50 protein-coding genes and 2 tRNA genes (2 of these 52 running past the window's edge) are annotated in these 56,256 nt (G+C 68.2%); 21 read left to right on the top strand and 31 right to left on the bottom strand.

Annotated elements, in window-relative coordinates:
* On the top strand, window positions 1-443 hold the 3' portion of the coding sequence (gmk, locus tag H512_RS0103970; protein WP_053239573.1) for a guanylate kinase. 208 nt of this gene lie to the left of the window's left edge; 443 of the gene's 651 nt are visible here — the last part of the coding sequence; its start codon lies off the left edge, out of view; its stop codon occupies window positions 441-443.
* Between the two features lie 30 nt (window positions 444-473).
* Here the strand turns inward: gmk and H512_RS0103965 are convergent, their stop codons facing one another.
* From H512_RS0103965 to rpsF, 5 genes are all read right to left on the bottom strand, one after another.
* The gene (locus tag H512_RS0103965; RefSeq protein WP_036789914.1) at window positions 474-1,961 is read right to left on the bottom strand and encodes a replicative DNA helicase; all 1,488 of its coding nucleotides are present in this window, start codon (window positions 1,959-1,961) and stop codon (window positions 474-476) included.
* Window positions 1,962-2,215: 254 nt separating this feature from the next.
* Window positions 2,216-2,779, bottom strand: coding sequence for a 50S ribosomal protein L9 (rplI, locus tag H512_RS22415; protein WP_053239537.1), 564 nt, complete (start codon window positions 2,777-2,779; stop codon window positions 2,216-2,218).
* Window positions 2,780-2,838: 59 nt separating this feature from the next.
* On the bottom strand, window positions 2,839-3,774 hold the full coding sequence (locus tag H512_RS0103955; RefSeq protein WP_026782369.1) for a DUF2232 domain-containing protein: 936 nt from the start codon (window positions 3,772-3,774) through the stop codon (window positions 2,839-2,841).
* 182 nt (window positions 3,775-3,956) lie between these two features.
* A complete protein-coding gene (gene rpsR, locus H512_RS0103950; protein WP_036789911.1) occupies window positions 3,957-4,205 on the bottom strand; it encodes a 30S ribosomal protein S18 in 249 nt (82 codons plus the stop codon).
* 2 nt (window positions 4,206-4,207) lie between these two features.
* Window positions 4,208-4,654: a 30S ribosomal protein S6 gene (gene rpsF / locus H512_RS0103945; RefSeq protein ID WP_026782367.1), complete on the bottom strand. Its 447-nt coding sequence runs from the start codon at window positions 4,652-4,654 to the stop codon at window positions 4,208-4,210.
* Window positions 4,655-5,066: 412 nt separating this feature from the next.
* Here rpsF and H512_RS0103940 point away from each other — a divergent pair, with 412 nt between their 5' ends.
* Complete coding sequence (locus H512_RS0103940; protein WP_026782366.1) at window positions 5,067-5,603, top strand: isochorismatase family protein; 537 nt, start codon at window positions 5,067-5,069, stop codon at window positions 5,601-5,603.
* Window positions 5,604-5,609: 6 nt separating this feature from the next.
* Here H512_RS0103940 and H512_RS0103935 read toward each other — a convergent pair whose 3' ends face one another.
* The 3 genes from H512_RS0103935 to H512_RS0103925 all read right to left on the bottom strand — a co-directional run bounded on the left by H512_RS0103935 (window position 5,610) and on the right by H512_RS0103925 (window position 9,403).
* The gene (locus tag H512_RS0103935) at window positions 5,610-6,722 is read right to left on the bottom strand and encodes a hypothetical protein (protein WP_026782365.1); all 1,113 of its coding nucleotides are present in this window, start codon (window positions 6,720-6,722) and stop codon (window positions 5,610-5,612) included.
* 330 nt (window positions 6,723-7,052) lie between these two features.
* A tRNA-Asp gene (locus H512_RS0103930) sits at window positions 7,053-7,129 on the bottom strand.
* A gap of 261 nt (window positions 7,130-7,390) precedes the next feature.
* Complete coding sequence (locus tag H512_RS0103925) at window positions 7,391-9,403, bottom strand: lytic transglycosylase domain-containing protein (protein ID WP_053239536.1); 2,013 nt, start codon at window positions 9,401-9,403, stop codon at window positions 7,391-7,393.
* A gap of 230 nt (window positions 9,404-9,633) precedes the next feature.
* On the opposite strand from H512_RS0103925, the gene dapA reads away from it, so the two are divergent.
* From dapA to H512_RS0103900, 5 genes are all read left to right on the top strand, one after another.
* A complete protein-coding gene (dapA, locus tag H512_RS0103920; protein ID WP_026782363.1) occupies window positions 9,634-10,509 on the top strand; it encodes a 4-hydroxy-tetrahydrodipicolinate synthase in 876 nt (291 codons plus the stop codon).
* A gap of 13 nt (window positions 10,510-10,522) precedes the next feature.
* Window positions 10,523-11,005 carry an SsrA-binding protein SmpB gene (gene smpB / locus H512_RS0103915; RefSeq protein WP_026782362.1) on the top strand — a complete coding sequence of 161 codons (483 nt, stop codon included), beginning with the start codon at window positions 10,523-10,525 and terminating at the stop codon, window positions 11,003-11,005.
* A 144-nt stretch (window positions 11,006-11,149) separates the two neighbouring features.
* Window positions 11,150-11,240: transfer RNA gene (locus H512_RS0103910), tRNA-Ser, on the top strand.
* A gap of 188 nt (window positions 11,241-11,428) precedes the next feature.
* Window positions 11,429-12,139, top strand: coding sequence for a GIY-YIG nuclease family protein (locus H512_RS26215; protein WP_026782361.1), 711 nt, complete (start codon window positions 11,429-11,431; stop codon window positions 12,137-12,139).
* On the top strand, window positions 12,136-12,558 hold the full coding sequence (locus H512_RS0103900; protein WP_026782360.1) for a hypothetical protein: 423 nt from the start codon (window positions 12,136-12,138) through the stop codon (window positions 12,556-12,558). The genes H512_RS26215 and H512_RS0103900 overlap by 4 nt, the downstream gene beginning before the upstream one ends.
* Window positions 12,559-12,720: 162 nt before the next feature.
* On the opposite strand, the gene H512_RS0103895 is transcribed toward H512_RS0103900, so the two are convergent.
* Entirely contained in the window at window positions 12,721-12,978 is a 258-nt protein-coding gene (locus H512_RS0103895; protein ID WP_026782359.1) for a hypothetical protein, read from the bottom strand.
* A gap of 327 nt (window positions 12,979-13,305) precedes the next feature.
* Here H512_RS0103895 and H512_RS0103885 point away from each other — a divergent pair, with 327 nt between their 5' ends.
* From H512_RS0103885 to H512_RS0103870, 4 genes are all read left to right on the top strand, one after another.
* Entirely contained in the window at window positions 13,306-13,647 is a 342-nt protein-coding gene (locus tag H512_RS0103885; protein ID WP_026782357.1) for an ArsR/SmtB family transcription factor, read from the top strand.
* Complete coding sequence (locus H512_RS0103880) at window positions 13,644-14,561, top strand: SRPBCC family protein (protein ID WP_026782356.1); 918 nt, start codon at window positions 13,644-13,646, stop codon at window positions 14,559-14,561. The genes H512_RS0103885 and H512_RS0103880 overlap by 4 nt, the downstream gene beginning before the upstream one ends.
* A gap of 96 nt (window positions 14,562-14,657) precedes the next feature.
* Window positions 14,658-14,999 carry an antibiotic biosynthesis monooxygenase family protein gene (locus tag H512_RS0103875; RefSeq protein WP_026782355.1) on the top strand — a complete coding sequence of 114 codons (342 nt, stop codon included), beginning with the start codon at window positions 14,658-14,660 and terminating at the stop codon, window positions 14,997-14,999.
* Between the two features lie 10 nt (window positions 15,000-15,009).
* Entirely contained in the window at window positions 15,010-15,885 is an 876-nt protein-coding gene (locus H512_RS0103870) for a sigma-70 family RNA polymerase sigma factor (protein WP_053239534.1), read from the top strand.
* Here H512_RS0103870 and H512_RS0103865 read toward each other — a convergent pair.
* The 10 genes from H512_RS0103865 to H512_RS0103820 all read right to left on the bottom strand — a co-directional run bounded on the left by H512_RS0103865 (window position 15,873) and on the right by H512_RS0103820 (window position 28,302).
* Entirely contained in the window at window positions 15,873-16,946 is a 1,074-nt protein-coding gene (locus H512_RS0103865; RefSeq protein WP_026782353.1) for a DUF4037 domain-containing protein, read from the bottom strand. The two genes, H512_RS0103870 and H512_RS0103865, sit on opposite strands and share 13 nt — an antisense overlap.
* 14 nt (window positions 16,947-16,960) lie before the next feature.
* Window positions 16,961-18,253 (bottom strand): TadE/TadG family type IV pilus assembly protein, encoded by a 1,293-nt coding sequence (locus H512_RS0103860; protein ID WP_036789907.1) that lies wholly within the window; start codon window positions 18,251-18,253, stop codon window positions 16,961-16,963.
* A gap of 193 nt (window positions 18,254-18,446) precedes the next feature.
* Complete coding sequence (locus H512_RS0103855; protein ID WP_026782351.1) at window positions 18,447-19,715, bottom strand: glycerate kinase type-2 family protein; 1,269 nt, start codon at window positions 19,713-19,715, stop codon at window positions 18,447-18,449.
* A gap of 4 nt (window positions 19,716-19,719) precedes the next feature.
* Entirely contained in the window at window positions 19,720-20,850 is a 1,131-nt protein-coding gene (locus H512_RS0103850) for a Gfo/Idh/MocA family protein (RefSeq protein ID WP_026782350.1), read from the bottom strand.
* A gap of 10 nt (window positions 20,851-20,860) precedes the next feature.
* On the bottom strand, window positions 20,861-21,925 hold the full coding sequence (locus H512_RS0103845) for a sugar phosphate isomerase/epimerase family protein (protein WP_026782349.1): 1,065 nt from the start codon (window positions 21,923-21,925) through the stop codon (window positions 20,861-20,863).
* Between the two features lie 100 nt (window positions 21,926-22,025).
* Window positions 22,026-23,408: an FAD-binding oxidoreductase gene (locus tag H512_RS0103840; RefSeq protein ID WP_026782348.1), complete on the bottom strand. Its 1,383-nt coding sequence runs from the start codon at window positions 23,406-23,408 to the stop codon at window positions 22,026-22,028.
* Window positions 23,409-23,410: 2 nt separating this feature from the next.
* Window positions 23,411-24,655 (bottom strand): LVIVD repeat-containing protein, encoded by a 1,245-nt coding sequence (locus H512_RS0103835; RefSeq protein WP_026782347.1) that lies wholly within the window; start codon window positions 24,653-24,655, stop codon window positions 23,411-23,413.
* Window positions 24,656-24,729: 74 nt separating this feature from the next.
* Entirely contained in the window at window positions 24,730-25,764 is a 1,035-nt protein-coding gene (locus H512_RS0103830) for a substrate-binding domain-containing protein (protein WP_026782346.1), read from the bottom strand.
* Between the two features lie 28 nt (window positions 25,765-25,792).
* Window positions 25,793-26,827, bottom strand: a complete 1,035-nt coding sequence (locus H512_RS0103825) for an ABC transporter permease (protein WP_026782345.1) — start codon at window positions 26,825-26,827, stop codon at window positions 25,793-25,795.
* Window positions 26,824-28,302 (bottom strand): sugar ABC transporter ATP-binding protein, encoded by a 1,479-nt coding sequence (locus tag H512_RS0103820; RefSeq protein WP_026782344.1) that lies wholly within the window; start codon window positions 28,300-28,302, stop codon window positions 26,824-26,826. Before H512_RS0103820 ends, H512_RS0103825 begins: the two co-directional genes overlap by 4 nt.
* Window positions 28,303-28,891: 589 nt before the next feature.
* Here H512_RS0103820 and H512_RS0103815 point away from each other — a divergent pair.
* The 5 genes from H512_RS0103815 to H512_RS22410 all read left to right on the top strand — a co-directional run bounded on the left by H512_RS0103815 (window position 28,892) and on the right by H512_RS22410 (window position 36,943).
* On the top strand, window positions 28,892-30,223 hold the full coding sequence (locus tag H512_RS0103815; protein WP_053239533.1) for a 2-hydroxycarboxylate transporter family protein: 1,332 nt from the start codon (window positions 28,892-28,894) through the stop codon (window positions 30,221-30,223).
* Window positions 30,224-30,317: 94 nt separating this feature from the next.
* Window positions 30,318-32,210: a sensor histidine kinase gene (locus tag H512_RS0103810; RefSeq protein WP_210162658.1), complete on the top strand. Its 1,893-nt coding sequence runs from the start codon at window positions 30,318-30,320 to the stop codon at window positions 32,208-32,210.
* Window positions 32,207-33,571, top strand: a complete 1,365-nt coding sequence (locus H512_RS0103805) for a sigma-54-dependent transcriptional regulator (RefSeq protein ID WP_026782341.1) — start codon at window positions 32,207-32,209, stop codon at window positions 33,569-33,571. The genes H512_RS0103810 and H512_RS0103805 overlap by 4 nt, the downstream gene beginning before the upstream one ends.
* Before the next feature lie 360 nt (window positions 33,572-33,931).
* On the top strand, window positions 33,932-35,200 hold the full coding sequence (locus H512_RS0103800) for an ABC transporter substrate-binding protein (protein WP_036789900.1): 1,269 nt from the start codon (window positions 33,932-33,934) through the stop codon (window positions 35,198-35,200).
* 66 nt (window positions 35,201-35,266) lie between these two features.
* Complete coding sequence (locus H512_RS22410) at window positions 35,267-36,943, top strand: methyl-accepting chemotaxis protein (RefSeq protein ID WP_053239532.1); 1,677 nt, start codon at window positions 35,267-35,269, stop codon at window positions 36,941-36,943.
* 7 nt (window positions 36,944-36,950) lie between these two features.
* Here the strand turns inward: H512_RS22410 and H512_RS0103785 are convergent, their stop codons facing one another.
* The 6 genes from H512_RS0103785 to H512_RS22405 form a co-directional block, all read right to left on the bottom strand.
* Complete coding sequence (locus H512_RS0103785; protein ID WP_026782339.1) at window positions 36,951-37,703, bottom strand: ABC transporter ATP-binding protein; 753 nt, start codon at window positions 37,701-37,703, stop codon at window positions 36,951-36,953.
* Complete coding sequence (locus tag H512_RS0103780) at window positions 37,700-38,500, bottom strand: ATP-binding cassette domain-containing protein (RefSeq protein WP_026782338.1); 801 nt, start codon at window positions 38,498-38,500, stop codon at window positions 37,700-37,702. Before H512_RS0103780 ends, H512_RS0103785 begins: the two co-directional genes overlap by 4 nt.
* Complete coding sequence (locus H512_RS0103775; protein ID WP_026782337.1) at window positions 38,497-39,351, bottom strand: ABC transporter permease; 855 nt, start codon at window positions 39,349-39,351, stop codon at window positions 38,497-38,499. The genes H512_RS0103780 and H512_RS0103775 overlap by 4 nt, the downstream gene beginning before the upstream one ends.
* Window positions 39,348-40,310: an ABC transporter permease gene (locus tag H512_RS0103770; protein ID WP_053239531.1), complete on the bottom strand. Its 963-nt coding sequence runs from the start codon at window positions 40,308-40,310 to the stop codon at window positions 39,348-39,350. Before H512_RS0103770 ends, H512_RS0103775 begins: the two co-directional genes overlap by 4 nt.
* Window positions 40,311-40,390: 80 nt before the next feature.
* Window positions 40,391-41,905 carry an ABC transporter substrate-binding protein gene (locus H512_RS0103765; protein WP_036789897.1) on the bottom strand — a complete coding sequence of 505 codons (1,515 nt, stop codon included), beginning with the start codon at window positions 41,903-41,905 and terminating at the stop codon, window positions 40,391-40,393.
* A 173-nt stretch (window positions 41,906-42,078) separates the two neighbouring features.
* Window positions 42,079-42,501 carry an OsmC family protein gene (locus H512_RS22405; RefSeq protein WP_084798289.1) on the bottom strand — a complete coding sequence of 141 codons (423 nt, stop codon included), beginning with the start codon at window positions 42,499-42,501 and terminating at the stop codon, window positions 42,079-42,081.
* 186 nt (window positions 42,502-42,687) lie between these two features.
* On the opposite strand from H512_RS22405, the gene H512_RS0103755 reads away from it, so the two are divergent.
* Complete coding sequence (locus H512_RS0103755) at window positions 42,688-43,437, top strand: GntR family transcriptional regulator (protein WP_026782334.1); 750 nt, start codon at window positions 42,688-42,690, stop codon at window positions 43,435-43,437.
* Between the two features lie 6 nt (window positions 43,438-43,443).
* Here the strand turns inward: H512_RS0103755 and H512_RS22400 are convergent, their stop codons facing one another.
* Entirely contained in the window at window positions 43,444-44,769 is a 1,326-nt protein-coding gene (locus tag H512_RS22400; protein WP_053239529.1) for an FGGY family carbohydrate kinase, read from the bottom strand.
* A gap of 12 nt (window positions 44,770-44,781) precedes the next feature.
* Window positions 44,782-45,579, bottom strand: a complete 798-nt coding sequence (locus H512_RS0103745; protein ID WP_245585343.1) for a class I fructose-bisphosphate aldolase — start codon at window positions 45,577-45,579, stop codon at window positions 44,782-44,784.
* A 259-nt stretch (window positions 45,580-45,838) separates the two neighbouring features.
* Here H512_RS0103745 and dhaK point away from each other — a divergent pair, with 259 nt between their 5' ends.
* The 4 genes from dhaK to H512_RS0103725 all read left to right on the top strand — a co-directional run bounded on the left by dhaK (window position 45,839) and on the right by H512_RS0103725 (window position 51,390).
* Window positions 45,839-47,539: a dihydroxyacetone kinase subunit DhaK gene (gene dhaK / locus H512_RS0103740; RefSeq protein ID WP_026782332.1), complete on the top strand. Its 1,701-nt coding sequence runs from the start codon at window positions 45,839-45,841 to the stop codon at window positions 47,537-47,539.
* Window positions 47,540-47,671: 132 nt separating this feature from the next.
* Window positions 47,672-48,613, top strand: a complete 942-nt coding sequence (locus tag H512_RS0103735) for an ABC transporter substrate-binding protein (protein WP_026782331.1) — start codon at window positions 47,672-47,674, stop codon at window positions 48,611-48,613.
* Window positions 48,614-48,727: 114 nt separating this feature from the next.
* The gene (locus H512_RS0103730) at window positions 48,728-50,233 is read left to right on the top strand and encodes a sugar ABC transporter ATP-binding protein (RefSeq protein WP_245585350.1); all 1,506 of its coding nucleotides are present in this window, start codon (window positions 48,728-48,730) and stop codon (window positions 50,231-50,233) included.
* Window positions 50,234-50,379: 146 nt separating this feature from the next.
* Window positions 50,380-51,390: an ABC transporter permease subunit gene (locus tag H512_RS0103725; RefSeq protein ID WP_084798288.1), complete on the top strand. Its 1,011-nt coding sequence runs from the start codon at window positions 50,380-50,382 to the stop codon at window positions 51,388-51,390.
* A gap of 94 nt (window positions 51,391-51,484) precedes the next feature.
* Here H512_RS0103725 and H512_RS0103720 read toward each other — a convergent pair whose 3' ends face one another.
* The 4 genes from H512_RS0103720 to H512_RS0103705 form a co-directional block, all read right to left on the bottom strand.
* A complete protein-coding gene (locus H512_RS0103720; protein WP_026782328.1) occupies window positions 51,485-52,213 on the bottom strand; it encodes an SDR family oxidoreductase in 729 nt (242 codons plus the stop codon).
* A gap of 67 nt (window positions 52,214-52,280) precedes the next feature.
* On the bottom strand, window positions 52,281-53,159 hold the full coding sequence (locus H512_RS0103715) for an L-ribulose-5-phosphate 3-epimerase (protein WP_026782327.1): 879 nt from the start codon (window positions 53,157-53,159) through the stop codon (window positions 52,281-52,283).
* 25 nt (window positions 53,160-53,184) lie between these two features.
* Entirely contained in the window at window positions 53,185-54,678 is a 1,494-nt protein-coding gene (locus tag H512_RS0103710) for an FGGY-family carbohydrate kinase (RefSeq protein ID WP_026782326.1), read from the bottom strand.
* A 118-nt stretch (window positions 54,679-54,796) separates the two neighbouring features.
* Window positions 54,797-56,256: the 3' portion of an FGGY-family carbohydrate kinase gene (locus H512_RS0103705; RefSeq protein ID WP_026782325.1), read on the bottom strand. It continues 130 nt past the right edge of the window; only the last 1,460 of its 1,590 coding nucleotides appear in the window; its start codon lies beyond the right edge, outside the window; its stop codon occupies window positions 54,797-54,799.

Below are 56,256 nucleotides of genomic sequence, written 5' to 3'. Positions count from 1 at the left end.
GCTTCCTGTCGATGCGCGACGGCGGCGAGCTGCTGGAATGGGCCGAGGTGCACGGCAACTACTACGGCACGCCACGGGCGCCGGTGGAGGAAGCGCTGAGCGCCGGCCGCGACGTGCTGTTCGACATCGACTGGCAGGGCGCCGCCCAGTTGCGGGAGAAGATGGCCGACGACGTGGTGTCGGTGTTCATCCTGCCGCCGTCGATGAGCGAGCTGCGCTCGCGCCTTACCCGCCGGGCCGAGGACGCGCCGGAGGTGATCGAGAAGCGGCTGGTCAACGCCCGCCGCGAGATCGCCGAATGGCCGAACTTCGATTATGTCGTCGTCAACGACGACCTTGATGCCGCCTTCGCCGACCTCACCGCCATCCTCAGGGCCGAGCGCAGCTGCCGCACCCGCGCCGCCGAGGGCATCGGCCGCTTCGTCGACGACCTGCTGGCCTGACAGGCGCCCCTCGGGCAGGAAAGATTGCCTCTACTCGAAGCGTTCGGGCAGGTAATCGTCCTTGGCGAGGTCGGAGAAGCGGGTGACCGAGGCGTCGAAGGCGAGCTGCACGGTACCGGTGGGGCCGTGGCGCTGCTTGCCGATGATCACTTCGGCCTTGCCGGTGACGCGATCCATCTCGGCCTGCCACTTGAAGAATTCCTCGGTGCCTTCCTTCGGCATGCGCGATTGCAGGTAGTACTCGTCGCGATAGATGAACATCACCACGTCGGCGTCCTGCTCGATCGAGCCGGATTCGCGCAGGTCGGACAGTTGCGGCCGCTTGTCGTCGCGGCTCTCGACCTGACGAGAGAGCTGGGAGAGGGCGATGATCGGCACCGCCAGTTCCTTGGCCAGCGCCTTCAGGCCGGTGGTGATCTCGGTGATCTCCTGCACACGGCCGTTCTGGGCCGATTTCGACGAGCCTGACAGCAGTTGCAGATAGTCGACGATCACGAGGTCGAGGCCGCGCTGGCGCTTGAGGCGGCGGGCGCGGGCGGCCAGCTGGGCGATGGAGATGCCGCCGGTGTGGTCGATGTAGAGCGGCAGCGTCTGCATGCGCTGGGCGACGGCGGCCAGCTTGGCGAACTGGTTCTCGTCGATGTTGCCGCGTCGGATGTCCGACGACGACACCTCCGACTGCTCGGCGAGGATGCGGGTGGCCAGCTGCTCGGACGACATTTCGAGGCTGAAGAAGCCGACGATGCCGCCGTTCACCGTCTTCAGCGAGCCGTCGGGCTGCTCGGCCGCCTCATAGGCGTTGGCGACGTTGAAGGCGATGTTGGTGACCAGCGACGTCTTGCCCATGGCCGGGCGGGCGGCGAGGATGACCAGGTCGGAGCGTTGCAGGCCGCCCATGGTCCGGTCGAGGTCGCTGAGGCCGGTGGCGATGCCGGAGAGATGGCCGTCGCGCTGATAGGCGGCGGCGGCCATGTCGATCGCCTCGCGCAACGCGTCGGAGAAGGTGTGGAAGCCGCCCTCATAGCGGCCGCTTTCGGCGATGCCGAACAGCCGCCGTTCCGCATCCTCGATCTGGGCGCGCGGCGGCATGTCGATCGGCGCGTCGAAGGCGATGTTGACCATGTCCTCGCCGATGCGGATCAGGTCGCGGCGCACGGCGAGGTCGTGGATGATGCGGCCGTAGTCCTCGGCGTTGATGATGGTGGTCGCCTCGGAGGCGAGACGCAGGAGATACTGCGTCACCGGCATCTCGGCGATCTGGTAGTCGGCCGGGTAGAAGGTCTTCAGCGTGATCGGCGAGGCGACCTTGCCGCCGCGGATCAGCTGGCCGATCTTCTCGTAGATCGCCTTGTGCTGCTCGATGAAGAAATGGGCGGGCTCGAGGAAGTCGGAGACGCGGAAGAACGTCTCGTTGTTCATCAGCATGGCGCCGAGCAGCTGCCGTTCCGCCTCGACGTTGTGCGGCGCGCTGCGGGTGAGCGCGGTGGCCTGTTCTTCGACGCGGCGGATGGTGGACATGGGAGCGGCGTATTCCTGTTCAGACCGGCGGAGTGAAGACGGGACAGTATCAAGCCACCGTCCTGACAGGACGCGGCAGTTATCGCCGACTCCCGTTATTCACACCGGAATCGGATTCCCCGACGAAGGCCATTGACTCTCGCCGCTGATCGGCATCGCCACCGCCGACTCGGAGCCCCTTGTTCTAAAAGGAAAAACCCCGGACCCAAAGGTCCGGGGCGATTCCATTTCGGCAAGGGAGACGCCGAGGCGGCTCAGAGTTCCTCGCGGTCCATGCCCTCTTCGTCGAGCACCGAGCCGACCTCGCGCACGAAGGTCTCCTCGCGGGCGCCGGCGGTGACGTCCTCGCCCTTGGCCTGGCGCTGGGCCTCGTCCTCGGAGCGGGCGATGTTGAGGGTGATGGTGGCGTGCACGTCGGCGTGCAGAATAATATCCACCTTGTGGACGCCGAGGTTCTTGATCGGCGTGTTGATGTCGACCTGCGAGCGGCTGACGGTCTCGCCGGCGGCGGCCAGAATGTCGACGATGTCGCGGGCGGCGACCGAACCATAGAGCTGGCCGGTTTCGGCGGCCTGACGGATCACCGTGAACGAGCGCTGGTCGAGACCGATCTTGATCTGCTCGGCCGACGACTTGCGCTCGGCGTTGCGGACCTCGAGGGCGGCGCGCTCGCGATCGAAGCGGGCCTGGTTCTCCTTGGTGGCGCGCAGCGCCTTGCCCTGCGGCAGCAGGTAGTTGCGGGCAAAGCCGTCGCGGACCTTGACGGTCTCGCCGAGGGTGCCGTGCCTGCCGACGCGTTCGAGAAGGATGACCTTCATTTTCTGTACTCCAGTCTGTCTGTCTGTCGCGGCATCGCCGCCGTTGGTGATCGGGGCCGTCAGGCGCCCGGACTTCTGCCGAGCCGCCTGGCCCGGAGGCCGAGCGGTCCGTCGAGGATGCCGGCGATGGCCAGCGGAACGAGGGGAATCGAAAGGACGAAGGTGGCGCCGTAGGTGACGCCGAGGATCAGCGGCGCGGCCGGGTTGCCGCGCACGTAGACGTGCAGCACGGCAAAGCCGACCATCGCGAAGCCCATGCCGATCGAGCCGGCGATGACGCCGGCCGCCAGGCCGAGCCCGCCGTCGAGCCCGGCAAGGAGGGCGGCGGCGAGCAGCACGCCGATCAGCCAGACCGGCAGCGACAGCGTCTCGGCGATCGGATCGTCGCCGCGCTTGAGCCGGCCGGACATGCGGGCGACGCGGCCGCCCAGCCAGAGATTGAACGCCGACAGCACCAGCCAGAACATGCCGAGCGCGAAAGGCATCAGGCGCATGTAGAGAACGAGGCCCGGCATCAGGTCCTCGCGCGTCGGCGCGCCGGGCTCACCCTGACTCATGGCGACCAGCATGTCGGCGACCTCGCGGGCCGTCATCTCGATGTCGAAGCCGACGAACACGCCAACGCCGATGATGCTGGCGGCGGTGATCAGCACCATGGCCGTGAAGACGCGGCCGAGCGGATACCACTCGAAGCTCTTGCCCTCGGCGTCGAGCGGCCGGCCGAGGCCGACGAGATAGCTGTAGAAGGCCATCGGAGCGGCGACCACCAGCGCATGCAGCAGCGCCGCCTTCCACGAGATGACGGCGCCAAGGCCGACAAAGGCGGCGAACACGGCGGCAAGGCCGGCCAGGGTTCCCCAGCCGATGGTAACGATGGCGACGGGAAGGGCGGACACGAAGAACAGCGGCGTGCCGAGGGCACCGCCACTGGTGACGGCCGCGAAAAGCAGGGCGGAGGCGGCACCTGCGGCGATGCCGAGAAGAAGTCCGTTCACGTCTCTCTCGCTGTCCCGCGCGGATCGCCGGAGGGCGACCGATGCTGTGATCGACGGCTGTGTGCCGCCGGGCGGTTAGGGGTGCCGGGCCCGAATGGCCGCATCCCAACTTTGCAGGAACGGCGCCGCGACCATGGCCGCGACGCCGGATCTCTCATTACTGCGCCGTCAGGCGCCCGTCATCACTTGATGATGAACGGCAGCAGGCCGAGGATGCGGGCGCGCTTGATCGCCTGGGCGAGTTCGCGCTGCTTCTTGGCCGACACCGCGGTGATGCGGGAGGGAACGATCTTGCCGCGCTCGGAGATGTAGCGCTGCAAGAGGCGCACGTCCTTGTAGTCGATCTTCGGGGCGTTGGCGCCGGAGAACGGGCAGGTCTTCCGGCGACGGAAGAACGGACGGCGAGCGGCGGGGAGGGCGGTGATTTCCATGATTATTCCATATCCCCAGCTTCGATTTCACGACGGGGGGCACGGTCGCGGCGCGGGCCGCGATCGCCGCCACGGAAGCCGCCGCGGTCGCCACGGCCGGCCGGAGCGCCATCGCGCTCGTCACGGTCGCGCTTCTGAAGCATGGCCGACGGGCCTTCTTCGAGTTCGTCGACGCGGATGGTCATCACGCGGAGAATGTCTTCGCTGAGGCTCTGCTGACGCTCCATCTCGGCGACGGCGGCGTGCGGCGCGTCGAGATTGAGCAGAACGTAGTGGGCCTTGCGGTTCTTCTTGACGCGGTAGGCCAGGGCGCGCAGACCCCAGTTCTCCACCTTCTTCACGGAGCCGCCATTGCTTTCAATGACAGCCTTGTACTGGTCAGCGATCGCTTCCACCTGCTGGGCGGAAACGTCCTGGCGGACCAGGAACACGTGCTCGTAGAGCGCCATGTCGGTACAGCCTTTCTCGGTTCATCGACCACCCGGCGCCAAGCCTCTGCGAACCCTCCGAAAGGCTCGACAGATACGAGATCGAGAGCGGAGACACGGGAAGACGATCCTTTTGCGGGATCAGAGACCTTGCCTTGCGGCGCCGTCACCTTCCGTTCAGCCCCCAGCCGGGCATCGTCCATCTTGAACGATGGGCGGGTGCATACAGGAAAGGCGCCGCCGCGGCAAGCGGAATCGGGCTTTCTCCGGCCCCGGTCGCCGGCGGCAGACCGTCGCCCCGGTGCCCGCTCCACTTCGCGCCCGGAGCTCATCGTTTCGGAAATTGCCGCGCGAAGGCGGGGTTTGCCCGAATGGTCAAGCCGGCCGGGCCGTGGTTGGCTGACGTGTTGCAATGATTGGCAGGGAGGCCGACATGGACGTGATGCTCGTCGTCGACATGCAGGTCGGCCTCAGGGAAGGCCCGCCGAAATACGATCTGCTCGGCGTGGTCGGCCGCATCAATGCGCTCGGCGCCGCCATCCGCCGGCGCGGCGGCCGGCTGGTGTTCATCCAGCATACCGGCGGCAAGGGCGACGCCTTCGAGCCGGACACGGCGGGCTGGCGCTTCCTGCCGGAGCTGAAGCGGGCGCCCGACGACCTGGTGGTCGCCAAGACGCTGAACGATCCCTTCCAGGACACACCGCTTTCGGAGATCCTCGGCAATCTCGCGACGGAGCGGCTGCTGGTCACCGGCTGGGCGACCGATTTCTGCGTCGATGCCACGGTCCGCCGCGCCGTGGCGCTCGGCCATCGCGTGGTGCCGGTTGCCGATGCCCACACGGTGTCGGACCGGCCGCACCTCAAGGCGCCCAAGGTGATCGAGCATCACAACTGGGTCTGGAGCGGGCTGATCGCGCCGGCCGGCGTCGAGGTGCTGACGACGCACGCCCTCCTCAACGGCGACGGCTGACCGCCGTCACTCGATGGGATAGCCCTGATCGATGAGGTGCCGTTTCAGCCCGTCCGGGAAGGACAGGCGGCGCAGCTTGTCCGGCGGGCAATCTTCGAGCTTGGCATCCACCAGGCACTCGTCGACGCCGAACTCCGGGTTCTCGCGATAGAGGCCGAGCATCTTTCGCCACGCCTCGTCGCCTTCGCCGATCAGCGTCTTCGAGGCGACCCAGGCGGCGAGGAAGCCGTTGTCGTGCCAGTTGTCCGGGTTGAGCTGATCGGCCTCGAACTCCATGCCGCGGACGAACTCCACCTGACGGTCGACGAAGGGCGCCTTTCCCGAGACGTCGACGACCTCGCCGCCCCGCAACTGCTCGATGACCAGCGGCCGGCGCGAACTGGAGTAGGGCGCGAAGAGATACAGGAAGCTGTCGTCCATGGTCAGGATTTCGGCCTCGCCGTCGCCGTCGACATCTTCCAGCTGGACGCCGCCGTTGCTGAGGCCGAGGTCGGTCTTGCGCCATTGACCGTCGGCGCCTTCGGAGATGGCGACGGTGGCCGTGCAGCAATGGGCGCCGCCGGTGAAGATGTCGAACAGCACCTCGGGGTGGTCGTTGCCGGGGTCCATCTCGACGAGCTGGAGATTGGCCTCCGCCGGCGAGTCGCCCTCGAAGGTATGACGGATGTCGAACAGCTCCTTGCCGCCCTCGCGGCCGATGACGCGCACCTCGGCCTTCTCGTCGGAACGCCGGCGCTCGAGCGTGACGGCGAAGTCACCCATGCGGACCGACGCGCTGGCGTCGGGCCCGACCGCCGCCGCCGATGTCTCGACGGAGGTGGGCTGCCACACCGTTTCGCGGTAGTCGGCGCCATCGGACAGCAGCGCATCCTTCGGCAGACCGGGCCAGGATATGTTCTGCCGGATTTCGGACATGGTTCCCGGCAGCGGATCGAGGACGGCGGCATACTTGCCCTCACCGGCGGCCACCACGCGCGCGCCGTCGCCGTAGAGGCGGGCAATGCCGATGGCGGTGCCGACGTCCCCGGCGCTGGCAATCGTCACCCAGGCGGTGCCGGGCGGCGGCGCGAAGGATTCGGCGGCGCCGGCGCCGCCCGCCGCGACTATCCCGGCCAGCATCGTCAGTCCGGCAAGCCGGGAATGAAAAGACCGCGCCTTGCGCGCGCCGCTATCCGCTCGATTCATGATGTTCCTCTGCTCTCTCTGCGGGAACATATAGTCACTTCCCGTCGCAGTGGAACCTGGCGGGCATACGATTTTCCGACCGGTCCGGTTGCCGACGGAACGGCACGCAACCAGCCCGCTGGCTGCCTGACAGAGTGATTTCGGGAAGAAGTGGCGGGGATGGGCCGCAAGACAAACCGACGCCCAACGAGTCCAGACCGACGGCCAAGTCTAGATCCTTCCCCAGAGGGGAGACATCCATTTCATTGATTTCACTGGAAGAAGTGGCGGGAGTGACGGGGCTCGAACCCGCGACCTCCGGCGTGACAGGCCGGCACTCTAACCAACTGAGCTACACCCCCGCTGGGCCGTATCGTACCGCTCGCTGTCTTGTCGGCAGCGCCGCGTTCCGTGTTGGTGAGCGGTGAATTAGGGGATGGCCTCGGGGAAGTCAAGCGACCTTTTCCGACTTTTTGCCGGCGTGGTGCGAGGGAGGTGGAAAAGTGGCGGAATCCGCCTGATTTTTCTCGGAAATTTCCTCGCACCGACGCTTGTCGCGGCGGGTTTTGACGCCTGCGGCCGCCCTTGGTGGGGCCTCCACGGCGAATCCGCCGGCGCTCGCCTCAGCGACCGCGCTTAAGATCCTCGGCGATGGCGAGGCGGGCACCGTCGAGGCGCTCGCGGTAGACCTGGATGTTCTCCAGGACACGCTGCACGTAGTTGCGCGTCTCGCCGTAGGGGATGCTCTCGATCCAGTCGACGGGGTCGACGTTCGGGTTGCGCGGGTCGCCGAAGCGCTGCACCCACTCGCGCACGCGGCTCTTGCCGGCGTTGTAGGCGGCGAACGTCAGGATGTAGGAGCCGCCGAACTCGTCCAGAAGCTCGCGCAGGTGGGCGGCGCCGAGCGTGGCGTTGTAGCCGGGGTCGCTGGTCAGCCGGTCCTTGGAGAAGGTGACGCCGATCGCCCTGGCGGTGTTGGCCGCCGTGGTCGGGATGAGCTGCAGGAGGCCGAGCGCGCCGGCCGACGAGCGGGCGCGCGGGTCGAAGGCGCTTTCCTGGCGGGCGATGCCGTAGACCATCGCCGTTTCCACCTTCGTCTGGCGGCGGGCACTTTCGGGAATCGCCTCCAGCGGGAAGGCAAGGCGTTCGGCGCCGATGCGACGCTCGGCGGCGAGCTTGCCGACCTGAAGCGCCAGGCGATGGTCGCCCTGGCTCTCGGCGAAGGCGGCGAGCATCGCCACCTGACCGCCGGTTGGCAGCGTCTTGGCCAGTTCGAGATAGAGAAGGTTGGCGTCGCTCTGCCGGCCGGTCTGCAGCAGCAGGACCAGCACGCGGGCAAGATCGGTGCGCGCGAAGGCGGCGCGGTCGGCATCGGTCGGCTTGGGCACCGGCGGCAGGCCGAGGGTGGGCATGCCGAGCTTCACCCGCGACAGCTGGCCGTAGAAGGTGAATTCTTCGGCCGCCGCGCGGCCATAGCGGGTACGCGCATTCTCGGCGCGGCCCGCTGCCTCCTCGGCGCGAGCGATCCAGTAGTTGGCGCGGGCGCGCGAGATCGGCTTCTGCGACACCTTTTCCAGTTCGCCGAAGTGGCGCACGGCGGCGTTGGGGTCTTTCAGGAAGCGCAGGGCATACCAGCCGGCATGGAAGTGGGCTTCCTGCAGGGTCGCCTCGCCGCCGCCGGCCTGGCTGGCCACCACCTTGTAGGCAAGGCGAACGCTGTTCTTCTCCATCAGGTCGCGCGAGACGATGCGCCGCTCCACCCACCAGGCGTCGCCATGCGGCGCGGTGGCCGCGGCCTCGATGGACAGAATCGCCTTCGCCGCTTCCTCCGGCCGGTCGGCGCGGCGGTGCCATTCGGCCACGGTGAACGGATAGAGCGGATCCTTGCGCGCCGCCTTCGGCACCGCGTCGAGCTTCTGGCCGGCGTCGCGGCCGCCGCGCAGCACGGCGGCGCGGGCCGACGCCAGCGCCGCATAGCCGTCCGGCAGGTAGGGGGCGAGCGCCGACGCCTGGGTGACGCGGTCGGCGTACATCAGCATGTCGAAGCGCGCCTTGTGCTGGGCGCGGGTCAGCACCTTGCCGAATTCGGCGATCGTCGCCTTGTCGTCGGCCGGCGACAGCGGCTCGCGCGCCCACCAGGCGCCGAGCAGCGCCGACGCCTGGGTTGTCCGCCCGCTGGCGATCAGCGCGCGGGCCAGCGACTTGGTTCCCTTGTCGGAGATCGGCGCCGAGCCGCCATAGGCGGCGATCTCGTCGGCCGGCAACAGGCCGAGATCGGCGAGCGCCTGCTCGGCGCGACGGCGCATCAGCTCCACCGACGGCCAGTCGGGCCGGCGGCGGGCGAAATCGGTGATCATGGCCGGCGTCAGCCCGCTCACGCCGCGCCGGATGGCCATCCAGGTGACGATGTCGCGTTCGAGCTGCGGCAGGCCGGTGGCGACGGAGAGGGCACCGGCGAGGTTCTTGGCGTCGAGCGCGTCGAGGGCCGACTTGAGGTCGCGCACCGCGGTCTGCGACAGGTTCGGCAGCGCGCCGGTGATGTCGGCGGACGGGGCGGCAAGGCCCGGCAACGGCTCCGACAGCACGGCCGGCAGGGCGATCAGCAGAGCGGCGACGATCGAAGGCGTCTTGAACATGGCAACCCTCATCAATTGAAAATTAACTTCAAGATGTCGCCATTTTGTTGAGGAAACCTTGACGCTGCCGGTGGGAAGAGTCGTCCGGGGGGCTGTGACACGGCTTTGCGGCAAATTTCCGGGAAAGGCGGGCAGGGCAGTTGTCCTTCGCCCGTCTCGGCCTTATTGTCCGCCGGCTGCGGACCGGGGTGCACTTTCGCATCCCGCCCAGTCCATCATGAAGAGGGATCATGTTCAAGGGATCGATCACCGCGCTCGTCACGCCCTTCCGCGACGGCGCCATCGACTGGCAGGCCTTCGAGGCCTTCGTCGACTGGCAGATCACGGAAGGCAGCCATGGCCTGGTTCCGGTGGGAACCACGGGTGAAAGCCCGACGCTCAGCCATGACGAGCACAAACGGGTGGTCGAGGCCTGCATCAAGGTGGCGGCCGGCCGCGTGCCGGTCATCGCCGGCGCCGGCTCCAACAACACGGCCGAGGCGATCGACCTCGCCCAGTTCGCCGAGAAGGCGGGGGCGAACGCGCTGCTCGTCGTCACGCCCTATTACAACAAGCCGAACCAGGAGGGGCTATATCGCCACTTCAAGGCGATCAACGACGCCGTCGGCATCCCGATCTTCATCTACAACATTCCCGGCCGGTCGGTGATCGACATGAGCGTGGAGACGATGGCCCGGCTCAACGAGCTGCGGAACATCGTCGGCGTGAAAGACGCCACGGCGAAGATCGAGCGCGTCTCCGCCCAGCGGCAGGCGATGGGGCCGGGCTTCATCCAGCTCTCGGGCGAGGATGGAACAGCGCTCGGCTTCATGGCGCACGGCGGCCACGGCTGCATCTCGGTGACGGCCAACGTGGCGCCGCGCCTTTCCGCGGCGTTCCAGGAGGCTTGCCTCAAGGGTGACTTCGCGGCGGCGCTCGACATCCAGGACCGGCTGTTCCCGCTTCACAACGCCCTGTTCATCGAACCGAATCCGCAGGGCGCCAAATACGCCCTGTCGCTGATCGGCAAGATGGGCAACGAGCTGCGTCTGCCGCTGGTGCCGGTGGCGCCGTCGACGGAGGCGGCGATCCGCAAGGCGCTGGAGCACGCCGGGCTGCTGAACTGACGGACCGGACGTGATGGCGCAGAAGAAGAAAAAAGCCGACCCGAACAAGAAGGTCGTCGCCGATAACAGGGCGGCGCGCTATCACTATGCCCTCGGCGAGAAGCTGGAGGCCGGCATCATGCTGGTCGGCACGGAGGTGAAGAGCCTGCGTGCCGGCCGCATCAACCTCGGCGAAGCCTATGTCGGCGTGCAGGGCAGCGAGGTCTACCTCTACAACGCCCACATCCCCGAATATCTTCAGGGCAATCGCTTCAATCACGAGCTGCGGCGGCCGCGCAAACTCCTCTTGCATCGCAAGCAGATTGATCGGCTGATCACCTCGATCCAGCGGCAGGGCATGACCATTGTGCCGCTGCGCCTCTATTTCAACGAGCGCGGCATGGCCAAGTGCGAGATATCCGTGGCCGAGGGCAAGAAGCTGCATGACAAGCGGCAGGCGACCAAGGAACGCGACTGGAACCGCGAGAAGGCCCGGCTGCTGCGCTCGCGGGATTGAGGGCGGCTGGTCGGTCCAGCCGAATCCCTTGCCAACCAGACGAAAAGCCGACATGGTCGCGGCGCGCCGTACAGCGCCTTGGACGGGTGGCCGGATGGTTTACGGCTGCGGTCTTGAAAACCGCTGTTGAAGGGCGTGAAAGACGGATGGGTGGCCGAGTGGCTTAAGGCTCCGGTCTTGAAAACCGGCGAAGTTTTAATAACTTCCGTGAGTTCGAATCTCACCCCATCCGCCATTACATGTTGATTTTATTGTGTTTTTTCGAATTCTGAGAAAGCTACTAACGATCTACTACAACAAATCGGGCGGTAGGATCGGGGCTTAATGCCCACACTTGGCGGCTCGCGTGGCCGTTGCGATCACGCGGACGTAAACAGCCGAATTGCTGTTCTGCCCGATAGGAAGGCTGTCTAGGTTATCTGAATGCGGGAGTTCATTCTTCAAGAGATTCGACGGCTGGCTTCGGCAAATGGCGGGCAAGCTCCGGGGCAAAAGCTGTTCGCCAAAGAGACGGGCATTGCTGAACATCAATGGCGCGGTCGGTTTTGGGCACGATGGGGCGATGCGCTGACGGAAGCGGGGTTCCAGCCGAACGATTGGACTGGAAGGTCCGACACGAATGCAATCCTTTCCGGGGTAGTTGCAGCTTGCCGCCACTATGGGCGTTTGCCGACTAACTCCGAAATGGAGATGCTGCGGCGAACCGATCCTTCAATCCCGCATCCGAAAGTCATCCAAAACAATTTCGGGCGGCGATCCGACATGATCGCGGCACTTGCCAAGCATGTAGCAACCAATGCGGCGCTATCCGACGTTGCCGTGATGTTGCCTGAACAAGGCAACGACGCATTGCAGCGGCAACCTTCATCGAAGCCGGTCGAAGGCTTCGTGTATCTCATTAAGTCCGGCGACTTCTATAAGATCGGCCGCAGCGACGACGCGGAACGGCGCTTCAAGCAAATCACCATCGCTTTGCCCGACAAAGCCGAACTGTTTCACACGATCCGAACCGACGATCCGTCCGGTATTGAAGCTTACTGGCATCGTCGCTTCGATGATCGTCGGGCAAACGGAGAATGGTTCAAGCTCACTGCGCAGGACGTTGCGGCCTTTAGACGACGGAAGTTTCAATGAACGGAACAATCATCGTCGCGATTATCACGGTTGTGGGCAGCATCGTTGCTGCTGCGATCACATCTTATCTGACCAAGGCGAAAGACCGTGAAGCCGAATGGCGAGCGGTGAAGCTCACGCACTATAAGCGGTTCATGACGGCGCTAAGTGCGATAGTTGGTCCGAAGCCTACGGATGAAGAACGGATTGCCTTCGCCGACGCGGCCAACGACATATTCCTTGTCGGTTCGCCCGCTGTGTTGGTTGCCCTTCGCGGTTATCTTGACGAAACGGCGGATTCGAACAGCGGCAAAACCTTGGATCGTCACGACGAACTATTGACTGTCCTTATATTCGCTATTCGCGAAGACCTTGGCAGGAAGCCCAATCGACCGGACGAACCGTTCGAATTTCGCATGTGGTCCGGCAAGCCAAAATAGGTGCAAACCTGCTTATCGCGCTGCCCAATGCCGGAACAAAAAGCCCGCCAGCTTTGCGGGCTGGCGGGCAAGGAAACGGCGTGCCCGATCATGGGCAGGAACGACACGCCGCTATCGGCCGGGCGAGGCAGTGCCAACCACAACGCCCCGGCCAATCTCAAATCATTCCTCCCATCCCAAACGGTGCGCCGGGACTGTCCGCCCGTGGTTGTGTGGGGGCATGGTGCCGGGAACGCCGTTCGCTTCGTCAATGCGGCGGGAAACTTCGTCGGGTTCCTCGCGGAACAAGCGTTCGCTTCCATCCTTGAACGTGACGAAGCTGCCCCCGTCGTAGTTGCGATCCGTAAAGGCGATGGTGCCCACACGAACGGAACGGGTCACGCCGTCTTCGTCGGTAAGCGGGATGGTGCTCGCGGGCATCACACGGCCCCCAATTCAACGCGGCTGTTGGCTTTGTCCGCAATCGCGGGCGTGTACTGGACCTGCACCTCGACGGCATGGAGCCTTTTCCCCAGCGATAGGGCTTCGTCTTCGGTCACCCGGCCGAGAATTCGACCGAGCTGCGCATCGACGGGAGTTCCACGCTCCACGAACGGGATTGACCGCATGGCGCGGCGGTCAGGCACCACTCTTCTGTATCCGCAGGTCGAGACCGGCCATTCCGGAGTCGGCAACTGCTGGCATCAAAACTTAGCTGATTGGCAAAGTTTTCCTTGCGCGATGGGCGCCCGGATGATACTTAGCAACATGACTAAGCATCATCCGGAACTTTCGCTGCTTTTCCATGCGCTCGCCGATCCGACCCGCCGGTCGATCCTGACCCGGCTTGCCGAACGGCCGGCGCGCGTCACCGACTTGTCCGAACCCACCGGCCTGCGCCTGCCCACGGTGATGCGGCATCTGTCGGTGCTGGAGGAGGCCGGGCTGATCGTCACGGCCAAGGACGGGCGGGTACGCACCTGCGCCATCGTTCCGGATGCCCTGGAGCCGGCTCGAACATGGCTCGACGAGCAGCGATCGATATGGGAAGGCCGGCTCGATCGCCTGGACGCCTTGGCAATGAAGGCCCTGAAGGAGCGCAAGCAATGACATCGAACCCGAATCAGAACCGCGCGTCGTCCGATCATGCCGATGGGCGCTTTGCCACACTGGTCTTCGAACGGGATGTGGCGGCGCCGTTGTCGGCGCTGTGGCAGAGCTGGACGGCGCCGGCGGCGCGGGCCGTCTGGGCGGCTCCCGATCCCTCCGTCATCGTGGAGTTCGTCGAGGCCGATACCCGGGTGGGCGGACGCGAAATCTCGCTCTGCAAGGCCGAGGGACAGCCGGATGTCCGCTGCGAATGCGGCTGGCTTGCTTTGCAGGAGGCCGCGCGCAGCGTCAACTACGAGGTGGTATCCATCGGCGGCATCAGCCAGTCGGCGGCGCTGGTGACGGCGGATTTCTCGGGCACGGGCGATCGCAGCCGGCTGGTCGTGACGGTGCAGCTCTCCTCGCTCGCCAGGGACATGGTGGCCGGCTACCGGGAGGGTTTCGAGGCCGGACTGGGCAATCTCGCGGCGGCGGCCGAGCGCACCATGGTGCTGCAACGGGTGATCGGGGCGCCGCGAGACATCGTCTGGAACACCTGGGTCAATCCGGAGACGCTGCCGCAATGGTGGGGACCGGACGGGTTTTCCTGCCGGACCAAGAGGATCGACCTGCGGTCGGGCGGCGAATGGGTGTTCGACATGATCGCGGCGGACGGCACGGTGTTCCCGAACCATCATCGCTATATCGAGATCCGGCCTCAGGAGCGGCTCGGCTATACGCTGCTGTGGGGCGAGGACGGGCCGAAGCATGCCGACGCCTGGGCCTCGTTCGAGGAGCAGGATGGGGCGACGAAGGTGACGCTGGGCATGGTGTTCAGCACCGAGGCCGAGTTCCAGCAGGCAAAAGGCTTCGGCGCGGTCGAACTCGGCCTGCAGACGCTGGGCAAGCTGGACCGCCTGGTCAAATCCCGATAGTCGGCGCGTCGCCTGCGAAAAGATCGGCCGGCGAGGTCACATTCCCGCCGGCTGGCTTGTCATGGCTGTTGCAACCTCTTTCGGAAGGACAGGGCCATGACCCGGAAAAACACCGCCACCATCGACGCCGCCGCGCCGCGCCTGACGCTGATCAACGTCTATGAGGTCGAGGCGGAGAAACAGGCGGACCTCGCCCGCCTGCTGTCCGAGATCACCGAAGGCGGCATCCGGCAGGCGCCGGGCTTCGTGTCGGTCTGCGTTCACAGCAGCCTCGACGGCACCAAGGTGGTAAACTACGCCCAATGGACCTCGAAGGAACACTTCGACGCCTTCATGCAGCAGCCGGAGACCCGCGAGCAGCTGAAGCGCTTCGCCGCTCTGGCAAAGTCGGTGTCGCCGGCGCTCTACAGGGTAGATGCCATCCATTGCCAGGGGTGACGAGGCCGTCATGACCGAGATGTCCGCCGATCCCCTGCTGGCCGAGCTGCGGCCGAACCTCGTCCGGATCGCCTACCGCATGCTGGGATCGGTGGCCGACGCCGAGGATATAGTGCAGGAGGCGTCGCTGCGCTGGCTGGCCGTCGACCGGCCGGCGGTGCGCGAGCCGGCGGCCTTCCTGCGCAAGATCGTCACGCGGCTCTGCCTCAACGAGCTGAAGTCCGCCCGCCGCCGGCGCGAGATCTACGTCGGCCCCTGGCTGCCGGAACCGATCTTCGACCCCGAAGACCGCGATCCGGCCGACGACGTCACGCTGCCGCTGATGATCGCGCTGGAGCGGCTGTCGCCGCTGGAACGGGCGGCCTTCCTGCTGCACGACGTGTTCGGCATGAGCTTCGAGGAGGTCGGCGAGGTGATCGGCCGCGAGCCGGCGGCCTGCCGTAAGCTGGCCAGCCGGGCGCGGAACCATGTCCGCGAGGCCCGGCCGCGCTTCGCGGTAACCAGGGATCGCGGGCTGGCGCTGGCCGCCGCCTTCTTCGCCGCGTCGCGAAGCGGCGACATCGGCGCCCTGCGGGCGCTGCTGTCCGAAGACGTGATCGCCGTCGCCGATGGCGGCGGCAAGGTTTCCTCCTCGCCGGCGCCGCTCGTCGGCCTCGACGCCGTCCTCGCCCGCCATGTCGAGATGGCCCGGGCCTTCGTCGCCGGGCCGTCGCAGTTCGTCCGCTACGCGGTGATCGACGGCCTGCCGGGCTTCGTCACCATCGAGGCGGGAGGCATCGTGCAGACGACGGCCTTGCAGATCGAGGCGGAGCGCATCGTCGGCATCTACGTGACGCGCAACCCCGACAAGCTGCGGCATCTGGCCGAGGCCAGTCAATCGGCGTAAAGCGCGCCGATCAGCCGCCGCGCCCGCTCCGGCACGACGATAAGCGGTACGGCGCCGGTGACCTGGTCGATGGCGCCGATCGTCGGCAGCGCCTTGAGCGCCGGATCGGCGATGGCGGCCGCGAGGTTGGCGGCAATCTCCTCGGCATTGATCGTCAGGAACGGACGGTCAAAGTACGGGCCGACCTTCGGCACCACCGACAGCGGCAAGCCGGCGGACGCATGCATCTCAGCCGCCGCGAGATAGGCGTCGGCAAGCTGGGCCTGCCGCGTCTCCCACGTATCGGCCGAGAGCGCCGCCGCGAGAAGCGGCGACAGCCTGCCGGCGCCGGCGAGGCGAGCGAAGGCACTGCCGAACCACTTGGGGTAGGGCGCGTAGCAGCCTTCCAGCAGAAAGCCGATGCGCATCACGGCGTGGACGAGACGGCCGGCGATCAGGCGCGAGCCGAGATCGTCGCCGGCATGGCCGGCCCGGCCGACGAAAGCCTGCTCGTCGGCGATGCCGCGCCATTCGGCGGCCAGTTTGAAGAGAATGATGTCGCGCGGATAGCCGGCGAAGACAGCCCGGAGCCGCGTCAAGTCCCCGAGGCCGTCATGGAAGACGGCGCCGGCCGTCAGCTCGACCAGCCGCTGCTCGGGCAGCGCCAGCCAGGTCAGGGCGTCCATCGGCTTGTCGATGTCGAGCCCCAGCCGCGTCCGCAGGATGGCGGCGGCGGTGAACACCTCGACGCCGTGATCGAGCCGTCCGAGCGCGCCCTCGGCGACAACAGGCGGATGCGGCCGCGAGCGGTAGCCGATCGGCTCGCCGAGAAAGCTCTCGGGCTTCTCGGCGCCGAAGCCGTCGACGATAGCCGGGGCGAAGGCGGCGAAATCGGCCGGTCTGACGACGATCTGGACGCGCGGCCCCCAGTTGTGATCGCGCGACATGGCATCATCGAAGCCCATCAGCTCGGAGCCGTAGCCGAACACGCCGGCGTCGTGCGGCAGGCCGGGAAACGCCCGGTCCAGCCAGGGACGGACAATCTCGCGGTAGAACAGGCGTGACAGCTCGATACCTTGCACGGATGCCTCCGGGATCAATGGGTGATGTGCGTTTCGCTCACCACGTTGGCGAACAGCTGGGTCAGCACGGCGCCGACGTCGCCTGAAGGGGGCACCTCGGCAAACAGGCCGTCCGAGGCGCAAGCCTTCATGTTGGGAGCGATCTTCGCCTGGAAGGGGGCGATCCAGTCATTGTACCACTGATTGCTGGGGATTTTCTGATAGGTGGTGTAGAGGCTGGCGATCTTGACGCCGGCGGTCTTGATGGCCGTGCAGGGCGTGATGTCGATCGGCTGCTGGCAGCGCTTGCCGGTGAGCTTTTCCTTGCAATTGGTGGCACGCTCGGCGTCCTCGACGCCGTCGCTGATCAGGAACAGCACCTTGATCGGGTCGGACGGCGACAGACCGCTGCCGCTCTTGCCGATCGTGCCCTGGATGCTGTTGAGAGCGCTGAGCAGGTCGGTCTGCTGGTCATTATTGTAGTTTTGCTTTTGGATGGTCATTAGATCGACGTTGGCGGCGGCCGTGGCCACCGCATCCAGCGACGGCGACAGGGCGGCGACCTGCGTCAACTTGGCGACCGAGGCGTCCACGCCCATCGAATAGACGGCCATCTTGTACTGGCCGGTTACCAGCTGGCTGGCGGCGGCCTTGCTGATCATCGATTGCACCGCCCGCGACACCACCTGATAGCGCAGGGTGATTCCCGACCGCAGGGCTAGCCGGTAGGTATCGTCCTTGGCGCCCGTGATGTGACAGGTGAAGGCGCAGCCGCCGTTGACGACATTGAGGGCGGCGATGTCGGCCTCGGTGGCGCCGAGACCCATGGACGGGCTATTGTCGATCAGCACGTGGAAATTATAGTAGTAGATCGGCCGGTTCTGGGCGCTGGCGATGGCCGTGACGGTGATGTTGTTCACGCCGAACAGGCGCACGAAGTAGGTCGGCACGTCGGACGTCAGCTTGACGCTGGAGCTGAAGGTATTGTCGACATACTGCACCTCGATCTTCGAGGTGTTGATCGCCGAGAACCGGGCATCGGCGAAGTTCGTCCGGGCGATCGTCAGGGCGTCGGTTTCGGCCACGGTGATCTCGCCGGACGCGCCATTCTGGATGACTTCCCTCACGGCGCTGGAACTCATGGAGATGGCGCCCACCGCCGCCGCGTCAGCGGCCGTCTGAAGCATGTCCTTGGTGCGGGCAACGATCGCATAGTCCACGGCGGCGCCGACCGCGAACATCAGCGGCAGGATCATCAGCGCGAAGACGACGCTGATGGCGCCGGACCTGTCGGTCCCGAGCGCCCGGCAGACATGCCGCAACCTCATGCCTTTTCTGGCAACATGGACTGCGAAGAACACCGCTCACCCCGTTGTCCCGACGGGACGCGCCTTCTGGCGGCCCGAGACGGCCGCGGCCGGCCGCGATACGACCGGGCACCACCCCCGCGCGCATTGAGCGCATGACTGAATGAAATTATTACTAAAACCGGCACTTTCTGCCGGGCGGAGTCGCCGGCGGCTACGGGCGGCCGATCAGGATGGCTCGAAAGTCGTTGACATTGGTCAGCGTCGGACCGGTGACCACGGCGTCGCCGAGCGCGCCGAACAGGCCGTGACCGTCGTTGGCGTCGAGCGCGGCCTGCGGGTCGAGGCCGAGCGCCCAGGCGCGAGCGAGGCTGTCGGGCGTCAGGAGGGCGCCGGCGATCTCCTCGACGCCGTCGACGCCGTCGGTGTCGCCGGCCAGCGCCCAGACGTTTTCCAGACCGCCGAGGTGCAGACCGAGCGACAGCAGGAACTCGACATTGCGGCCGCCGCGCCCCTTGCCGCGTACCGTCACCGTGGTCTCGCCGCCCGACAGCAGCACGCAGGGCGGCGCGAAGGGCTGGCCGCGCCGGACGATCTGGCGGGTGACGCCGGCCAGCACGGCGCCGACATCGCGCGCCTCGCCCTCGATGGCGTCGCCGAGGATGTGGACGGCAAGACCGGCCGCGCGGGCGACGGCGGCCGCGGCCTCCAGCGACGCCTGCGGCGCGGCGACGACATGCGTCTCGTTGCCAGCAAGGCGGGGATCGCCGGGCTTCACCGTCTCGCCGTCGCCGCTTGCGAGCAGCGTCTCGACGGCCGGCGGCAAGGCGATACCGTAACGGCGGATGATGGCCAGCGCCTCGGCCGAGGTGGTGGGGTCGCCGACAGTGGGGCCGGAGGCGATGTCGACGGGATCGTCGCCGGGCACGTCGGAGATCAGCAGGCTCACCACCTTGGCCGGGTGGGCGAGGGCGGCGAGCCGGCCGCCCTTCATCGCCGACAGGTGGCGGCGGACGCAGTTGATCTCGGAGATCGGGGCGCCGGAGGCGAGCAGGGCACGGGCGAGCGCCTGCTTGTCGTCGAGGCTGACGCCGGGGAGCGGCAGGGCGAGCAGCGCCGAGCCGCCGCCGGAGATCAGACAGAGCACGGTGTCGTCAGGCCCGGCGCCGGCGGCGATGTAGCGGATGCGCTGCGCCGCCGCAAGGCCGGCGGCATCCGGCACCGGGTGAGCGGCCTCCACCACCTCGATGCGTTCGGTCGGCACGGCATGGCCGTAGCGTGTCACCACCAGCCCTTCGAGCGGCCCGTCCCAATGCCGCTCCACCGCCCGCGCCATGGCGGCCGACGCCTTGCCGGCGCCGAGCACGATCAGCCGGCCGTTCGGACGCGGCGGCAGGAAGGGCGGCACGCAGCGGTCCGGCTGGGCCGCCGCGACGGCCGCGTCGAACATCGAGCGGAGGAGGGCGCGCGGATCGGCGGGCATGGCGTCAGCCGATCTCGACCCAGACGTTGCCCTTCCCGTTGGACATCAGGCATGCCTGGACGAACTTCGATCCGCTGACGCCGTCGCGGGCCGACGGCACCATGGTGGTCACGGCCTTGCCGGCGATCAGGTCGGCGGCGTCGCGATAGAGGTTGGCGAAGGCTTCGAGATAGCCCTCCGGATGGGCGGCCGGCACGCGGCTGCCGGCCACGGCGGCGGCCGTGGCGCCGGCGCCGTTGCGGCGGAGCATCTGGCGCGGCTCGCCGAGCCGGGTGAACCACAGCTCCTCCGGGCTCTCCTGCCGCCATTCGAGGCCGGCCTTGTCGCCATAGATGCGCAAGGAGACGTTGTTGCCGTTGCCCGGCAGCACCTGGCTGGCCAGGATCGAGCCCTTGGCGCCGGAGGCGTAGCGCATCAGGATGGCGGCGTCGTCGTCGACCCGCCGGCCCTCGACCAGCGTCGAGAGTTCGGCGAGCAGATGCGTCGGCTCCTCGCCGGCCACGAAGGCGGCGAGGTTCCAGGCGTGGGTACCGACGTCGCCGATGGCGCCGCCCTGTCCGGCCTGCTTGGGATCGGTGCGCCAGACGGCGCCCTCGGCGCCGGTGTTCTCGACCGGCGCGGCCAGCCAGTCCTGCAGATACTCGACCTCGACGCGCCGGAGCTTGCCGATCTCGCCGGCCGCCACCATCTCGCGCGCCTGCCGCACCATCGGATAGCCGGTGTAGGTGTGCGTCAGGACAAAGCGGCGGCCGGTCGTCTCGACCAGCGCGGCCAGCGCCTCGGCATCCTCAAGCGTCGTGGTCATCGGCTTCTCGCAGATGACGTCGAAGCCGGCTTCCAGCGCCGCCTTGGCGATGGGGAAGTGCAGGAAGTTGGGGGTGACGATCACCACGGCGTCGATGCGGTCGGGACGCAGCGCCTCCTTGTCGATCATCTCCCGATAGGTGGCGTAGGCGCGGTCGGGCGCGATGCCGAGCGTTCCGGCGAAGGCGCGGCCGCGGTCGGGGTCGACGTCGAGGGCGCCGGCCACCAGCTGGAAGCGGTCGTCCATGCGCATGGCGATGCGGTGCACGGCGCCGATGAAGGCGGTGGGGCCGCCGCCGACCATGCCGAGGGTGATGCGGGTGTTGCTCATGATGATGTCCTCAGCCGATGCCCAGCAGACGGCGGTTCATGGCGGCCCCATTGCTGTCACCAACGCCGCTCTTGGCGAAATCGTCGAAGGCGTGCTCGGTGACGCGGATGATGTGGCCGGCGATGAACGGCGCGCCCTCGGCGGCGCCGTCTTCCGGGTGCTTCAGCGCGCACTCCCATTCCAGCACCGCCCAGCCGGGAAAATCGTATTGCGCCATCTTCGAGAAGATGGCCGAGAAATCGACCTGACCGTCGCCGAGCGAGCGGAAGCGGCCGGGCCTGTCGACCCAATCCTGATAGCCGCCGTAGACGCCGGAGCGGCCGGACGGGTTCAGCTCGGCGTCCTTGACGTGGAAGGCCCTGACGCGCTCGTGGTAGATGTCGAGGAAGGCGAGATAGTCGAGCGCCTGCAACACGAAGTGCGAGGGATCGTAGAGGATATTGGCTCGGGGATGGTTGCCGACGGCTTCCAGGAAGCGCTCGAAGGTGGCGCCGTCGTGCAGATCCTCGCCCGGATGCAGCTCGAAGCAGGCGTCGACGCCGGCTTCCTCGAAGGCGTCGAGGATCGGCTTCCAGCGGCGGGCGAGTTCCGCGAAGGCTTCCTCGACGAGGCCGGCCGGACGCTGCGGCCAGGGATAGACATAGGGCCAGGCGAGGGCGCCGGAGAAGGTGGCGTGCGCCGAAAGGCCAAGCCGGCGCGACGCCTCGGCGGCGAGCTTCAGCTCGCGCACCGCCCATTCGGTGCGGGCGGCCGGATTGCCGCGGACGGCTTGTGGCGCGAAGCCGTCGAACAGGGAATCGTAAGCCGGATGCACGGCGACGAGCTGGCCCTGGATGTGGGTGGACAGTTCGGTGATCTCGACACCGGCCTCGGCAAGCCGGCCCTTCAGTTCGTCGGCATAGACTTGCGACGTGGCGGCCTTCTCGAGGTCGAACAGGCCGGCGGTGGTCGGAAGCTGCAGGCCGGCGTAGCCGAGGCCGGCCGCCCAGCGCGCCAGACCGTCCAGGCTGTCGAACGGCGGCGACCCGCCCACGAACTGAGCCAGGAATAGCCCAGGTCCCTTGATCGTCCTCATGGCGGTCCCCTTGTCTCCAATCCGCGCGGCTGGCGGTTCGCTCGCCAGCTTACATATCGTTTCAAGAGGAGGTAAGTCCTTTCCTCGCCTTCCGAACCGATCAGGCCGGCGGCGGCAGGATCTTGCCGGGGTTGAGGATTCCCTTGGGATCGACGGCCGCCTTGATCGCCCGCATCACGGCGAGCGCCGCCTCATCGTATTCCTCGCGCATGTAGGCGACCTTGCCCGAGCCGATGCCGTGCTCGCCGGTCGAGGTGCCGCCGACGGAAATCGCATGGCGGATCAGTTCGGCGTTGATCGAGCCGACGCGGTCCAACTCGGCTTGATCATCGGGATCGACGGCGAACATGACGTGGAAATTGCCGTCGCCGACGTGGCCGAGGATGGCCGCCGTGGCACCGGCCTCCTCCACGAGGTCGCGGGCGAGCGCCACCGCGCCGGCCAGCTCGGAGATCGGCACGCAGATGTCGGTGGCCCAGCCCTTCGAGCCGGTACGGGCGGCCAGCACGGCATAGAAGGCATCGTGCCGCGCTTTCCACAGCCGCGAGCGGTCTTCCGGCGCCGTCGCCCAGTCGAAGGCGGCGGCGCCGTAGTCGGCGACGATGCCGCGCACCGTCTCCACCTGCTCCTCGACGCCCTTTGCCGAGCCGTGGAACTCGAACACCAGCGTGTCGCCGGCCGGCAGCGACAATTTGGAATAGGCGTTGGTGTAGTCGACGAGCCGCCTCTCCATCAGCTCGACGCGGGCGATCGGCACGCCATACTGGATGACGGTGATCGCCGCCTCAGCGGCGCTGACCAGGTCGGGAAAGCGGCAGGTGGCGGCGGCCACCGCCTCGGGAATGCCGGAGAGGCGCAGCGTCACCTCGGTGATGATGCCGAGCGTGCCCTCCGAACCGACGATGAGGCGGGTGAGGTCGTAGCCGGCCGCCGACTTGCGGGCGCGGCTCGACGTGCGGATCACCTCGCCGCTGGCCAGCACGACGGTCAGCGCCAGCACGTTGTCGCGCATGGTGCCGTAGCGGACGGCGTTGGTGCCGGAGGCGCGCGTCGCCGCCATGCCGCCGATGGTGGCGTTGGCACCGGGATCGACCGGGAAGAACAGGCCTTGGTCGCGCAGATAGGCATTGAGGTCTTCGCGCGTCACGCCGGCCTCGACGGTGCAATCGAGATCGTCGGGGCTGACGCGCAGGATCTTCTGCATGTGCGTGAGATCGAGCGACAGGCCGCCCTGCGGCGCGCCGAGATGCCCTTCGAGCGAGGTGCCGGCGCCGAAGGCGATCACCGGAATGCCCTCGGCGGCGCAGAGCTTCACCGCCTCGGCCACCTCCGCCGTGCTCTCGGCGAAGAACACTGCGTCGGGGGCGGCGACGGCGTGGTGGGTTTCGCCGCCACCGTGCTGTTCACGCAGCGCCTGCGAGCGGGAGAAGCGGGCGCCGTAGCGGGCGGCGAGCGTTTCAAAGGCTTTGGAATCGTCGTGCATGTTCAGCCGCCGTATTCGATGATTTCGAGGCCGGCGTTGTAGTCGGTGGCGTAGATCAGCCCGGCGGCGTCGACGAACACGTCGGCCGACTGGATCACTCTCGGCCGGCCGGGCCGGCGGTCGGTCATGTGGCGCGGCGCGGCCGGCACCAGCGCGCCGGTCTCGCGCGGGCGGTAGGGATCGGAGATGTCGAAGGCGCGGATGCCGGCGTTCTGCCAGGTGGCGAAGATCAGCGTGTCCGAGACGAAGCTGCCGGGGCGGTTTTCGTGGAGATTGTGCGGGCCGAAGTGGCCGCCCTTCTTGGCGTAGTCGATCTCGTCCGGCACCGGCAGCGTCGAGATGGAAATCGGGTTCTCCGGCACGCGGATGTCGAACAGCCAGGTCAGCTTGCGGCCGTCTTCCTCGTTGTCGAGCACGGCCTCGTCGGCCACCACCAGCAGGTCGCGCGAAATGAGCGGCAGCGCCGAGTGGGTACCGCCGCCGTAAGGCGGGCACCAGTTGCGATGGACGATGAGCTTCGGCGCGGAGCGGTCTGAAATATCGAGCAGAGTCAGTCCGCCGTCGCGCCAGCAGGCATAGGCCGTGTCGCCATGGACGAGGGCGTGGTGCAGCGCCCAGCGCCGGCCTTCCGGCGCGTCCAGCACCTCGCCGGCTGCTTTGTGCATGCCCGGTAGCCACCACTTGCCGGCGATGAATGGCCGGGTCGGATCGGCGAGATCGATGGTGACGAAGATGTAGTCGGTGAAGCCGGGCAGCAGCGCCGAGGCATAGGCCCAGCGGCCGCCCACGTACCAGAGGCGGTGGAAGCCGATGCCGCCGCAATCGAGTTGGCCGATCTTTCTGGGACGGTCGGGGGTGGAGATGTCGTAGACGGTCATGCCGGCCGTCCAGGCCTGCTTGCCGGCCGCGCCGGCGAAGGTCTCGCCGACCGATTTCGTATAGTAGACGCGCTCGTCCTGCGACACGTCGACGTCGGCGAACAGGTCGAGGGCGTTGACGACCAGCAACAGGTCGTCGTGCGCCTGGAGATGGATATTCCAGGTGTTGGCCGGCGCCGGGACGTAGGTGACGGCACCCGGCCGTTTCGGGTCGCGCACATTGACGATCGAGAAGCCGCGCGACCAGGGATGGCCGACATAGGCGAAGCCGCGATGCACCATCAGTTGCAGGCCGTCGCCACGGCCGTCGATGTCGGAATGGCCGATCAGCTTCATGTTGCGGGAGAAGTCGGGGGTCGGCAGGCTCATCGGGTCACCGGAACTTGGCAAGACTGAGGGCGCCGCGCGAGGCGGCGCCCGTTTGCGGAGGGAAACGGCCGTGGTTACTTCTTCGGCGCCGGAATCCAGCTCGCCGTGGCGGCGTCGGAGGCGCTGAAGGCCGGGAACTTCTGCTGCAGATCCTCGATGGTCTCGATCTTGTTGTTGATCAGGTCGTCGCGGGTGACCAGCGTCGGCTGGAGCAGCACGGAATGGCCGGGGTCCTGACCGGCGATGGCCAGCGACACGGCGCGGACGGCCACTTCGCCGACCACGGCGGCGTTGGTGGCGGCGGTGGCCACCCAGGCGCTGTCCGGCTCGATCATCAACTGGATGTCGGCGGTGGAGGTATCGACGCCGTAGATCTTCACCTTGTCCGAGACGCCCAACTCGTCGGTGGCGAGCTTGACGCCCTTGGCGAACTCGTCCCAGGGCGTGAAGATCACCGAGATGTCCGGGTTGGCGCGCAGCACCGCCTTGGTCTGGTCGGCGACGGAGGCCGGCACGGTGTCGTTGACGACGCCCCAGACGGCCTTTTCCGTCAGCTTGTGCGTCTCGACGAAGTCCTTGAACACGGCGTAGCGGCGGTCGAGCGGCGCGAAGCCGGCGACGTAGACGGCGCCGGCGGTGAAGCCGTCGCCCTTGTCCTTGATCGCCTGTTCGAGGACGAGGCGGGCCATGTCCTTGTCGCTCTGCTCGATCTGCGGGATGGCCGGGTTGTCGAGGTCGACGTCGTAGGCGACCACCTTGATGCCGGCGTCGAGCGCCTTCTGGGCGACGTCCTTCAGCACTTCCGGCCGGCCGTTGTTGATGACGATGCCCTTGACGCCGCGATTGATCGCCTGCTCGACGAGGTTGCGCTGGGTGTCGTTGTCGTTGCGGGCCTGCGACAGCGTCAGCGTGACGCCGAGCGCCTCGGCCTGGCGCTTGGTGCCGGCCTCGAAGGCTTGCAGCCAGTCGCCGCTGCCGAGGAAGGAGACGACGGCGATCTCGACGCCGCCCTTGTCGAACGGGGCCGGCGCGCCGGCAAGGCCCTCGGCGAGGGCGGGGGAGGCGAGGAGGCCGGCCACGAGGCCGGCGGAGAGGAGCGAGGTCTTCATGGGTCTTCCGTTGCTGGGTGGTGAAAGGTCAGGAGCGGGCACGGCCGAGGCCGTAGGTCATGGCGAGCGCGCCGACGAGCACGGCGCCCTTCACGAAATCCTGCGTGTAGTAGGGGGCGTTGAGCATGGTGAGGCCGTTGAGCAGCACGCCGACGAACACCGCGCCGACGACGCTGCCGAACACGTTGGGCCGGCGCAGGCCGAGCACCGTGAAGCCGATCAGCGAGGCGGCGACGGCGTCCATCATCAGCGACGAGCCGGAGGAGACGTCGCCGCGCCCGACGCGGGCGGCCACCACGATGCCGCCCAGCGAGGCGAGCGTGCCGGAGATGACATAGGCGATGACCTTCAGACGGGCCGTCGAAGCGCCGGCCAGGCGGGCGGCCAGCTCGTTGCCGCCGGTGGCGAACAGCAGGCGGCCGATGCGGGTGTGCTCGGTCAGCACGTAAAGCGCCACGGCGACGACGAGCGTCAGCAGCACCGGCACCGGGATGACGCCGCCGAGGCTGGAGCGGCCGATCAGCAGGAACAGCGGATCGTATTTGCCGAGCGCCGTCGAGCCGTCGGCGAGGATCAGGCCGGCGGAGATCGAGCGGCCGGCCGTCGGGATGAGCTGGAGACCAGTCAGCAGGAACATCATGGCCAGCGTCGCCAGCATGTCGGGGATGCGCAGGCGGACGATCAGCAAAGCGTTGATCAGGCCGATCGCGGCGCCGAAGGCCAGCACCAGCGGCACGGTGACGAACGCGCCGAACCGCCAGACGATCATGGCGTAGCTCGCCGCCATCACCGACGAGGCGGCGACGGCGCCGACCGACAGGTCGAAGCCGCCGACCGCCATGGAGATGGTGACGCCGGCGCCGAGGATCGCCACCACCGCCACCGCCTGAAGAATGCTCATCAGGTTGTTGATGCCGATGAAGGCCGGCTGTGCCGCCGTGAAGCCGATCATCATCGCGGCGAGCAGGATGAAGATCGCGCCGTTGCGGACGATGTCGCCGAGGCGGTGGACCGGATGGGGACCGGCCGCCGGGGCCGGCACGGCGTCGCTGTCGGACGTCATGGATGGACTTCCTGAAGTGTGTTGGCTCCGCCGGAAGCGGGGGAAACGAGGGAGTGGCCGTCGAGCACCACGACACGGTCGGCCACCTCGGCCGCCTCCTCGGGGTCGGAGGTGGCGATCAGCGTGGCGCGGTCGGCGTGGTGGCGCAGCGTGGTAATGATGTCCTGGCGGGCGCCGAGGTCGACGCCCTGGAACGGCTCGTCGAGCAGCAGCACGCGGCTCGGCTCGGCCTCCCAGCGGGCGATCACCGTCTTCTGCTGGTTGCCGCCCGACAGCGACCACACCGAGGCGGCCGGTGAGGCGGCGCGGATGCCGAGGCGGGAGATGGCGCGGGCGCCCTCGGCGGTTTCGCGGTCGCCGAGGAGGAAGCCGGAGGGGAACCAGCGATCGAGGTGCGGCAGGCTGATGGTCGACCGTACGGCTTCGCCCGGCCAGCCGGCCGGCATCAGCGACGTGCGGTGGCGGTCCTCGCCGGCCATGACGACGCCGGCGGCGATGGCTTCGGCCGGATCGGCCGGCGCGTACGGCCGGCCGTCGAGCCGCATGTCGCCGGCGGCGAAGCGGCCGGCACCGAACAGGCCGGTGAGCAGGCGGCTCTTGCCGGCGCCGAGCACGCCGGTCACCGCCACCACCTCGCCGGCGTGCAGGTCGAGATCGAACGGCCGGGCGTGCGGCAGGAGGCGGATGTTCCTGAGACTCAGCACCGGCGGGCCGGCGGCGGTGCGGGCGTCGGGGTGGGCGGCGGCGAGCGGCCGGCCGATCATCGTCTCGACGGCGGCGTCGAAGTCGATCGGCCGCCGGAAGCTGCCGGCGTTGCGGCCGCCGCGCAGCACCTCGACGCGGTCGGCCAGCGCTTCGAGGTCGGCGAGGCGGTGCGAGATGTAGAGGATGGCGATGCCGCGGCCGGCCAGATCCTTCAGCACGGCGTAGAGCCGCCTGGCCTCGGCGCCCGACAGGCTGGCGGTCGGCTCGTCGAGGATGAGCAGTTCCGCCTTGTGGCCGATGGCGCGGGCGATGGCGACCAGTTGCCGGTCGGCGGCCGGCAGGTCGGCGAAGTCGCGGTCGAGCGGCAGGGGAAAGCCGGCTTCCTCGACGATCGCCCGCGCCCGCTCGCGTACGCGGCGGCGCGTCAGGAAGAACGGCGTCGCGCCGTCGGCATAACGGTCGAGCAGCAGGGAATCGGCCACCGTCAGGCCGGGAATGCCGACCACGCCGGTCGACTGGTGGACGGTGACGATGCCGGCCGCCGTCGCCTCGGCCGGGGAGCGCGGCGCGAAGGGCTGGCCGCGGAGGCGGATGTCGCCGGCGTCGGCCTCGATCACCCCGGCGAGGATTTTCACCAGCGTCGACTTGCCGGCGCCGTTGGAGCCCATCAGCGCCACGATCTCGCCGGCCTCGATGTCGAGCGAGGCGCCGGCCAGCGCCCGCGTCGACCCGAAGGCCTTGAAGACATTGCGAAGAGAGACGAGCGCCATCTGCCTGATCCGGAGAGAAGCCGGCCGAGAAAACCGGACCGGGCGACGGTAGTATTGATGAGGCAGGCGGCACAAAGCATGGCGGGCGAATTGTCCGCCGGGAAAGGGAATTGGAATCTACTTTTCCCGCCGTTCTTGGATTCTCATTCTCGACAGCGATTGGAATACCTGGGATTGCGTTGTTGCGCCGGCACACCAGGTCGGCCAGGCGAGTCGTCGGAAAGCGGCGGTGCGCTTCCTCCGGCTTGCGGTGCCGCCACCGGGAATCCCCAATCAAATCAGTGCTATCACGTATTTTCTTCCCGGAAACCGTCCGGATTTCCGGACGGTCCTCCACCGGCCGCGTCCGGGTTTCCGGAAGGGCCGGCCGGTGGCTTCAAGAATTAAATCGATGAAACAGTCGGTTAGCCGGCGGGCCTGATTGGCACGGCAAATGCCATTCCCTGGGTCATGCGACGGCCGTCTTCCGAGGAGGGAACAAGGACGGAAGGCCGAAGCCCACAACGGCGCCGGAGGAGATGCCGGACGGCCGACAGCCCAGGAGAGAGGCCAGCCACGGGACGACGTGGGCGGCCGGAGGAGAACGACAATGACGGACATCACGCAGAACGACGCGGTCGCGACGGAAACGGGCGGCAGCCCGCTTTCCCGCGTTCTTGCCTACAAGGTCGGCCCGGTGCCGCTGCCGCTTTATCTCGCCATCGCCGCCGTGGTGTTCGGCGCCTCGGTGATCGGCAAGCTGCCGGCCGACATGATCGGCGGCTTCGCGGCGATCATGGTGCTGGGCTTCCTGCTCGGCGAGATCGGCGGCCGCATTCCCTATCTCAAGAACATCGGCGGCTCGGCCATCCTCTGCCTGTTCGTGCCGTCGGCCATGCTCGGCTACGAGGTGATGAACCCGGCGACCTCCGACGCCATCAAGGCGGTGATGAAGACGTCGAACTTCCTCTACCTCTACATCGCCTGCCTGGTCACCGGCTCGATGCTCGGCATGAACCGCAAGGTGTTGATCCAGGGCTTCCTCAAGATGTTCGTGCCGCTCGCCGTCGGCACCGCCTCTGCCGTCATCGTCGGCGGGCTGGTCGGCATGGCCTTTGGCTACGAGTTCAAGCACACCTTCTTCTTCATCGTCATGCCGATCATCGCCGGCGGTATCGGCGAGGGCATCCTGCCGCTGTCGCTGGCCTACGCCGACATCCTTGGCACGGCCCAGCCGGCGCTGATCGCCTCGCTGATCCCGGCTGCCCTGATCGGCAACGTCGTCGCCATCATTTCCTCGGGCGTCCTGAAGCGCATCGGCGAGAAGAAGCCGCGCTATTCCGGCAACGGTCTTCTGGTCCGCACCGGCGACGACAACGAACTGCTGAAGGAGATGGCCGTCGAGAAGAAGCTCGAACTGCCGCTGATGGGCGCCGGCCTGTTGATGGCCTGCGCCATGTTCATCCTCGGCGCCTTCCTGTCGCCGTTCACCGGCATCCCCGGCCCGATCCTGATGATCATCGGCGCAGCGCTGCTCAAGGTGTCGAAGCTGATCCCCGAGCGGATGGAGACCGGCGCTCACCAGATGTACAAGTTCATGACCACCAACATGACCTTCCCGCTCTTGGTCGGCCTCGGCACCCTCTACGTTCCCTGGAACGACCTGATCGCCGCCTTCACGCCGGCCTATTTCGCCATCTGCGCCGCCACGGTGCTGGCGATGGTCTCCTCGGGCTGGTTCATCGGCAAGCTGCTCGGCATGTACGAGGTGGAGGCGGCCATCGTCACCTGCTGCCACTCCGGCCTCGGCGGCACCGGTGACGTCGCCATCCTCTCGGCCTCGAACCGTATGGGCCTGATGCCCTTCGCCCAGATCTCCACCCGCATCGGCGGTGCCGGCATGGTGGTGCTGGCGGTGTTCCTGCTGAAGATGTTCGGCTGATCTTCCGTCTCCGAAATGCGACGGCCGTCCGGCTTTCCCGCCGGGCGGCCCTGCGCTATCGGTGAACAAGACAGCGCTGGCGGGAGGAGCCGCATTGGCCGGGAAAGCCGAGAGCATCGCGCCGAAACGCCGCTGGCTGCGCCTTGCGGCGGTGCTGCCGCTCGTCGGCGCCCTTGCCGTCGCCGCCATCGTCGCCTTGGTCGCCTATCGCGTCGTCTTCGAACTGTCGCTGTCGGCCACCCGCGCCAGTGCCGGCCACCGGCTCGACCTCTACGCGGCGAGCTTCGAGCGCGAGGTCAGCCAATTCGCGAACTATCCTTATGTCATGGCACTCGACGGCACCGTCCTGGCACTCCTCGACGACCCCGCCGACGCGGCGCTGCGCCACCGGGCCGACCTCTATTTCGAGGCGCTGAACGACCGCATCGGCACGCTCGACGTCTACCTGCTCGACCTGACCGGCCGGGTGATCGCCTCCAGCAACTGGGACAAGTGGGACAGCTTCGTCGGCCGCGATCTGTCCTACCGGCCCTATTTCCAGAATGCCCACACCGACCGGGTGACCCGCTTCTACGGCATCGGCACCACCAACCGCCAGCCGGGCTATTTCCTGGCGACCGCCATCGCCCGCGATGACCGCACGCTCGGCATCGGCGTCGTCAAGGTCAGCCTCGGCCAGCTCGAACGCTCCTGGGCATCGGCGGAATCGCCGGCCATCCTCAGCGACGAGCACGGCGTGGTGGTGCTTTCCTCGGTGCCGGCCTGGAAATACGGCACGCTGACGCCGCTCGACGATGCGGCGCGGCGGCAGATCGCCGAGGCGCAGCAATACAACGACCGGCCGCTGTCACCGATCGGCCTCGTGCCGTTGCGCGACCTCGGCGGCGGCACGCGCATCGTCCGTCTGCCGGGCACGGCCGGGCCGGGTGGCGGCTTCTCGACCGAGGGCCTGTTCCTCGCCGAGAGCCGGGCGATGCCGGAGACGCCGTGGACGCTGACCGTGTTCACCGACCTCTCGGAGATGGACGATCTCGCCCGCCTGTGGGCGGCGCTGGCCGGTCTCGGCAGCCTGCTTCTCATCGGCCTGTTCGCCGTCTGGCGCCAGCGGCGGCGACACCTGCGCGAACTGCTCGAGGCGCGCAGCGCCCTCCAGCGCGCCCATGACCACTTGGAGACACAGGTGGCCGAGCGGACGGCGGCGCTGTCGGCCACCAACGAGCGGCTGCGCCGCGAGGTGACGGAGCGCGAGCGGGCCGAGCGCACGCTGCGCGACGCCCAGTCGGGCCTGGTACAGGCCAGCAAGCTCGCCAGCCTCGGACAGCTATCGGCCGGCATCGCCCATGAGCTGAACCAGCCGCTCGCCGCGCTGGTCACCCTGTCCGGCAACGCCGTCAGGTTCCTGGAGCGCGGCGACCTCGCCACCGTGCGCGGCAACCTCGAACGGGTGCGGCCGCTGGTCGAACGCATGGGCCATCTCACCGGCGAGCTGAAGGTGTTTGCCCGCAAATCGTCCGGCGAGCCGCAGCGCGTCGGCCTCCGCAAGCTCGTCGACGACGCGCTGTTCCTGCTCAATCACCGCCTGACGCGCGGACCTGTTGCGGTGAGCGTCGACATCGACGGTGGCGACATCGCCCTCTGGTGCGATCCCAATCGCTTCGCGCAGGTGCTGCTCAACCTGATCGGCAATGCCGTCGATGCCATGGAGGGCGGCGGCGACCAGCGCATCACCGTCTCCGCCCGCCGCGACGGGAGTTTCGCGCGGATCGACATCCGCGACAGCGGGCCGGGCCTGCCGCCGGAGCGGCTCGACCATATGTTCGAGCCCTTTTTCACCACCAAGGCGCCGGGCGTCGGTCTCGGGCTCGGCCTTGCCATCTCGGCCGGCATCATCCGCGACTTTGGCGGCGAGCTGACGGCCGCCAATGCCGAGGAGGGCGGGGCGGTGTTCTCGATGACCATTCCGATCGGTCCCGGAGAGGCGACATGACCAAGGCGACGGTTGACGATCTCCGGGTGCTGATCGTCGAGGACGATCCGGACGTGCTGCTCGGCTGCGAGCAGGCGTTGCAACTCGACGGCATGCAGACGATCGGCACCGGCTCGGTGGAGGCGGCGCTGCGGCTGGTGGCCGAGGCGCGGCCCGGCGTCATCGTCTCCGACGTGCGCCTGCCCGGCCGCGACGGCCTGGCGCTGCTCCGGGAGATGCAGGCGATCGACGCCGACCTGCCGGTGATCCTGATCACCGGCCACGGCGACGTGCCGCTCGCCGTGCAGTCGATGCGCTCGGGCGCCTACGATTTCATCGAGAAGCCGTTCTCGCCGGACTATCTGGTCGAGGTGGTGCGGCGGGCGCGCGAGAAGCGGGCGCTGACGCTGGAGGTGCGGCGCCTCCGCCACAAGCTGTCGGACGGCGGCCGGCTCGAAAGCCGCATCATCGGCCGCTCGCCGGCCATCGCGAAGCTGCGCCGCGTCGTCGCCGACATCGCCGGCACCAACGCCTCGGTGCTGATCGACGGCGACACCGGCACCGGCAAGGAGCTGGTCGCCCGCTGCCTGCACGACGAGAGCCCGCGCCGCAAGGGCCATTTCGTGGCGATCAACTGCGGCGGCCTGCCCGAGCACCTCGTCGAGAGCGAGCTGTTCGGCCACGAGGCGGGCGCCTTCACCGGCGCCGCCAAGCGCCGCGTTGGCAAGATCGAATATGCCAGCGGCGGCACGCTGTTCCTCGACGAGGTCGAGACCATGCCGGTCAGCGTGCAGATCAAGCTGCTGCGCGTGCTGCAGGAACGGACGCTGGAACGTCTCGGCTCCAACACGCCGGTCGCCGTCGACTGCCGCATCGTCGCCGCCGCCAAGGGCGACCTCGGCAAGCTGGCCGCCGACAGCCGCTTCCGCGCCGACCTCTACTACCGGCTGGCCGTCGCCTCGCTGACGCTGCCGGCGCTGCGGGACCGGCGCGAGGACATTCCGCTCCTGTTCACCCACTTCGCCGAGCAGGCGAGCGTCGTGCATGGCCGGCCGGCCCCCGTCCTCGACGAGACGCGCCTCGGCCGGCTGATGGCCTATGACTGGCCGGGCAACGTGCGCGAACTCAGGAATGTCGCCGACCGCTGCGTGCTGGGCATCGAGATGGGCTTTCCGCCCTTCGCCGAGGCCGCCGCCGGCGAGCCGCCGTCACTCGGCGAGGCGGTGGAAGCCTTCGAGCGGGCGCTGATCGTCGATGCGCTCGGCCGCGCCGGCGGCAGCATCGGCCGCACGGCCCAGGCGCTGCGTATCCCCAAATCGACCCTCCATGACCGAATGAAGCGACTCGGCATCGCGGCCGGTCCGGAACCCCGGTCCGGCTGAACGCGGCGATAGCAGGAGGTTGCAACCGCCGCCTTGCGAAGGGGCCGGCCGGCGTTGCCGCCGAAGGTGTCCGCAAACCTTTGCGTTCTGCGGCACTCCTGCTAACCCATTCATTTATTTCGATATTTCCATTCGTGCGGATCAAAGCCCGAAAACGTGCCAACATACGGCATTTCAAGTAGAGGAGAAATATTCGAGGATACAAAATTTCAGTATTGGCAACATAAATACGGTACAATTTTCCACTTCTAGCATTTATTATTTCTTAGCAAACAACCAATACGTTTTAATTCTCATTTGTTGGGTGGCTAGGAGGAATAAGTGGGAAACCTCATAGGAAATTCTATAGCTCTGCTTTTGATGTCCAGTGCTCTGGCGAGCGCCGGCGTGCAAATCACCGTCGCCACCGTCAATAACGGCGACATGGTGCGCATGCAGGGTCTGACCGACGAGTTCCAGGCGGCGCATCCGGACATCACGCTCAACTGGGCGGTGATGAGCGAGAACGAGTTGCGTCAGAAGGTGACGACGGACATCGCCACCAAGGGCGGCAAGTACGACGTGCTGACCATCGGCACCTACGAAGCGCCGATCTGGGCCAAGCAGGGCTGGCTGAAGGAACTGACCTTCGACGCCAGTTACGACGTCGACGACCTGCTGCCGGCCATCCGCGCCGGCCTCACCTATGAGGACAAGCTCTACGCCGCGCCGTTCTACGGCGAGTCGTCGATGGTCATGTACCGCACCGACCTGATGCAGAAGGCCGGCCTCACTATGCCCGACGCGCCGACCTGGGCGTTCATCGCCGACGCCGCCCGCAAGATGACCGACCGCGCCGCCGGCGTGAACGGCATCTGCCTGCGCGGCAAGGCGGGCTGGGGCGAGAACATGGCCTTCATCACCGCCATGTCCAATTCCTTCGGCGCCCGCTGGTTCGACGAGAACTGGCACCCGCAGTTCGACCAGCCGGAATGGAAGGCGACGCTGCAATTCTACGTCGACCTGATGAAGGACGCCGGTCCGGCCGGCGCCGAGAACAACGGTTTCAACGAGAACCTCGCGCTGTTCAACGAGGGCAAGTGCGGCATGTGGATCGACGCGACGGTCGCCGCCTCCTTCGTCACCAACCCTGCGTCTTCGACGGTGGCCGACAAGGTCGGCTTCGCGCTGGCGCCGGACAATGGCCTCGGCAAGCGCAGCAACTGGCTGTGGGCGTGGAACCTCGCGGTGCCCGCCTCGTCGCAGAACGCCGAGGCGGCGCAGACCTTCATCGCCTGGGCGACCTCCAAGGAATACACCGCGCTGGTGGCCTCCAGGGAGGGCTGGGCCAACGTGCCGCCGGGCACGCGGGCCTCGCTCTACCAGAACGAGGAGTATCTCAAGGCGGCGCCGTTCGCCAAGATGACGCTCGACTCGATCAATACCGCCGACCCGAAGAACCCGACGGTGAAGCCGGTGCCCTACACCGGCGTCCAGTTCGTGGCCATTCCGGAGTTCCAGGGCCTCGCCACCACCATCGGCCAGCAGTTCTCGTCGGCGCTGGCCGGCAAGGTCGCGGTGGACGCGGCCCTCTCGTCGGCCCAGTCCAACGCCACCCGCGAGATGACCCGCGCGCGCTACATCAAGTAAGCCGGCCGGTCGGCCGCAGCGGGAGGCGGGCATCGTCCGCCTCCCCATCGCCTTTGGGGGGCTCCCATGCGTTTCACCATCAAGACCATGCTGTTCACCGTCCTGGCGGCGATGATCCTCGTCAGCGGCGCGCAGGGCCTCTACGGGCTCGTCGAACTGCGCGCCTCGAACGCCGATCTTCGGCACTTCAGCCAGACCGAGCTGCCGCGCGCCAACCTCATCGGCCTGCTCAAGGACGATTTCGCCAATTTCCGTCTCGCCGAGGCGACCATCCTCGCCGCCATGGACGACGCCACGCGCGAAGCCGCCGTGCTCGACGCCGAGAAGGCGATGAGCGGCGTCAACACGCGCCTCATTGCGCTCGGCGAGACGTCGGCCGCCGCCGCGGACCAGACCGACATCGCCAGTTTCTCCAAACTCTGGCGCGACTATGTCGACCGCCATCAGAGCTTCTCGGACCTCGCCAATTCCGGCAACTTCAACCTCGCCACCGACCTCTACGTCGGCGAGCTGGGCAAGATGCACGCCGATGCCGCTGACATCCTGTCGGGCCTCGCCTTTCGCGGCGAGGACGCCGCCAACGCGGCGGCCGGCGCGGCGGAAGCCAATTACACCTATGCCAGCCTCGGCATCATCTCGGCCATTGCGCTGTCGGCGGTGGCCGGCTGCCTTGCCATGGTGTTCGTCTGGCTCGGCCTGTCGCGGCCGCTGATCCGCATCTCGACGGCCATGCGCCGCATCGCCCGCGGCGAATTGTCGACCGAGGTGCCGGACCTGCGCTTCCCCTGGGAAGTCGGGCAGATGGCGTCGGCGCTCGGCGTGCTGCGCGAGAATCTGTCGGAGGCCGAGGCCATGCGCGCTCTCGAAAGCGAGCGCGAGCAGCAGGCGGCGCGGGCGCTGGTCGAGGAACGCAACCGCATCGCCGATACGTTCCAGGACTCGATGGGCTCGCTGACCGCCGCCTTCGTCGATGCCTCCCGCACGCTGGCCTCGGCGGCGCAGGGCCTGTCGGCCACCGCCGAACAGACCTCGCGGCAGGCGCAGGCGGTGGCCGGGGCCGCCGAGGGCGCCTCGTCCAACGTCCAGGGCGTCGCCTCGTCGACCGAGGAGCTGTCGGCGTCGGTGCGCGAGATCAACACCCAGGTCAACCAGTCGGCGTCGATCGCCGAGCAGGCGTCCCGGCTGGCGACGCGCACCGAGTCCAACGTCCGCAATCTCTCGACGGCCGCCACGGAGATCGGCGAGGTGGTGAACCTGATTTCGGCCATCGCCGAGCAGACCAACCTTCTCGCCCTCAACGCCACCATCGAGGCGGCGCGGGCCGGCACGGCCGGGCGCGGTTTCGCGGTGGTCGCCTCGGAGGTGAAGAGCCTCGCCGGCCAGACCGGCAAGGCGACCGAGGAGATTTCCCGCAAGGTGAAGGAGATCCAGGAGGCCACCGACCAGACCGTCGGGTCGATCGGCGATATCGTGCAGGCCATCGAGCAGGTGCGCAACGTCACCTCGACGATCGCCGGCGCCGTCACCCAGCAGGGCGCGGCCACCGACGAGATCGCCCACAGCACGCAGCGGGCCGCCCTCAATGCCCAGGACGTCACCGTCAACGTGCTCGGCGTCGGCCGGGCGGCCAGCGAGACCGGCGCCTCGGCGGCCGAGCTTCTGCACCTGTCGACGGACCTTCAGTCGCGCTCGCACGATCTCGAACGAAGCGTCCACGACTTCGTCGGCCGGCTCAGGGCCTGAGCCCGGTTCAGGCGAAATCCATCAGGCGCGGCGTGCTGTCGAGCAGCCGCCGCGTATAGGGATGCTGCGGCGCCGACAGAATGTCGCGCGCCGCGCCCTGTTCGACGATGCGGCCTTTCTCCAGGATGACCAGGTCGTGGCACAGCAGCGCCACGAAGCCGATGTCGTGGGAGACCAGCACCAGCGTCGTCCGTTCGGACAGCGTCTTCAGGAGGTCGACGATGCGGATGCGCGTCGTGAGATCGAGCGCGCTGACCACCTCGTCGGCAAGCACCAGCTCCGGCCGCGACACGATAGCGCGGGCGATGGCGATGCGCTGGCGCTGGCCGCCGGAGAACTCGTGCGGATAGCGGCGGGCGGCATCGGGCGGCAAATCGACCGAGGCCAGCGCGCCGGCCACGGCGTCGTCGATGTCCATGTCGATCTTCAGCGAGCGCAGCGGCTCGGCGACGATGTCGAATACCTTCTGGCGCGGATCGAGCGATGAATAGGGGTCCTGGAACACCGCCTGCACCGCCCGGCGGAAGCCGCGCATGACGGCGCGATTGCCGGGGTCGAGCCCTTCGCCGCGGAAGGTCATCCGGCCGGCGGTCGGCCGGGCGAGGCCGAGCAGCAGGCGCAGGATGGTGGTCTTGCCCGAGCCGCTCTCGCCGACGATGCCGAGGTTGCGGCCGGCCTCGATCTTCAGGTCGATGCCGTCGAGCACGTTGCGGCCGCGGCCGTAGGCGAAGGAGACGGCGGAGAGATCGATCAGGCTCATAGCGCCGCTCCGATCGCCCGGTCGAAGGTGCGGGCCGCCTCGACGAGGCCGATGGTGTAGGGATGGCGCGGCCGGCCGAACACCTCGGCAACCGGTCCGGCCTCGACCAGCTCGCCGCCCCTCAGCACCAGCACCCGGTCGACGGCGGCGCCGACCACCGGCAGGTCGTGGCCGATGAACAGGAGGCCCATGCCGTCCTCGCGCACCAGCGCTTCCAGCAGCCGCAGCACCTCGGCCTGGGTGGTGACGTCGAGCGCCGTGGTCGGTTCGTCGGCGATGAGCAGGCGCGGTTTGCAGGCCAGCGCCATGGCGATGGCCGCCCGCTGGCGCTGGCCGCCCGACATCTCGTGCGGATAGGCGCGGGCAAGGCGGCGCGGCTCGGGCAGGGCGACGCGAGCCATCAGCGCCAGCACTTCGGCCTGAACATCGACCGGTTGGCCGTCTCGACGGGCGCGGCGGCGCACCACCTCGGCGATCTGGTTGCCGATGCGCATCAACGGGTCGAGGGCGGTCAGCGGCTCCTGGAAGATGGTGGCGACGACGCTGCCACGGAGGCCGACGATGTCGCGGTCGGCGGCGCCGACCAGCTGGCGGCCGGCAAGGCGGATGGAGCCGGAAGCGGTCATGCCCTCGGGCAACAGGCCGATGGCGGCGAGCGCCGTCAGCGACTTGCCGGAGCCGCTTTCGCCGATCAGGCCGACGCGCTCGCCGGGCGCGATGGCGAAGGAGACGCCGGCGACCAGCGGCCGGCCGGCGTGGCGGATGGTGAGATCGTCGATGGCGAGGAGGTCGGTCATCCGCGCCTCCGCCGGGTGGGGTCGGCGACGTCGCGCAGGCCGTCGGCGAACAGGTTGAGGCCGATCACCAGCGACACCAGCGCGAGGCCCGGCGCCACGGCGCCGAAGGGCGCGGTATAGACCGTGGCCTGTGCCTCCTGGAGCAGCCGGCCCCAGGAGGCGTTGGGGGGAGGCGCGCCGAGGCCGAGATAGGACAGCGACGCTTCGGCGATGACGGCGAGGCCGAATTGCAGCGCGAAGTTGACGACCAGCGTCGGCCAGATGTTGGGCAGCACATGGATGCGGACGATGCCGAGCCAGCTGGTGCCCGAGACGCGGGCGGCGGTGACGTAGTCCATCGCCAGCACCCGCCGGGCAAGGATGCGGGTGAGGCGGGCGACGATCGCCGAGGCGGCGACGCCGATCGCCAGGATGGCGGTGCCGAGGCTGGCGCCGTCGCTGGCCGCCACGATCAGCATGGCGAGCAGCAGCGTCGGGAAGGCGATCAGGATGTCGAGCGTCGCCGCCAGCACGTCGTCGACGGCGCGGGAAGCGAAGGCGGCCAGGAGGCCGACCGTGACGCCGATCGCCGCGGCGATCGTCACGGCGCCGCTGCCGACGGCGAGCGCGATGCGGGCGCCGATCATGATCTCGGTGAACAGGTCGCGGCCGAGCCGGTCGGTGCCGGCCCAGTGGAGAAGCGACGGCGGCGCGAGGCGGCCGCCGGTCATCGCCGTGGGATCGTAGGGCGTCCAGACAAGCGTCATGAGACCGACGACGACGTGCAGGCCGACGAGAGCCGCACCGATCAGGAAGGCCGGCGTCAGGCGAAGAGACGAGGGTTGGGCGAGGGCGGGGGCGTCGTCGGTCATGACCGGCCTCCGCTGGAGCCGCGCAGGCGCGGATCGACAAGGCGCTGGGTCAGATCGGCGGCAAAGCCGACCAGCAGCACCAGAAGCGTCGAGACGAACAGCACGCCCTGCACGCTCGGATAGTCGCGCTGCTCGATGCCGCTCAGCAGCATCGAGCCGAGGCCGGGCAGCGAGAACACGCGCTCGACGACCACGGCGCCGAGCAGCGTCGAGGCAAGCTCGATGCCGAGGATGGAGATCACCGGCACCGCGCCGTTGCGGATGCCGTGGCGGATCAGCGCTTCACCGTAGCCGGCGCCGAGGGCGCGGGCGGTGCGGAGATAGTCGGAGCCGATGACGTCGAGCGTCGCCGAGCGGACGTAGCGGATCAGCGAGGCCGACATGACGAGCGCGATGGTGAGGATCGGCAGGGTGAGCTGGTGCAGCGCGGCGATCGGATCGCGCCAGCCGGACGGCGGGAAGCCGCTCGACGGGAACAGGCGCAGCTTCACGGCGAAGGCGGTGACCAGCAGGATGCCGATCCAGAACACCGGCACGGCGATTCCGAACTGCGAGACGATGGAAATGAGCCCGCCGTACCAGCGGTCGCGCTTCACCGCCGCGAGGATGCCGAGCGGCAGGGCGATCAGGATGGCGGCCACGAAGGCGAGGGCGGTGAGCGGCAGCGTCAGCGTCAGGCGGCGGCCGATCTCGTCCAGCACCGGCACGCCGGAGATGAAGGAGGCGCCGAGGTCGAAGCGGCCGAGCTGGCCGAGATAGCGGACGAACTGGGCGGCGATCGGCAGATCGGAACCGACCTGCCGGCGCGCCGCCTCGATCTGCTCGGGATCGGCGCCCACCGACACCAGCGCGTTGGCGGGATCGCCCGGCAGGAGGCGCAGCAGCAGGAACAGCACGGCGGCGGCGATCAGCACCGAGACGACGAGAATCGCCGTCCGGCGGACGACATAGGCGAGAATGGCGGCACCTCGGATCAGAAGCGGAAGCGCCGCCCGAGCTTAGGTCGGGCGGCGCGGGCTGTCGAGCGGCGCGGAAGAGATCAATCCGCCTTCTTGATGCCGTAGGCGAAGAACTGCGAGTTGAGGCCGTTGACCGGGTAGCCGCTGACCGACGTCTTCGACACCACGATCTGCGGGTAGAGATAGAGCCAGTTGCTGGCCGCGTCCTCGGCGATCTGGACGTTGGCTTCCTTCAGCTTCTCGGTCTGCTCGTCGACGGTTGCCGCTTCCTCGGACGCCTTGATCAGCTCGGCGACCTTGGGGTTGTCATAGCCCCAATAGAAGTCCGGGTTGCCATAGAAGACGATGTCGCGGTGGTTGACGTGTTCCTGCAAGGTGGCCTGGAAGTCGTGCGCCTTGTAGATCTTGGTGTACCACTCGTTGGGCGTGATGACGTTGATGTTCACCTTGACGCCGACCTTGGCCAGTTCGCCCTGCAGGAACTGCGCGGCGAGTGGATGCGGATCGTAGTTGGGCGTATCGATGGTGAAGGTGAAGCCGTCGGGATAGCCGGCTTCCTTGAGCAGTTCCTTGGCGCTTTCCGGATCGTAGGCGTCGACCTTGGTGAGATCGACGTACCAGGGATCGGTCGGCGGCACGAAGGAGCCGATCAGCGTGCCGTAGTCGCCCCAGACGGCTTCCAGCAGCTTCTTCTTGTCGACGGCGCGGGCGAGAGCCTTGCGGACCTTGACGTTGTCGAAGGGCGCGACGCGGTCGTTGTAGGCGAGGATCAGCTTGGTGGTCGACTTGCCCTCGGCGACGGTGAAGTCCGGATTGTCCTTGAACTGGGCCAGCGAATCCGGGCTCTGCACCGAGGTGATGACGTCGACGGCGCCGGTGAGCAGCGCGTTGTTGAGGGCGGTTGCCTCGGTGAAATACTTGAACACCACCTCGCCGTTCTCCGGCTTCGGGCCCCAGTACTTGTCGAAGCGCTTGACGGCGAGCTGCGAACCGCGCTGCCAGCCGTCGAGGGCGTAGGGGCCGGTGCCGTCCTCGGCGGTCTGGAGATCCTTGGCGGCGTCGTTGATCACCCAGACGTAGGAGAGATTGTAGGGCAGCGAGATCGAACGCGACGACAGCTTGACGACGACGGTGGCGTCGTCAGGCGTCTCGATCGAGGCGATCGGCTTCAGCGAATTCTTGCGCGAACTCTTGCTGTCGGCCGAGGTGACGCGCTCGATCGACCACTTGACGTCGGCCGAGGTCAGCGGGTCGCCGGAATGGAAGGTGACGCCCGGCTGCAGCGTGAAGGTGTAGGTGAGGCCGTCGTCGGACACCTTGTAGTCCTTGACGAGGCTCGGCGACACCGTGCCGTCGTCGTTGAGGCGGAACAGCGCCTCGTAGACGTTGCCGTTGAACGCCTCGTTGATGCCCTGGCCGGCGCCGGCCGTGTTGTCGAGATTCTGCGGCTCGTAGAGCGAGCCGATGGCGATGGTGGCATCAGCGCCGTCGGCGGCCAAGGCCGGTGCGGCGGCCGCCAGAAGCAGGACGGCGGCCGTGGTGGCCTTCAGGACCGAAAGGGATGTCCGGCCGGTGCCGGCGGCGAAAGCACTCATGATCGTCTCCTCGGATGCGGCCGACTGGTGCGGCGTCGTGGCGGCCAGTCTAGCCGAGGCAGGGGAAATGAGAATGTCGGAGCCGTCTCAAATGGCCGGCCGCCCGGAAACAGGTTTGCGTCGAACGCCGATACTCCGGATTATTTTACCTCTATGCACACCCATAGACAAGCTCAGGCCAGCGGTTCGCCGTCAACGATGTCGATCGCCGCGTGATAGCTGTTGCCGATGGTGCAGACCTTGTGCGCCTCCTCGATCAGCGACCGCCGTTCGGCGTCGTTGAAATCGCCCTCGATGGCGTAGCGGCAGGTCTGGCGGGCGATGCGCGACGGCGGCTCCGCCGCCTTGGCGCCGATCACCTCGACGGCGACGTTGCCGAGCCGGTCGGACAGGCCGAGGTTGCGGGCGGCGATGCGGATGCTGAGGGCGAGGCAGCCGGCCAGCGAGGCGTCGAGCAACTCCAGCGGGTTGAGCCCCTCCATCGACGGCGAGCCGGCCAGCGGCAGGCTGGCGCCGGACTTGGCGACGACGTTGCCGCGACCGTTGCGGTCGAGGCTGGCGGTGGCGCCCATCGGACGAACGCGGGTCTGCGACATGGATATCTCCTCTCCGGTTGCATCGGCCGGGAGGATAGCCGCAATACCCTGTGGTGGCGAGCGTGAGAATGCCGGGAGACGGCAGGGCACGGCCGGCCGGGTTTTCGCCCGACATGGGCCGTCCAATCTATTCAACGGCTTGCCGGTGATGTAGATTTCGTCCGGACAAACCAGACAGCCGGTATCATGGACGCCATCAATCGCACCTCCGCCGAGCCGTATTACCAGCAGCTCGGCCACATCCTCGAACAGCGCATCCGCTCGAAGGAGCTGTCGCCGGGCCAGCGCCTGCCGTCGGAGAGCGACCTCTGCCGCACCTTCGATCTGTCCCGCTCCACCGTGCGCGAGACGCTGCGCTCGTTGCAGGAGCAGGGGCTGATCCGGATGATTCCAAGGCGCGGTGCCTTCGTCGCCGAGCAGAGCGGCGGCGACTGGATGTTGCAGGTGACGCGCGGCTTCTTCGAGACGGAGGTCGACGGCACGCGCACCGTCGACACGACCGTATTCCGCAGCGGCCTCGAACCCTTGCCGCGCGAGGCGAGCGACGCCCTCGGCCTCGAACCGGGCGCCGCCGGCTTCATCCTGGAGCGGCTCCGCTGTCTCGACGGCAAGCCGGCCGTCTATTCGACCAACTTCATGCCGCCGGAAGTCGGCGCGGCGCTGGCCGGCACCGACGTGCTGCGCGGCACCCAGTCGCTCAATCAGACCCTCAGGGCTGCCGGCTACCGGATTTCCAGCGCCCGTCGCGAGGTGGCAGCCGTCGGCGCGCCGGAACTGCCGGCCCGCTTCCTGGGCCTCGACGTGCGGGATCCGGTGCTGCTCATCCGCTCGCTGTCGCGCGGCGCCGACGGCCGGCCGTTCGACTATTACCGCTCCTACGCCCGCTCCGACGTGGTGACCATCGCGGTCGAGGCGCAGGCGATGGACGGCGACTGAGGCGCTTCAGGCGACGATCTCGCCCACTTTCAGCATGCGTGCGAGATCCGGCCGGGCGCCGGCGATCAGTGCCGCGCCGAGGGCGGCGAGTTCGGGCTCGTCGATGCGGCGGATCGGACGACCGAGAACGTCGGCGCGGAGGCGCATCAGCGCGTCGGAGCGGCTCCAGCCGCCGGTCGCAAACAGCGGACCGTCGCCGACGCCGGAGGCGGCGAGGTCGTCCAGGATGCCGGCGGTGATCCGGGCGCAGGCGACGAGCACGGCCGCCGCGATGCGGCGGGCACCCCGCTCGTCGGCGCTGGCAAGGGCGGCGGCCACCGCCGCATGATCGGTCGGATCGATGGCCGGCGCCGTATCGACGGGAATTTCGGCGGCGGCAAAGAGGTCGGAGAGCAGATCGCCCGTCGGCGTCGCAATCCTGAGCGGCGCCAGCGCCGCCGCGAACTCGAACACCTTGAAGCGGGCCTCGCGGCCGCGGCGCAGCACGGAAACCGAGCGGACGATGTCCGGTCTTGGCGGGACGGAACGATCGGTCTCGCCATAGACCAGCTCGGCGGTACCGAGCGAATCGACGATAGCCGCCGGATCGAGGCGGTGGGCGACCGAGGCGGCGACCGGATGGTCATGCCCGCCGGCGACCAGCCGGGTGGCGGCGGTGGCCGCCCCGGCTTCCGTGAGACGCCCCGGCCGCATGATGCCGACCGTCTCGCCGGCCGGCAGCACCGGCGGCAGCGCCGGCGCCCGCGCCGCCGCGAGGAGGTCGTCGCGGAAGGCGCGGGCGGCAATGTCGTAGCAGGCGGTGCGGGCGGCCAGCGTCTCGCTGAGGAACGCCCGTCCCGACCACGAAGCGGCCGGAAAATCGGTGAGGGCGATCCAGCCGGCGGCCTCCGGCACGGGTCGGTGACGGGCGATCCACAGCCATTTGGCGGCGGTGCGGGTCGGCTCGAAGGCGAGGCCGGTGACATCCGCGCAGTCATGACCGGCTGCGAGTTCATCCGCCTCGGCGGCGGCGCGGTCGTCGAACCAGGGAATGACGGTGGAGAGCGGCCGCAAGGCGGCGTCGACCAGGCATCCGTCCTCGCCCACCCCGGCGGCGGCGATGGCCGAAATCGGCCGGCCGCCGGCGGCGTCCTGCCAGGCGTCGATGATCATGTCTTCGAGCGCCCGCAGCAGGACGAGCGGGTCGGCTTCGCCGGCCCGCGCGTTCGGCGCATCCCGTCCGAGGCGTGGCGTCGGGCGGCGGCGACGGGCAATAACGCCCGCCGCCTCGTCGACCAGCACCACCTTGATGTTGGTCGAGCCGACGTCGACACCGCAATACAGCCCGGACATCGCGCCCTCTCCTTACCAGTGGCGGGTATAGTGCCGGCGGGTGATGCGCGCCAGTTCGCGGATCGTTTCCTTGGCTTCCGCCTCCGGCCGCTGCCAGACCTTGCGGCCGATGACCAGGCCCTGGGCGCCGGCCCGGATCACCTCTTCCGAATCGGTCAGCGTCGACTTGCTGTCGCCGGACAGCGCGCCGCCGGCCACCACGATCGGAATGCGCAGCTCCTCGACGAGGCGGGCGGTTTCCTCGGCGCCGGGGAAGGTGATCTTGATGATGTCGGCGCCGAGGTCGAAGGCGATACGCGCCACCTCGATCTCCTGCTTGACCACCTCCGGCGAGCGCGGCACCGCCAGCAGCACCGGCTCGACCATCACCGGCATCTCCCACTTGGCGGCCTCGGAGATCACGTTGCCGATGCGCTCGCAGTAGAGGATCTTCTCCTCGTCGGAGACGTTCCAGGGCAAGAGCAGCTTGACGCAGTCGACGCCGAGGCGGACGGCGTCCTCCAGCCGGGCGACGATGGTGCCGGTGCCCTTGTCGGGCGTCTTGGTCGACCAGAAGGCGTCGATGGCCAGCACGCGGGCGAACTGCGACTGGCGGGCCAGGAGGGCTTCGGTGGCGCGGACGATGCCGGTGGTCACCATGAAGCCGGTGACGTCCTCCTGCATGTAGCTCTTGATCACGTCGACGGGCGCTTCGAGGGCTGGAACGCGGCCCCAGACGACGCCGTGGTCGACCGGCACGATCAGCGCCGCCCGGTCCTCGTGGAAAAGCCGGTTCATGCGGTAGCTCGTCGAGAGCCGGTGTTGGGCCATGGTTCATCTCCTCGTTTTGCGGGTCCTGGCGGAGGACCGTTTGAAGCGCTGATCCGGCGTCGCCATTCCTCGAAGGGGACGCGGCTCGTCGTTTGTCGGTATTGTACGGACAAAATAGCTGTACCTTTTGCGTCCCGAGGCGTCAATACCGTCTTGACAATTGTTCAGTACCGAACGTATCGTCCGTCTTGTCCGTACAAACATGACGGTGAGGAGGACCACGCAACGCCGTGGCTCACCGGTGGACGAGGAGGAAGGCGTGAAGAAGCTGATCAACGACGTCGGCGCCGTGGTCGACGACATGATCGACGGCCTCGTCCGGTCGGTGGACGGCCTTGCCCGCATCGAAGGCGAGCGCGTCATCGTCCGTCGCGACCTCGACGCGGTCCGGTCCTCCGGTCAGGTAGCGCTGGTCTCCGGCGGCGGCTCCGGCCACGAACCGGCCCATGCCGGCTATGTCGGCGCCGGCATGCTGACCGCCGCCGTCTGCGGCGACGTGTTCACCTCGCCGTCGACCGATGCCGTGCTCTCGGCCATCCGCGCCGTCGGCGGGCCGGCCGGCGTGCTGCTGATCGTCAAGTCCTATACCGGCGACCGCCTCAATTTCGGCCTCGCCGCCGAAATCGCCCGCGCCGAGGGCATTCCCGTCGAGATGGTCATCGTGGCCGACGACGTGTCGCTTGCCACCGGCGCGTCCAACGCCGGCCGGCGCGGCATCGCCGGCACCGTCCTCGTCCACAAGGTGGCCGGCGCCGCCGCGGCGGCCGGCCTTTCCCTGGGCGAGGTCGCCGCACTGGCGCGGCGGGTGAGCGCCGGCGTCGGCTCGATGGGCGTCGGCCTCACCGCCTGCACCGTGCCGGCCGCCGGCCGGCCGAGCTTCTCGCTGGCCGACGACGAGATCGAATTCGGCCTCGGTATCCACGGCGAAGCCGGCGTCCGCCGCGACCGGTTGCAGCCCGCCGGCGCGCTGGTTTCGACAGTGGCCGAGCGCATCTTCGACGATCGCGGCCTTGCGGCCGGCGACCGCGTCGTGCTGCTGGTCAACAATCTCGGCGCGACGCCGTCGATGGAAATGGCCATCGTCGCCGGCGAGGCCGCCCGCGCCGCCGAGGCGCGCGGCCTCCGCGTCGAGCGCATGTGGACGGGCGCCTTCCTGACAGCCCTCGACATGGCCGGCTTCTCGCTGTCGGCGCTCGCCGTCGACGACCCGCTCCTCGGCCATCTCGACGCGCCGACCACCGCCTCGGCCTGGCCGGTCTCGACGGCTCCGGTCAGCGTCGCGCCCTCCGTGGCGATGGCCGCCCGCCCCGACGAGGCGCTGGATAGCGCCGGTGAACCCGATCCCCGCCTTGTTCCGGCCATCGAGGCGGCCGCCCGGGCGCTGATCGCCGACGAGGCGCGCCTCACCGCGCTCGACCAGGCGGTCGGCGACGGCGACCTCGGCCTCAATCTGGCCCGTGGCGCCGAGGCGATCCTGGCCGGGATCGACGATTATCGCGCCCTCGGCCGGCCGGCGGCGCTGCGGCGCCTGTCTGCGGTCGTCCGCAAGACGGTGGGCGGCACCTCGGGCGCGCTCTACGCCGTCGGCCTGATGCGCGCCGCCGCCGTCGCCGATCAGTCGGCCGGGGAGGGCGTCGCCCTGTGGGGCGAGGCGCTGGCCGCCGCCGCCGATGCCATTTCCCGGCTGGGCGACGCCCGCCCCGGCGACCGCACCATGCTCGACGCCCTGCTGCCGGCCGCCGAGGCGCTGGCCGCCGCCGGCGACGATCCGCGCGCCGCCCACGCGGCAGCCGTCGAGGCCGCCACCCATGGCGCGGCCGCCACCGCCGCCATCGCGTCCCGGCGCGGCCGGTCGAGCTATCTCGGCGACCGGGCGGTCGGGCATCCCGATCCCGGCGCCGAAGCCGTGGTCGTCTGGCTGGCTGCGATCGGCAAGGTCCTCGGGGAGGAGGGCGCCTGATCGCCACAAGAGCTTGGCGCGGTCGTTCCGAAACTTCGGCATGATCGCCCGCGAATGCAGACCCGCGTGTCTGCCGAAGGACAGCCGGCCGCCGAGATCGCGCGCCGCGCCGTCCGAACAAGGAGGAGAGCAATGAAGCCTGCAACCCATCTCATGGCTGCCGCCGCCCTCGCGCTCGCGGCTGTGCCGGCGATCGCCGCCGACAAGGTCCCCGAACGCGTCGGCATCACCGTCGGCACGCTCGGCAATCCGTTCTTCGTGCCGCTGGTGGCGGGCGCCAAGGACACCGTGGCCAAGGCCGCTCCCAATGCCGACGTCACCGTCATCGGCGCCGACTACGACCTCAACAAGCAGGCGACGCAGATCGACAATTTCATCGCCTCCGGCGTCGGCCTGATCATGATCAACTCGGTGGACGCCAACGCCATCGCCCCGGCGATCGCCAAGGCCAAGGCGGCCGGCATCACCATCGGCGCCTTCGACGTCTCGGCCAAGGGCGCCGACGTCACGGTGATGACCAACAACGTCCAGGCCGGCGAAATCGCCTGCAAGTATCTGGCCGACCAGCTCAAGGGCAAGGGCGAGGTGGTCATCATCAACGGTCCGCCGGTGTCCTCGATCATCGATCGGGTCACCGGCTGCAAGCAGGCCTTCGCCGGCTATCCCGACATCAAGATCCTGTCGGACAACCAGGACGGCAAGGCGTCGCGCGACGGCGGCTTCGCCGTCATGCAGGGCCTTCTGACCCGCTTCCCGCATATCGACGCCGTGTTCGGGGCCAACGACCCGACCGCGCTCGGCGCCGACCTCGCTGCCAAGCAGCTCAACCGGCAGGAGATGATCATTGCCGGCGTCGACGGCGCTCCCGATGTCGTCGCCGCCCTCAAGTCGGGCGAGACCCGGATCGTCGCCTCCTCCTCCCAGGATCCCTATGCGATGGCCGCCAAGGCGACGGAGATGGCGCTCGCCGTCTTCCGCGGCGAGGCCCAGCCGTCGGAGCCGGTGCTGCTCGACACCAAGCTGGTGACCGCCGACAACGTCGGCAGCTACATCGGCTGGGACGCCGAACGCTGACGGCAGCAACGGCCGCCGCGGCATCCCCCCGCCGCGGCGGCCTCCCTCGATACCGGACCGATCGGGAGAATGGACGTGGAGCAAACCTCCGGACGGCCGGCGCCGCTTCTCGAAATGCGCCATATCAGCAAAACCTTCGGCAGCATGGCTGCGCTCAAGGATGTCTCGCTGTCGGTGGAGCGCGGAGAAGTGCATGCGCTGATGGGCGAGAACGGCGCCGGCAAGTCGACGCTGATGAAGATCCTCTCCGGCGCCTATCGCGCCGACGCCGGCGGTTCCATCCTGATCGACGGCCGGGAGGTCCATATCGACGGGCCTGAGGCCGGCCGCGCCTCGGGCATCGCCGTCATCTATCAGGAGCTGTCGCTGGCCCCCAACCTGACGGTGGCGCAGAACATCTTCCTCGGCCGCGAACACCAGCGCGGCGGCTTCACCGACCGCAAGGCGCAGGAATCCGCCTGCCGCGACGTGCTCGCCCGCCTCCGCCTCGCCTTTCCGCCGTCGACGGTGGTCTCCCGCCTGTCGCTCGGCGAGCGGCAACTGGTGGAGATCGCCCGCGCGCTGGCCTCGGACGCCCGCATCCTGGTGATGGACGAGCCGACGACCTCGCTCAGCACGGTCGAGACGGAGCGCCTCTACGAGATCATCGCCGACCTCAAGGCGCACGGCATCGGCATCATCTACATCAGCCACCGCATGGAGGAGATCTACGCGCTGTCCGACCGCGTCAGCGTGTTGCGCGACGGTCGCTACGTCGGCACGCTCGGCCGCGACGAGATCACCGCCGAGCGGCTGGTGGCGATGATGGTCGGCCGCGACCTCTCGTCCTTCTACAGGAAGGATCACCGGCCGGCCGCCGATCGCCGGACGCTGCTCTCCGTGCGCGACATCGGCGACGATAGCCGCGTCCACGGCTGCTCCTTCGACCTCAAGGCCGGCGAGGTGCTGTGCATCGCCGGGCTGGTCGGTTCGGGCCGGACCGAGCTGGCCCGCCTCGTCTACGGCGCCGATCCGCGCAAGCGCGGCACCATCGCGCTCGACGGCCGGCAGATCGACATCCGCCAGGCGCGCGACGCCATCGCGGCGGGCATCGTCTATCTCACCGAGGACCGGCGCCGGCTCGGCCTGTTCCTCGAAATGTCGATCAACGACAACGTCAGCATCAACGTTGCCGCCGGCGACGCCCACCGCGCTGGCTTCACCAACGCCGCTAAGGCGCGCCAGCGGGCCGAGCGGGCGATGAGCAGGCTGGCGATCCGCGCGCCCGGCATCGCTGCCCGGACCGGCGCGCTGTCGGGCGGCAACCAGCAGAAGGTGCTGCTTGCCCGACTCCTGGAGACCGAGCCGCGCGTGCTGATCCTCGACGAGCCGACGCGCGGCGTCGACGTCGGCGCCAAGTCGGAGATCTACCGGCTGATCGACGACCTCGCCTCGCGCGGCATCGGCATCCTGATGATCTCGAGCGAGCTGCCGGAGGTGATCGGCGTCGCTGACCGGGTGCTGGTGATGCGCGACGGGCGGATCGTCGGCGAGATCGCCGCCGCGCCGGACCGGCCGATCACCCAGGAAGCGATCATGGCCCATGCCACCGGCGCCGCCGATGGCGCGGCCGTGGCCTGAACAGGCCCGGAGCAATTCCAGCAAAAGTGGGAACCGGTTTTGCGTCCGGAATTGCGTCAAAAACAAAGAGATAGAGCATTTCCGGGCGAAGCGGACCGCGGTTCGCATGACATCAACACGATGGAGCATTTCGGTGTTTCGGCGAAATGCCGGAATGCTCGCGGGAGGTTCAGTTGACCAACACGACGAAAATCATCGATGCGCAGGCGCTTCTGCGCGCCGACCGGCTGCGGACCGCCATTCAGATCGCCGGCATGCTGCCGGTACTGATCCTGCTCTGCATCGGCTTCGAGCTGCTGTCCGGCCGCTTCGCCACCTTCGTCAATCTCTCCATCGTCATGCAGCAGGCGGCGATCAACACCACGCTGGCCGCCGGCATGACCTTCGTCATATTGACCGGCGGCATCGACCTGTCGGTGGGCTCGATCGTCGCGGCATCGGCGATGGTGTCGGTGATGGGGTCGCTGATCCCCGGCTGGGGCTATGTCGGCATTGCCGCCGGCCTCGGCGTCGGCCTCCTGTGCGGTGTCGTCAACGGCCTTCTGGTCGCCGTCGTCAGGCTGCCGCCCTTCATCGCCACGCTGGGATCGCTGACCGCGGTGCGCGGCTTCGCCCGGCTGATCGGCAACGACACCACCGTCTTCAATACGACGATGCCCTTCGCCTTCCTCGGCAACGGCTCGCTGTTCGGCGTACCCTGGCTGGTGATCATCGCCTTCGCCGGCATCCTGGTGTCGTGGCTGATCCTGCGGCGGACGGTGCTCGGCACCTACATCTACGCCATCGGCGGCAACGAGGACGCCGCCCGCCTCGCCGGCATCCGCGTCACCGCAGTGCTGGTGTTCGTCTACGCGATTTCCGGGCTGTTTGCCGGCCTCGGCGGCGTGATGAGCGCCGCCCGCCTTTATGCCGCCAACGGCTTGCAGCTCGGCCAGGCCTATGAACTCGACGCCATCGCCGCCGTCATCCTGGGCGGCACCAGCTTCGTCGGCGGCATCGGCTCGATCTGGGGCACCCTGATCGGCGCGTTGATCATCGCCGTGCTGTCGAATGGCCTGATCCTCGTCGGCGTCAGCGACATCTGGCAGTATATCGTCAAGGGCCTGGTGATCATCGCCGCCGTCGCCCTCGACAGCTATCACCGCTCCAGAGGATGACCTGACCAGTAAAAACGCGGCGGCGCACCGTTGCCGGTGCGTCGCCGTTTCGTGCTTCAGGGGGAGAGGACTTCTGGGGGAGAAGTGGGGGAGGTCAGATGTCGAACTGGGCCGGCAGGATCACCATGTCGCGGACGATGACGTTGCGCGGCCGCGTCAGCATGAACAGCACGGCGTCGGCGACTTCTTCCGGCTCGATCAGGCCGCCGGCCGCCTTGAGGGCGGCGAGCCGCTCCGGCACCCAGTCCTTGAGCAGCGCGGTGATCACCGGGCCGGGCTGGATGGCGGCGACGCGCACGTCGTGCTTGGCCACCTGGCGGCGGACGGTGTGGACGAAGGCCTGCACCGCGTGCTTGGAGGCGGTGTAGATCGGCTCGACCATCACCGGCACCACGCCGGCTACCGAGCTGGTGAACAGGATGTCGCCGTGCTTGCGCTCGATCATGTAGGGCAGAACGGCGTGGGCGGTGCGGAAGGCGGCGTTGATGTTGAGGTTCAGCATGCGGTCCCAGGCGTCGGGATCGCCGGTGGCCGCGTCGCCGCCGATGTAGGCGCCGGCGTTGGCGTGGAAGATGTCGAGCTGGCCGGCCTTGTCGAGGATCTGCGGCAGCATGGTGGCGACGCTCTTGGGGTCCAGGAGGTCGATGCGCACCGGGAAGGCGGCGGCGCCGATCTCGGCGCAGGCCTTGGCGAGACCCTCTTCGTCGCGGTCGACGATGGCGACCCTGGCGCCGGCCTCGGCCATCGCCTTGGCGGACGCCAGACCGATACCGGAAGCGCCACCGGTGACGGCGGCGACCTGACCCTTGATACTCACAGCCATTTCAGTCTCCTTTCGTCCGTCTCCGACGGACATTCGCTTTGTTTGTTGGGCGTTTCCTCAAGTGCTTTCATGCGGCCGGCAACAGGCCGCCGAGGCGCATCTGCTCGATCATCCAGCGGCGGGCCGTGGCGATCTCCACCACCGGCTCGTCGGCCTTCTCGGTCCACATCTCCATCAGGAAGGGGCCGCGGTAGCCGAGATCGGCCAGCGTGGCGAAGCAGGCTTTGAAGTCGACGCAGCCTTCGCCGAACGGCACGTCGCGGAACTGGCCGGGGAAGTCGGCTGTGACCTTGCGCGTGTCTTTCAGGTGGATGGCGACGATGCGGTCGATGCCGCCCCGAAGCTCGGCGTCGACGTCGTTGCCCCAGGCGGTGAGGTTGCCGAGGTCCGGGTAGACGCAGAAATAGGGCGAGCGGATGATGTCGTCATACTCGCGCCAGCGGGTGATCGAGTTGATGAAGGCGGTGTCCATGATCTCGACCGCCAGCATCACCTGCGCCCGCGACGCCTCGCGCACCGACCATTGCAGCCCCTCGATGAAGCGCTCCTTGGTGCCGAGGTCGGCTTCCTCGTAGTAGACGTCGTAGCCGGCGAGCTGAATGGTGCGGATGCCCAGATCGACGCAGAGATCGATCGCCCGGCGCATGACGTCGCGCGCCTTGACGCGGGTGGCCGCGTCGCGGCTGCCGAACGGGAAGCGGCGGTGCGCCGACAGGCAGACGCTCGGCACGGTGATGCCGAGGTCGCGCACGGCGGCCGAGAAGGCGGCGCGCTCGGCCTTCGACCAGCTGAGGCGCGTCAGGCGCTCGTCGGTCTCGTCGATGGACATCTCGACGAAGTCGAAGTCCAGCGCCTTGGCCAGCGCCAGCCGCGCCGGCCAGTCGAGGTCCTTGGGCAGCGCCTTCTCATAGATGCCCAGCGGGTTGGGCAGCGCCTCTCGGGTCACGGTCTTGCTCCAGGTCGTTGGCGGGTCACCGGCCGGCCGGCAGGGTGGACAGGGTTTCGGCAAGGCGCCGGAAGGCGGCATACTTGTCGCGATAGGCGGCAAAGCTGGCGGCGTCCGGCTCGACCAGCGCGCCGGACGGGCACATCGCGGCCATCGCTTCGGCGAAGCCCTTGTGGACGCCCGAGCCGACGGCGGCGGCGATCGCCGCGCCGAGGCAGCCGGACTGCTCGACGTGCATCACCTCGACCGGCATCTCGGAGATGTCGGCGACCATCTGCATCCACGGCTTGGAGCGGGTCGGGCCGCCGGTGAGGCGCAACGTCTTGTCGCGGCCCGACAGCTCGACGATGCGTTCCAGATGGACATGCTGGGAGAAGCAGATGCCCTCGTAGACCGCTTGCAGCACCTGGCCGAGGCCGTGGGCGTTGGCGAGGCCGTGCAGGCCGGCCGAGAGGTCGTCGCCGAGGTTGGAGGCAAAGAGGTAGGGCAGGAACTGGATGCCGGTGCCGGCCTTGGGCAGCGCCGAGATCATCAGGTCGGCCTGACGGTAGATGTCGGGCATGCCGCCGAGGAAGGTGCGGACGAACCATTCGAGGTTGCCGGCCGAGGTGGGGCTGCCCTCGTGGACGAAGTAGCGGTCCGGCATGCAGTAGCGGCCCCAGATGTAGGGCCAGGTGTCGCCTTCCGGCTTCAGGATGCGGTCGGTGGTCCAGGTGACGATGGTCCAGGTGCCCATCACCACATTGACGAAGCTCGGATCGGCGAGGCCGGCGCAGACGGCGGCCGACACCACGTCGAAGAAGCCGCCGAACACCGGCGTGCCGGGCTTGAGGCCGGTCTCCTCGGCCGCCTTGGCGCCAAGGCCGGCGACGCATTCCTCCGAGCCGACGACCGGCGGTAGGCAGCCTTCCATCTCGTCGATGCCGAACATCCGGAACAGGGCCGGATCGTAGGCGCCCTTCTCGACGTTGTAGAGGTTGCTGCCGGAGATGTTGGTGATCTCGGCGGCGAACACGCCGGTCAGCTTGTAGCGGATAAAGTCGTGCGCCATCAGCACGTGGCGGGTGCGGCGGTAGTTGTCCGGCTCGTTGGCCTTCATCCAGGCGAGCAGCGACACCGGGTGGCCGGTCCAGAGCTGCTGGTAGCCGTAGGGGTAGCCGGCGGCGTCGAGGCCCTTGGCCTTCCAGTCCTTGACGATGGACAGCGCCCGGTTGTCCGAGGAGATGATGCCGTTGCGCACCGGCTCGCCGTCGGCGTCGAGGGCGTAGAGGCCCTTGCCGTGGGCGGAGAAGCTGATGCCGGCGATGTCCTCGGGCGCGACGCCGCTCTCGGCGACGACGCGGCGGATCGTCTTGACGACGATCCGCCACATGGCGTTCATATCGCGCTCGGACCAGCCGACGTGGGCGGCGACACCGTTGTCGACCTCGGAAGCCACCGCCTTCTCATGGCCCTCGGCGTCGTAGAGGCCGCTCTTGATGACGGTTCCGCCGATGTCTATTCCGAGAAAGTAGGTCACGGCTCTGGTCCTTTGAAAGGCTGTTCGGGCCGGCCGGAGGCCGGGCAAGAGGGGTCCGTTCCGCCGGAGGAAGGGGCCGGCGGCCGGGGATCGTTCGGGTCGGGCGGCTGGAGGTCGGTCAGCCGGCGGCGAGGAGGCCGCGGTATTTCATCTGGTCGTCGGCCATTTGGCGGAAGATGCGGTATTTCCTGTCGTGGAAGGCGGCGGTCTCCGGCCGGGGCAGCGTCACCGACACGTCGCCGGCCATGGCCAGCATGGCGTCGGTGAGCGCCGGATAGAGACCGGCGGCGGTGGCGCCCAGCATGGCCGAGCCGAGCAGCATCGCCTCGCTTTCCGAGATGATTTCGATGGGAACGCCGATGACGTCGGCGAACTCGCGCACCCAGAGCGGGTTCTTGGCGCCGCCGCCGCAGAGGCGGATGCGCTTGATGGCGTAGCCGTTGGCGTTCATGGTCTCGATGATGTGGCGCGTGCCGTAGGCGACCGACTGAAGCGCCGCCAGATAGCGGACGGCGAGGCCCTCCAGCGTGTCGTCGAGCTTCAGGCCGACCATCATGCCGGTCAGCGTCGGGTCGGCCAGCGGCGAGCGGTTGCCGAGATAGTAGCCGAGCAGGTGGAAGTCGCGGGTGGGGAAGGGGTTCTCGGCTTCCAGTGTCTTCACCAGCTCGTTGAGACAGGCGTAGGCCGACCGGCCGGTGCGGGCGACTTCCTTCTCCAGCGCCGGCCAGGCGGCGCTGTCGCGCAGCACGAAGTCGACCAGGGCGCCGGCGGCGCTCTGTCCGCCCTCGGCCAGCCAGTAGCCGGGCACCATGGCGCCGTGATAGGGGCCCCAGACGCCGGGCACGAAGTGGCGGTCGCGGTTGGAGGCCATGTGGCAGGCCGAGGTGCCGGCGATCACCGCCAGCGCTTCCTCGGGCTTGTCGCCGAGCACGCCGACACCGCCGGCATGGGCGTCGATCAGGCCGACGGCCACCACCACGTCCGGCGACAGGCCGAGTTCGGCGGCGGCCTCGGCGGTCAGCCGGCCGGCCGGGGTGCCTGCCTCGACGATCTCGTCGCCGATGCGGTTGTCGTCGATCAGCTCGACGAGGTCGAGTGCCTCAAAGAACGGCCGCGACCAGCGCTTCTCGTGGTGGAGGTAGGTCCACTTGCAGACGGTGGTGCAGGCCGAGCGCACGGTGCTGCCGGTCGAGCGCCAGCTCAGGAAGTCGGCGAGGTCGAGGAACAGGGCAACGCGCTCGTACTGCGCGGGCAGGTGGGTCTTCAGCCAGCGGATCTTGGGGATTTCCATCTCGGGCGAGATGGCGCCGCCGACGAAATCCAGCACCTCGTGGCCGCCCTTGTTGATGGCTTCCGCCTCGGCAAGCGCCCGGTGGTCCATCCAGACGACGACGTTCCACTGATCGTCGCCGCTCTCGGAGACCGACACCGGCTTGCCCCTGGCGTCGACGGCCACCAGCGAGCAGGTGGCGTCGTAGCCGATCGCCTTGATGCTCTCCACCGGCACGCCGGCGGCGGTCACCACGGCGCGGACGCATTGCACGACGCCGGCCCAGATGTCGTCGGAGGACTGTTCGA

Origin of the sequence: Pleomorphomonas koreensis DSM 23070, from assembly GCF_000425185.1 — a bacterium.
Classification (GTDB): domain Bacteria; phylum Pseudomonadota; class Alphaproteobacteria; order Rhizobiales; family Pleomorphomonadaceae; genus Pleomorphomonas; species Pleomorphomonas koreensis.
The sequence above is the reverse complement of the archived record's forward strand: the minus strand, read 5'-3'. Positions and strand labels throughout refer to the sequence as shown.

Excerpts from the sequence above, each read along its gene's own strand:
- H512_RS0103965 (WP_036789914.1), bottom strand. The coding sequence starts at position 1,961 with ATGTCCACCATCCGCCGCGTCGAAGAACAGGCCACCGCGCTCACCCGC.
- rplI (WP_053239537.1), bottom strand. The coding sequence starts at position 2,779 with ATGAAGGTCATCCTTCTCGAACGCGTCGGCAGGCACGGCACCCTCGGC.
- rpsR (WP_036789911.1), bottom strand. The coding sequence starts at position 4,205 with ATGGAAATCACCGCCCTCCCCGCCGCTCGCCGTCCGTTCTTCCGTCGC.
- rpsF (WP_026782367.1), bottom strand. The coding sequence starts at position 4,654 with ATGGCGCTCTACGAGCACGTGTTCCTGGTCCGCCAGGACGTTTCCGCC.
- H512_RS0103940 (WP_026782366.1), top strand. The coding sequence starts at position 5,067 with ATGGACGTGATGCTCGTCGTCGACATGCAGGTCGGCCTCAGGGAAGGC.
- H512_RS0103935 (WP_026782365.1), bottom strand. The coding sequence starts at position 6,722 with ATGCTGGCCGGGATAGTCGCGGCGGGCGGCGCCGGCGCCGCCGAATCC.
- H512_RS0103925 (WP_053239536.1), bottom strand. The coding sequence starts at position 9,403 with ATGTTCAAGACGCCTTCGATCGTCGCCGCTCTGCTGATCGCCCTGCCG.
- dapA (WP_026782363.1), top strand. The coding sequence starts at position 9,634 with ATGTTCAAGGGATCGATCACCGCGCTCGTCACGCCCTTCCGCGACGGC.
- smpB (WP_026782362.1), top strand. The coding sequence starts at position 10,523 with ATGGCGCAGAAGAAGAAAAAAGCCGACCCGAACAAGAAGGTCGTCGCC.
- H512_RS26215 (WP_026782361.1), top strand. The coding sequence starts at position 11,429 with ATGCGGGAGTTCATTCTTCAAGAGATTCGACGGCTGGCTTCGGCAAAT.
- H512_RS0103900 (WP_026782360.1), top strand. The coding sequence starts at position 12,136 with ATGAACGGAACAATCATCGTCGCGATTATCACGGTTGTGGGCAGCATC.
- H512_RS0103895 (WP_026782359.1), bottom strand. The coding sequence starts at position 12,978 with ATGCCCGCGAGCACCATCCCGCTTACCGACGAAGACGGCGTGACCCGT.
- H512_RS0103885 (WP_026782357.1), top strand. The coding sequence starts at position 13,306 with ATGACTAAGCATCATCCGGAACTTTCGCTGCTTTTCCATGCGCTCGCC.
- H512_RS0103880 (WP_026782356.1), top strand. The coding sequence starts at position 13,644 with ATGACATCGAACCCGAATCAGAACCGCGCGTCGTCCGATCATGCCGAT.
- H512_RS0103875 (WP_026782355.1), top strand. The coding sequence starts at position 14,658 with ATGACCCGGAAAAACACCGCCACCATCGACGCCGCCGCGCCGCGCCTG.
- H512_RS0103870 (WP_053239534.1), top strand. The coding sequence starts at position 15,010 with ATGACCGAGATGTCCGCCGATCCCCTGCTGGCCGAGCTGCGGCCGAAC.
- H512_RS0103860 (WP_036789907.1), bottom strand. The coding sequence starts at position 18,253 with ATGAGGTTGCGGCATGTCTGCCGGGCGCTCGGGACCGACAGGTCCGGC.
- H512_RS0103855 (WP_026782351.1), bottom strand. The coding sequence starts at position 19,715 with ATGCCCGCCGATCCGCGCGCCCTCCTCCGCTCGATGTTCGACGCGGCC.
- H512_RS0103850 (WP_026782350.1), bottom strand. The coding sequence starts at position 20,850 with ATGAGCAACACCCGCATCACCCTCGGCATGGTCGGCGGCGGCCCCACC.
- H512_RS0103845 (WP_026782349.1), bottom strand. The coding sequence starts at position 21,925 with ATGAGGACGATCAAGGGACCTGGGCTATTCCTGGCTCAGTTCGTGGGC.
- H512_RS0103840 (WP_026782348.1), bottom strand. The coding sequence starts at position 23,408 with ATGCACGACGATTCCAAAGCCTTTGAAACGCTCGCCGCCCGCTACGGC.
- H512_RS0103835 (WP_026782347.1), bottom strand. The coding sequence starts at position 24,655 with ATGAGCCTGCCGACCCCCGACTTCTCCCGCAACATGAAGCTGATCGGC.
- H512_RS0103830 (WP_026782346.1), bottom strand. The coding sequence starts at position 25,764 with ATGAAGACCTCGCTCCTCTCCGCCGGCCTCGTGGCCGGCCTCCTCGCC.
- H512_RS0103825 (WP_026782345.1), bottom strand. The coding sequence starts at position 26,827 with ATGACGTCCGACAGCGACGCCGTGCCGGCCCCGGCGGCCGGTCCCCAT.
- H512_RS0103820 (WP_026782344.1), bottom strand. The coding sequence starts at position 28,302 with ATGGCGCTCGTCTCTCTTCGCAATGTCTTCAAGGCCTTCGGGTCGACG.
- H512_RS0103815 (WP_053239533.1), top strand. The coding sequence starts at position 28,892 with ATGACGGACATCACGCAGAACGACGCGGTCGCGACGGAAACGGGCGGC.
- H512_RS0103805 (WP_026782341.1), top strand. The coding sequence starts at position 32,207 with ATGACCAAGGCGACGGTTGACGATCTCCGGGTGCTGATCGTCGAGGAC.
- H512_RS0103800 (WP_036789900.1), top strand. The coding sequence starts at position 33,932 with ATGTCCAGTGCTCTGGCGAGCGCCGGCGTGCAAATCACCGTCGCCACC.
- H512_RS22410 (WP_053239532.1), top strand. The coding sequence starts at position 35,267 with ATGCGTTTCACCATCAAGACCATGCTGTTCACCGTCCTGGCGGCGATG.
- H512_RS0103785 (WP_026782339.1), bottom strand. The coding sequence starts at position 37,703 with ATGAGCCTGATCGATCTCTCCGCCGTCTCCTTCGCCTACGGCCGCGGC.
- H512_RS0103780 (WP_026782338.1), bottom strand. The coding sequence starts at position 38,500 with ATGACCGACCTCCTCGCCATCGACGATCTCACCATCCGCCACGCCGGC.
- H512_RS0103775 (WP_026782337.1), bottom strand. The coding sequence starts at position 39,351 with ATGACCGACGACGCCCCCGCCCTCGCCCAACCCTCGTCTCTTCGCCTG.
- H512_RS0103765 (WP_036789897.1), bottom strand. The coding sequence starts at position 41,905 with ATGAGTGCTTTCGCCGCCGGCACCGGCCGGACATCCCTTTCGGTCCTG.
- H512_RS22405 (WP_084798289.1), bottom strand. The coding sequence starts at position 42,501 with ATGTCGCAGACCCGCGTTCGTCCGATGGGCGCCACCGCCAGCCTCGAC.
- H512_RS0103755 (WP_026782334.1), top strand. The coding sequence starts at position 42,688 with ATGGACGCCATCAATCGCACCTCCGCCGAGCCGTATTACCAGCAGCTC.
- H512_RS22400 (WP_053239529.1), bottom strand. The coding sequence starts at position 44,769 with ATGTCCGGGCTGTATTGCGGTGTCGACGTCGGCTCGACCAACATCAAG.
- H512_RS0103745 (WP_245585343.1), bottom strand. The coding sequence starts at position 45,579 with ATGGCCCAACACCGGCTCTCGACGAGCTACCGCATGAACCGGCTTTTC.
- H512_RS0103735 (WP_026782331.1), top strand. The coding sequence starts at position 47,672 with ATGAAGCCTGCAACCCATCTCATGGCTGCCGCCGCCCTCGCGCTCGCG.
- H512_RS0103730 (WP_245585350.1), top strand. The coding sequence starts at position 48,728 with ATGCGCCATATCAGCAAAACCTTCGGCAGCATGGCTGCGCTCAAGGAT.
- H512_RS0103725 (WP_084798288.1), top strand. The coding sequence starts at position 50,380 with ATGCCGGAATGCTCGCGGGAGGTTCAGTTGACCAACACGACGAAAATC.
- H512_RS0103720 (WP_026782328.1), bottom strand. The coding sequence starts at position 52,213 with ATGGCTGTGAGTATCAAGGGTCAGGTCGCCGCCGTCACCGGTGGCGCT.